Genomic DNA, 51961 nt, shown 5'->3' with positions numbered 1-51961 from the left:
CCAGAATCGGTGGTCCATCCGGTTCTACTTCAACGTACCCTTTTTTAGGGCAAGATCAACCACCTGACTAATTTGCTTATGAAGTTGTCAAGGTGCAAAGCGAAACTACTTCATTTCATCATGTGGTTTCCATATATTCCCAATTAGCATTTACTTTCCGAGAGATCTCTATTAGTTAAAGACTGTTTCTCCATTGATCAGCACTTGCTCGGCACGGGCCATCACGTCCAAGGGATCCCTAGACCAAATTACCAGGTCCGCATCTTTGCCTGGTTCAATGCTTCCTACCTGAGATTCTACACCCAGGATCCGGGCGGGATTGATGGTAACAGCCCTGAGAGCATCTTCCCGGTCCATACCTGATCTGACCGCCATGGCAGCAGCGACAATAAGCTGGTTGATTGGAATAACCGGATGATCTGTCATTAGTGCCACCAATACTCCCGCTTTCGTGAGTACATCGGGTGTGCATGGCTGCTTGTCCTTCAGTTCAATCTTGCTGCGGGAGGTGTGGGTTGGACCTACGATAGCCGGGTACCCTTTCTCGGCGATAATATCCGCAATTTTATGTCCTTCGGTGCAGTGATCCAATACCAAATCTATTCCGAATTCCTCGGCAATGCGCATAGCAGTCATCATATCATCTGCCCGATGGGCATGGGCCCGCAAAGGGATCTCGTGGCGTAGGACCAAGGCTAGGGCTTCCATGCCTAGATCCCTCTCCACCACTTGATCCTCCTTAGCTTTACTATGTTTCGCTACGTAATCTACCGCCTTGGCCAGCTGCATCCGGAGGATTCCAGCCACCGCCATCCGGGTACTAACATTCTTGTTCTGGAAACACCTTTTGGGGTTTTCCCCGAAGGCCACTTTCAAGCCCGCAGGATGTTTGACCACCATCTCATCAACAACCCGGCCATTGGTTTTAATGACCACAGACTGTCCCCCGATTACATTTGCACTACCCGGTCCTGTACAGACGGTGGTTACCCCACCACATACCGCATCTTTTAGGCCCTGATCCTCTGGATTGATCCCGTCAATGGCGCGCAGATAGGGAGTCAATGGGTCAGTGGCTTCGTTAATATCATCCCCGGCCCATCCAATTCCTTCTTCATATAATCCCACATGACAATGTGCATCGATCAGACCGGGTGTAATTACTTTGCCCTTGGCATCGATTATCTCTGCTCCTTCGAGGTTTGGTAGATCCGAGGAAACTGCAGAGATTTTTCCCTGTTCAATGATAATGACACCAGGGTCAAGCTCCCGGCCGACCATGGTCCAGACTTTCCCACCGACAATCGCCAACATCGGCCTCACTTCCTTTACTATGCTCTCTTGCATATTTGTGATGGATGAATCGCCCGTATTGACATCAATGATGCATTCAGGTCTGCGTGTAATATTCGTCTTTGCATAGTTGGTTTCCTCCGCAAAAGGCAAGAATAAACCTAGGGTCGGGTTTACAGTGCCGGCTGAGTAACCTATAATATGCATTGAACACTGGAAAAAGAAGGGGATCCGATGGTTTGGCATGATGTCGTGGGTTTCTTTGCAGATCGTCCACTACTAAATGAGATTGTTACTCTCCTTGGACTATTGGTTATCGGTGGAGTAGTTCATCTACTGGTTAGACGTTATGTATTGGCTTTGCTATATCGGATATTCTGCCAAACAAGGATGACGTGGGATGAGATCTGTTTTGAACAGGGTGTATTTGATAATCTCCCCTACCTGGTTCCGGCGCTGATTATTAACCAAGGGGCAGCTCTGTTACCTACCGTAGGACATGGTCTAGAGAAGATTACGAGCATATGGATCGTGGTTATCTTTGGGATGTTCCTGGGAAAGTTCCTATCTGCCTTGTTTTCACTATATGCATCCTCGCATCAATCAACGCGGCGTCCGGTAAAAGGTTATGTAGAGACGATTAAGTTGGTTATCTACCTCGGGGTGGGAGTCATTGCCATTTCTATGTTGTTGGATAAGTCTCCCATTGCATTTATAAGCGGCCTTGGGGCGGTTACTGCTGTGCTGATGCTCATTTTTCGGGATATGATTCTCTCCTTTGTGGCTAGTGTGCGGATTATTAGTAATGACCTAGTGCGTGAAGGCGATTGGATTGAGATGCCTAAGTACGAGGCAGATGGTAATGTAATTGAAGCGGGACTGCATACCATTAAGGTGCAGAACTGGGACAAGACGATTAGCAGTATTCCAACTTACAAGTTGGTGGAGGACCCTTTCAGAAATTGGCGCGGGATGGCTGAATCGGGGGGGCGGCGGATTAAACGAGCGATTCTGATCGATCAATCTAGTATTTGCTTTTGTGATGAGGAGATGCTAGCCCGCTATGAACGGATCCAGTTGATTCAAGATTACATCAGGGAGAGAAAACGGGAGATTGTCGCATTCAACCAAAAGCATCACGTTGATTCCTCCCATATTGTCAATGGCCGACGGATGACCAATGTGGGGACCTTTCGTGCCTATGTGACCGCGTATTTACGTAACCATCCGCGGATCCGGCAGGACATGACTTTTCTGGTGCGCCAGTTACAGCCAACGCCTGAGGGTCTACCTTTGGAGATTTATGTTTTTGTGAACGATGTTGTTTGGGCTCATTACGAAACGGTGCAGGCGGATATCTTTGATCATATCCTTGCGGCGGCGCCCCACTTCGATTTGCGGATCTTTCAGAACCCCACCGGTTTTGACCTGCATCCTTTGGTATTAGGCAAATACAATGGAGAATCTGATGGTAACTAAGTCCGCTGGGATTTGACAAAGCCGGGTGAAACACAATCTTTTACCTTTGAGACTGCGCGGTGGTAGGTATTCATTTCCAGGATCTAGATCCGCGAGTATATACTCAATTTGATCGCCCCATGCTCCTTTGTACCCTGTGTCCAACCATTTAATATAGCTGATCTATGTCTTTGCTGTCGGCTAATGCTTTAGTTTGCTTAGGGGCGAAAAGCAGAGGGCAGTTTCAAAACTTGACAGGTCTAGCCTTTTTCCGTAGTATATTCGATAGCGTTGTTAACGCATAGGTTAGTAGTTCGTAAGCGAACTAGTAAAGGAAGGGGGCGTTCTATGGCCGATGTGATGTCAGAGCAGATTACGGCTGTCAAAGCATTACTCCATGATGTGTTTCATGGTATGCGCTATCAAATTGGGTTCTTGTTCGGACAGCACACCGGGATTACACCGTCCCAGCTTGCAGTACTTCAGGTGATTGCCGGGCATACTAAGGAGCCGCCTACCTTTACGGCGGTGGTTCGAGAGCTGAACTTAGCACCTAGTACGGTGTCGGGAATCGTGAAGCGACTGGAACGGGACGGTTTGGTTAAAAGGCTTCAGGAACCTGCGGATCTGCGCGTTAGTCGCTTGCAGTTAACAGGGAGAGCAGCTCAGCTTCTTGGGACTTTATGCAAGGTTTACGACTACTGCATTGATCAGAACTTCAAGGTATTTACTCAAGATGAGCTGGAGAGTTTTGTTGAGCTGCTTGCCAAGCTCAAAATGGCCATAGAATTAGCAGATTTAGCAAATCTAGATGATATTGTTGCCAGGAAGGGATCTCGAATTGAAGAACTCGAAAACTGTTGATTTCACTGAGGGAAGTATCTTAAGGCATTTAATCGGTTTTTCGCTGCCTATGTTCTTGGGAAACTTACTACAGGCTCTGTATAATACGGTAGATAGTATCTGGGTCGGACGATTTCTTGGGCATGAGGCCCTTGCGGCGGTTTCCGTAGGCTTTCCGGTCATTTTTTCGCTAATTGCTCTGATCAGTGGAATTACCATGGCTACTACGATCATGGTTTCCCAGTATTTCGGTGCCCAAGAGGAAGACAGAGTCACCAAGACGATCAACAATTCAGTCCTGTTACTTACTGTATGTGGTGCCATCGTGTCCGTGGTTGGTGTTGTTTTTAGGCGCCCCCTACTCCAGATGATCAATACACCCGAGGATATCATTGATCTTGCTGATGCTTACCTCGGGGTGTTTATGACCGGGCTTGTTGCTATGTTCTTGTACAATGTGGCCAGCTCAGTTCTAAGAGGTTTGGGGGATTCCCGAACCCCCTTGCGTTTTCTGGCGTATACCACTGTGCTGAACATTGTTTTGGATCCGGTTTTCATTTTCGGGTTAGGGCCAATTCCCCCCATGGGAGTGAAGGGTGCCGCCTTAGCAACGGTGCTATCCCAGGTGGTATCGGCGGTGTTGGCACTGCGCTATCTTTATGTGTCATCGGGTCTTGTTCACTACAAACCGGGGACCTTTAGACCTGATTGGGAGCTGACGGGTTTAACGTTCAGAATTGGACTTCCCGCAGGTATTCAGCAGGCTCTAGTTTCCTTAGGCGCATTAGTTGTTAGTGCACTCGTAAACAGCTTTGGCGCCACGGTGGTTGCAGGATTTGGCGCGGCGGCGCGAATAGATCATTTTGCATTTATGCCGGCGATGAGTATTGGCATTGCTGTGTCTGCTTTGGTTGGACAGAATATGGGGGCGGGGAAAACCGAGCGGGTCTATGAGACGGTGCGGTGGAGTTCATTGCTGGGAATAGCAATTACTCTCATCTTCTCACTCATCTCCTATTTCAAGCCGGAATTCTTTCTTGTATGGTTTACCAAAGAACCGGATGTAATTCGTGAGGGCGCGTTATACCTTAAATACATGAGTTTCTCCTATATCCCGATGTCATTAATGCTGACCTTAGGTGGTGTCTTGCGTGGCGCCGGGGATACGACATCAACAATGGTGATTACCCTGATATCCCTGTGGGTAGTGCGTGTTCCTCTTGCTAAGTATCTCTCAACTTTACCCCAGCTGGGTGTGGCAGGAGTCTGGCTCGGGATTGTACTAAGTTCACTGAGCGGCTTTCTCCTCCACTATGCTTTTTATAAAGCAGGCCGTTGGCAGGAAAAGGCTGTTGCTTCAAGGGAGGTTCAACCTAGCAAAGGTTAAGACGGGTTCTAACATGGGCGACGGGTGGGAGCTAATGCTACTATCCTGTGGTTATGTGCGATGCAAGTAAACCTGTTTTGGTAGGTATGCCCTTGATTAAACAGCCATTGCTACCCTGCTTCGGCCAGATTGGCCTTGCAGGGTAGCGGTTAAGTATTCTACGCCCCTTCTAAGCAGGTTGTTGGAGCCGCCAGATAACCGACGGATCACGGTCTCCAATACACAAACTCGAAGAAGGCTACGTGAAGTATTCCACCACACCTTGGGGGAATCTGTTGTTGATCTCTGCCCTCAAAAATTGCTCCAGCTCCTCGGCCTTAGAAGGTTCATAGACGTACTTGCCGAATCCTTTGTGAACCCGCCCCTCTTGACTTAGATCTAAGGATGAATGGGGAAACCGTTCTTTAATAAGCCGTGCAGAGCGGGCTGTGAATCTATGCATGATCAGTTCGAAGGTGAGCTGCTCCCTACTTACTTCTCTTAAGGTATCTTTAACGTTATCGAGCAGTACACTGTACTCTTCCTGCCAGTGGGGATAGATCAGTAAGGGCGCGATAATAAATCCGATGGGATATCCTGCTTGACAAAGAAGTTTTGCTCCCTCCAAGCGTTGATCAAGGGAGGCAGTATGTTCCTCGTAATTGTCGATGATCCGGTCTGTATTAATGCTGAATCGAAATCTCGTGTTGCCTTGGTGGTTAATATCCAGAAACGACGATATGTTTGCAAATTTTGTAACAACACGGAGCCGACCCCATCGTTGTTCTCCGAAAAACTCAATTGTCTTCCGTAAAGAACCGCTGAGGTGTTCAAGGGCCACTGGATCCGATGAACTGCTGGCTTCGAAGGTAGTTGTTTGGGGTTGTCTGCTCACAATCTTCTTTCGTGCGGATTGTAGGATTTCATCGATGTTAACATAGATCCGCATGTATACTCGCTCGCCGAGGCTTGCGGCTAGATAGCAGTAATGACAACGACCGGGACAACTAGTGTTTTCTATGAGGCGATAATCTGCCGATGGACGACAAGGCTGTAAAGTGAGGTCTTTCTTGACGCCCACTACTAATGTTTCCTTGGCCCGATGAAACCTTTCGGCATAGGTTGCACCTTCAATGTTTAGTCGATTGTGGGATGGGGTCATCTGAAGGGGGATGCCCCTAAGCGAGAACATCTCCTGCAAGCGACGGCCTAAAGGATAGTCTAGTGCCGCCTCTTCAAAGAATACCTGTGTGGGCATAAAAAGTCGCGTATCTAGTTGTGGGAGTGTGACGGTCTTGATTATCTCCACGCTCCTTCCCTCTGGTCATATGTTGCCCGGAATGTCACTGGCCTAGTAACGTGATTATCCCCACAAAAGGATTAAATGTGGCCAATTCAGGGGGATCTAGGATGGTAGGTCTACAAAAAAGAAGAGGGAGTACTTCGTGGAGGTATGCGTACCCCAGAGGTAGGCAGTTCACGAGTGGTTAATGCTCTGGAAGCTGTGCTCGGGGTGCGTGTTCATTGAAGGCAGAGGAGGTTACCCTCCCCTGCCTTTTGAGTCGGTTATTTAACGAACTCCAATTCCCCGACTTTCCAGAACTGCCACTTGAGCCCACCGGGGTAATCAAATCCACCCCACATAATTTCAGACATGGTGAGAATACCAAAGTCATCTACATCACCGTCGGTTACGAAAACGTCAAAACCAATAACGGCCCCTTCTTTAAGGAGTAACTCCGGTAGTTCGGTGAGGGCGATTCTCACCTCACAGCGATATCCGTCGGCAGTTCTTACACCATGAATCTCTTTTTCTTTTATGTTGGCGAACTTGGCATTGTTCATGATCACAACCGTACCTTGTTCCTCATCACCACCAAAGGGTTGGAAATAGACCCAGTAATCATCATCCTCCCATTCTCCACTTCCGGGGCTATCAGTGGCGTAGCTTGCGCTGGTGGTGTTGTTTAAGGCGTCAAAGGCGAAGTTGACCCGGTCTATGGACCAGTAATCATCGAGGTCAAATGTGCCTAGTACTGAATCGTCCTTCACGTCCACTGCCAAATAGAGGTTGTCATTGTCCCATCCAACGTAAAGATTTAAGGTGAGATCCTCTGCTGAGAGAAGGTCTCCTTTCATCACGTTTGATCCAGGGCCAATCACAAGCGATGGGTTTGCTAGGTTCCATTCCGATAGTTCACCATCAATTACTGGGGGCTTAGCGAAGAAATAGGCTTTAGCTCTGTTGGGGTTTTTCTCAGCCATAGCAGGAGCTAATGACAACATCAACAAGATAATCAAGGATAGCGGTAGGATACTCTTTCTCATTGTTTTCTCCTTTCATGTTTGTACCTTGTTTGGTTGGCTATCCGCTGTGAGAACGTGCTATCAATTTGCGCTGGGGAACTACTATATCAGTCGCTTCCCCTAAGACCAATGTGCTTTGCCCGTCAGAAAGGCGACCAGGGATTTTCCCTGATGATCAGGTCAATTTGCTCAGCGGCAATTTCCAGGGTAGGACCTATGGCCTTGCCTTCGTAGGCGATAGCTTGAAAGGCTTTGCTCAATTCACTGTTGATGTCCCCGGAGTTTGGATAGTCAATTACCTGCACGCGCATGAAGGGTACTTCCAGTAGGAATCCCTCTTCGATGGGGTCTAAAAGGGCGAATTCCTGGGCAACACTAATATTAGCGGATACGGCCAAACCGCTTTCAGCGCGGGCTTCCTGGGCAAAGGGCCCACAAAGGAACTTAATTGCTTCCCAAGCTGCTTCGGGATCCTTAGTGTTCTTGGTCATGGCAAATCCGGATTCGGCCATTAAGTTAGCCCGAGCTTCTTTAACGGGATATCCCACTACCCGGATCTCCTCTGGTTTGAAAGCCCTCAGCTTACGAAGACTTTGCAGCCACCAGTGGCCTGAACCCCAAAGAGCACAGCGACCACTGACTAATGGTTCGATGCCCAATATGCCTATGTCCCGCCAGGGGATGGCGACATTGTAATCGTCTTTTAGGGCAATCAATTGGGTAAAGGCTTCAGTGGTTTCCTGCGAGTTTAGATACCCATCAGCCTTGCGCTGTCCATCCTCCCAAGCCAGTACTTCTCCACCTAGACACCAGATCCAGTTAATCCAACGGTAAGTAGAGTCATCAAAGAATACTGCATACTTTTCTCTGCGGGGTTCGTCGCTGGTGAGTTTCGGGGCTTTGTCCATAAACTCATCCCAGGTCCAACCCGGTTCTGGTTCTGTGACTCCGGCAAGATCAAAAGCACGTCGATTGTAGTATAATACCTGGGGTGTAAAGTCCTTCGGTATGGCATAGAGTCTGTCCCCGATGCGTCCTGCATCGACGACGATTGGGAAGTATTGGTCCAGGAAATCACCGGGTTCTTTGGCGATGTACGGGTTAAGATCGTATAGGATCCCCGTATCCACCCAAAAGGGAACGGAAATGGAGTCCAACAGCATGATGTCCGGGCCTACACCGCCGGCGGTTTCCACAAGAATTTTATCGTTGTACCCAGCATACGACTCAACAATGAGCTCTATATCAGGATATAGTCGATTGAATTCCTCGGCAATAATCTCCTCTACTTCTAACTCTGAGGGACCTCCCCAGATCACAGCCTTAATCTTCACCTTCTCTGCGAAAGACACATTGCCAACACCAATAAGCATCAAACAAACCAGAGCAATGATCACAACTAATCTTCGTTCCTTCATTTGGACTGCCTCCTAACACAATATAGTTAATCGCGCGTACAACTGCCGAGCCTTAACACGGTAAACGGACTCCAGTGCTACGAAAGTACTGTTCTGTCGAGCCTGGGTTCCAAACCAGAACCCTGTTCAACTTATACAGGTACATTGTGTGATTGACGATGTCTTTGTGCTTTGTGTTTTCCTCTGTGTCGCGGTCTGTTTCAATGCCGACCGATGTTGTTGCACCAACACACTGGGATCATTGCTTAACTTCGACGGTGATCTCCTCTGCTAGCACACATGATGTGCCCTTCCTTTGTGAATGAATCTTGATCGTGAATGTACCTGCCTCCCTTGGCGTCCATGTGGCGACGTACCGTACATCGGTCTCCTTGTTGAAGATTAGTTCTCCCTCGGGTGTCTCGGCCCAAACCAGAAAATCCCCCTCGACAAGTCTATCCCTGGTGATTACCAAGACTGGAATTTCCGTGGGGGTGTCCTTTTCGGTATGAATAGAGCGTGTCCGCAAAATCCATGATACTTCAGTATCAACCACGAGTGGACGCTGATCGTATCCTTGTAGGCTCTCTGCCACGAGCATAATCTCCACGGTTTTTTGTTCCGCCACAGCATCAGTGGGAACTAGGACTACAAATTCGGTTGGGCTAATCTGTTCAACTTCTAGTTGATCACGGCCTAGGAGAGCAAATAGCTGGGGTTGTTCAACCGCAATATCTGTTGCATCACCATCGAAGCCTAATGGTAGATGCTCTGCGACTACTTGGACAGGAATGCGGCATACAGATTCCAGATCCACATGCCATTCCCAGCGCACCGGCGCGACGATCATAGTCCTTTTCTGTCGATGGACATTGACCACTGAAGAAAGAGATTGTGCATCGGCCAGCTGTGCGGTAACCTGAAGCTCGCCTTGTTTTCCTGGTGGCAACCAGCCGCCATATAGGCCGTTCTCGTATAAGACTATGGCTCCGTCGGTATGAGCATAGCTTTGGTACTCGAGGGTCTGCTCTCCTTCGATGCTCACCGCGGCTGATTTAATTGGTTTTTGCGCCCGATCCCGGAGGATCATGGGTACATAGACAAAGTCACCCTCTGGGACCCACATATTTTGGTACAGGGGTTCTAGATACACATCCTTTGTTAACCGATCTACTTTGCGTTGCTCCTTGCGGTAACCCCACTCCAACATGCGCCACTCAGCTGGGGTCATACGGTTTACCATTCGTCGATAGAACACCATTTGATCTTGCCAGGGGAATGAGTACTCCCTACGGGATTCTCTTTCTGCAAAGATCAGCATTTCCTCATCGGTATGCCGGGGCAAGAAGGCACCGGGCATTTCGCTCAACAGTAGTGGCATAAGTCCGGCCATGTGGTCTGCATGCCAAAACCGCTCGATGCCGGACTGATGGAAAAGCCCATCCATGTTATGAAGGGTCTCATGGATCCCCACCCTGCTAATTGCTGCATGGGGCCCATCAAACACTCCCTGGGAGTTATATGCACCCCCGCCGATAACCCCTAGACCGGGACCCTCCGCAGCACCGCCATAGGCCTTTCCGGCCCCGAATACATTGCGGCCCTCCCAGGCCCAAAACGCGATCACGATTGGATACTTTTTAAGATCAATCCCGCTTTGGCGTAGGAAAGGAGCTGCATTCGCAGCAAGAAGATGATAGGCATTGCTGGAGGGAGAGTTAAACTCGGATAAGGCAAGACGGCGATCGATTTGCAGATAATCTAACTCCAATTCTAAGTGAGGACCAGCCTCTTGCACAAAGAATTCCTTGATTGCGGCTACCTCTTTATGAAATTCTTGAATGTCTGTAGCATTAGCTATCTTCACATCACTTTGCGTGAACAACACAGCTAATGTAGGGATGACGACGATATCATCTAGGGACACCTCTTCTGGCGAAGCGGCCTGAATGGGTAAGGCTGACCCCAGTGTGATGATTACTACACCCAAGATGAGCCTATACAATTCGGAATGTCGTAGAGAACGAATAGACTTGTACAACAGCGATCCCTTCCTTCTAAAGAGCTTAAATGGTCGGTCTTACGCCGGTCATTATGTGCGTTAACGTTGTGCATCGTGCAGATTAGTTCCCATTGTGTCGATGCAAACTCAGTAAAGCAAAGGAAGTTGTTGGCGACAATATTCATCTATGTGGAAGCGAATAGCGAACGATGTATATGATCATAGTTCGACATTGGTGCATACTTTCCTTCAGTAAACCATCAAAAGAGCTACCTTTACACCAATAGATCGACAATGTCAGCAATTTCCGTAATACAGATCATTGGCGCGATAGTCACCGCCGTGCCGAGGCGTAGTTCCGGATGCGAGGGTAGGAAAGCTGTTGGATGCCTTCTAGGAACAGACACGAAGCTTTTAGCAAAACTAAGTGTTTGTAAAATCAGTTGACCAAAGGGTAACCTGTCTGAAACGATTCGCCTAAAGCCAGTTCCAGAGTGTAGACGTGGTGTTTGGTATCTCCATACCGTAGTGAAAGATAATACCCAACAGTTCAACGCCGCTGGTTACAGACTCATCTAAGAGTGAAAGGTCTGCCTTAAATTGGTAACCATCATTGGCGTGAATTGACTCCTAGCCCTGCTCTGACGACTCGGTGTTTGTAGCGTATTCTTGTTAGAGGTCACTTAGCACATCAACTCGGTGGTGAACGGCTCAGAGCCGGAAATCGTCTGTTCTTGTGTGCTAAGCCTAGTGACACAGGATTGGTTGTTTATGTGTGGGTAATGTATTGCATCAGGGCCACGATCGGCCCTGATGCAATAAAAGCAATGTTATTCCATGACAAATTCTAGCTCCCCTACTTTCCAGTACTGCCACTTGATGGAAGTCCCGGGATACTCGAATCTGCCCCACATGATCTCAGAAATGACCAATTCACCCCACTCATTCACATCACCATCGGTAATAAAGACGTCAAAGCCAATGACAACACCATCGTCTACCCATAGTTCAGGCAGCGCAATGATGGGGATTACCAACTCACAAATGTAGCCATCATCGGTTCGTAGGGCGGCTATTTCCGCACCAGCCACCGCGCCCCAAAAACTATTATGCATGATGGTGACTATGCCCTCTTCCTCATCACCACCAAAGGGGTGGAAGTAGACCCAGTAGTCATCATCTTTCCATTTGCCACTACCCGGATTGTCGGTATCATAGGTCTCTGCGGTGGTATCGTTAAGGACATCAAAAGCGAAGTTGATCCGGTCTTGGGCCCAATAGTCGCTCAGGTCAAAGGTGCCAAGTACAGAGTCGTCTTTGACATCAACTGCAACATAGAGGTTCTCGTAATCCCAACCGAGATACAACTTTACGGTCAGATCCTCGGCAGATTCAAGGTCTCCGCGCATAATATTCGAGCCTGGACCAATCACAATCGATGGCTTAGCTAGGTCCCACTCTGATAGGTCAGCATCAATGGTGGGGGCTTTATCAAAGAAATATGCCTTAGCCTTGTTGGGATTTTTCTCAGCCATGACAGGGACTACGGAAAGCACTAGTACCACGATAACACCAACAAATAGAAGAACTCTCTTACTCATGTTATTTGCTCCTTTCCGGATGAACTGAATTAGCACGTATAGATTATGCGGACTACGTTTGTATCTTCTACGTCTCACCTCCAGGGGCGTCGGTTGATTGAGATAAAGGTTATATCAGTAATAGTGTATGTCCTTAACAACCTATTCATGTTCTTGTCAAGCTCAGTCACTACTCTTCGTATGGGGACCATGGATTATTCTTGATGACCATATCAACTTGTTCTGCGGCGATCTCCAGGGCTGGGCCAAGGGCCTTTCCATCGTAGGCGGCGGATCTAATTGCAGTATCAATAATGCTGGATATTTGATCGTAGCTTGGATGCTCAATCACATGAACCTTCATAAACGGTACGTCTAGGAGGAATCCCTCCTCAATTGGGTCCGCATAGGCGAATTCCTGGGCTATAGCGATATTTGCCGATATGGCCAGGCCACTTTCAGCCCTTGCGGACTGGGCAAAGGGTCCGGTAAGCCACTTGACTACTTCCCAGGCTTCATCAGGATGCTTGGTATTGACAGTCATGGCAAAGCCTGATTCAGCCATCAAGTTGGCCTGTTGTACCCGCACAGGATAGTTCACTACTCGGATCTCCTCGGGTTTGAAGGCCCTCAGCTTGCGCAGGTTTACTAACCACCAATGTCCAGAACCCCACAGGGCGCAACGACCAGTAAGGAGTGGTTCAACACCTAATATGCCTACATCACGACTGCTAATAGCCACACGATAGTCATTTTTGAGGGCAATAAACTCGCCAATTGCTTCAGTGGTGGCCTTTGAGTCTAGGTATCCATCGGCCATCAGCTGACCATTTTCCCAACCGAGTACTTCGCCCCCTAGACACCACACCCAGTTGATCCAACGGAAGATCCAATCGGAAAAGTAAGCGGCATATCGTTCGCGGCGGGGCTCATCGCTGGTAAGCTTGGGAGCTTTTTCTAGGAATTCCTCCCACGTCCAACCAAATTCGGGTTCGGTGATCCCGGCTAGATCAAAGGCACGACGATTGTAGTAAAGCACCTGGGGTGTGAAATCCTTCGGTATGGCATATAGTCTATCCCCGACTCGACCAGCATCGATCACGTTTGGGAAAAACTGATCAAGAAAATCTGGCTCATCCCGCTCCAAATATGGTTTGAGGTCGATCAATAGATCCTTATCAACCCAAAAGGGAACGGCTATTGAGTCTAGTAGCATGACATCGGGACCTACCGCGCCCGCGGTTTCTACCAGGATCTTATCGTTGTAGCTGGCGCCATAGGACTCAACAACTAGTTCAATGTGCGGATTCAGTCGGTTATACTCCTCGGCAATCTGCTGCTCAACCTCTAACTCGTTCTGCCCTCCCCAAATGACAGCCTTAATCGTGACCTTCTCGCTAAGAACAGATCCAGTAAGCGATGTGATGATTAGGCAAAGCAATGCTAGGGTTCCCGCTAACTTCCGAGTCTTCATTATCCCTACCTCCGTTTGCGGATAGTTGCTGCTCTCCTCTATTGGCAAGCCTATTCGCTTCAAGCACCCAGTATTCTATCCGAAGGAATTTCGACTGTGGAAACCATATGAAGACACGACTAATCAAATGCTATGGATATAGGTTCTGGCTGTGTGCCCTAAATTTGGTTCTAGTTTTGCAGTAATAGACGATTCAATAGTCTCTAATTCCATTATTCGACGAAAGGTCCATTATTTCCTGCAATAGTTCATGGATGATCTGGGGTTTTGACATAAGCCCGGCGAAAAAAAGAGAAACCATGTGCTAGTTTGGTAAATCAAGCCCATAGCGAGCGAATATTTGTTCCGGTGTACCAAGTTCTTCAGACAAAATTCGTAACGTATAGCCGGCTAAGACAGCAAATCAGCTATGAAGTTAGCCACCATTTGAGCACTAAAAGGTTTGGGAGGTTCCTTGTCCTCTCCTCTTTTCTCATGGGAACGACGACATAAGCCCTCATCTATCCAGCGAGCATTAAACCCCATTACTTTCATCATTGCCGGATCAGTGAACAGCAAGGTTGGCATAGCATACATATGCACGATCCCCAACAATGTTTTAACCATATATGTAAGTATTATCAAGGCTGATGGCACTATGAATCGTTGTCTGCGGACTTCTTTTGTCCTAGCTTAGAATCAGGTCCCGTAGATCGAGCCATACCAACACTACCCTTCGCGAAGGAATGTAATTATCTGATAACCTCGCGAAACATTTCCATTCTCCTGCTTACCGACGAAAAGAGTTTTCCGGATAATAAAACGGCATCCGAACCGAGAAAGCTTATGTCAAAACCCCAGCATGAATGATCATGGTTTATTTTGGTTCCGGAAAGCTGGCAAGAATAGTACGTAGACCGCCGCAAAACTAGGCAAGGACGAGATGAGGTAACGCGCGGTGGCCGTACACACTACCTAGTTAATCCTCTGCTAGAAGCGTGATCTGCAGCAGAGATCCAAAGGGGGCTGCAGAAACTGCAGCCCCCTTTGAACCAATGTTAAGGACGAGGTTCTACTCTACAACGAATTCCAATGCTCCGACCTTCCAATACTGCCACCTAATGCCGCCGCCTTCAGGATAGTCAAAGCCTCCCCACATGATCTCAGACATGACCAACTCGCCCCAGTCATTGACATCTCCATCGGTAACAAAGACGTCAAAGCCAATCACGGTACCTTCTTCGATCCATAGTTCAGGTAGCTGAACTATGGGTAACTTCACTTCCGTACGGTAGCCGTCGTCGGTTCTAACCGCGGCAATTTCTGCATCGGCTACTGCGGTCCAATGGGTGTTACACATGATGGTAACTAGGCCTTCTTCTTCGTCACCACCGAAGGGGTGGAAATAAACCCAGTAATCATCGTCTTGCCATTCATCACTGCCAGGGTTATCCTTACCGTATGCTTCAAGGGTGCTGTCATTTAGGGCATCGAAGCACAGGTTTACGCGATCCTGGGCCCAATAGTCACTAAGATCAAATGTGCCTAGTACGGAATCATCCAAAGCATCAACGGCTATATACAAATACTCATAGTCCCATCCCACATATAGTTTGAGCGTAAGGTCTGCGGCTGATTCTAGGTCCCCTTTCATCACATTGGACCCGGGTTCAATAACAACCGCTGGCTTGGCCAAGTTCCACTCGGACAGATCCCCATCGATAGTGGGCGCCTGCTCAAAGAAATATCCGATGGCTTTGTTCGGATTCTTCTCAGCCATAGCTGGGACTACAGAAAGTACTAAGAGTAAAATGCAAGATGCAAATAGACAGATTCTATTTCTCATTTTGAATTGCCCCTTTCAGGTGAATTATAGTAACAATGCTATGTGGTAGTTCCAGGTCCTCCTTTCGCTCCCCTATTGGAGTTGGTGATGGAGGCTAATAAAGCTGAATGTTAGTCTCCCTGTTCTGTGTTTCCACACAGATCTATTTACTATTGAAATGGCGACCAGGGATTTTCCTTGAGTACCATTTCAACTTGCTCGGTGGCAATCTCCAACGTCGGCCCAAGGGCCTTTCCGTCATAAATGGCGGATCGCACTGCCGTATCAATGATATCCGAGATGCGGTCCGAGTCGGGATGTTCAATTACGTGTACTTTCATGAAGGGTACTTCCAGTAGGAAGCCTTCTTCTATGGGGTCGGCGTAGGCAAACTCTTGGGCGACCGCGATGTTTGCAGATACCGCAAGGCCGCTCTCTGCCCTTTTCTCCTGGGCGAAAGGTCCGGTGAGAAACTTAATTGCTTCCCATGCTTCCTCGGGATTTTTTGTGTTAACAGTCATGGCAAAACCTGATTCGGCCATTAGGTTTGCCCGTTCATCCCGTACAGGATAGCCCACCACTCGAATCTCTTCAGGTTTGAAGGCCCGGAGCCGGCGAAGGCTTTGCAACCACCAATGTCCAGAACCCCACAGGGCGCATCGGCCGCTAAGGAGTGGTTCCACACCTAATACGCCGATATCACGCCAGGCAATGGCCACGCCGCGATCGTTTCTAAGTCCGATATATTCTGCAAATGCTTCGATCGTTTCCATGGAGTTGAGGTAGCCATCAGCTTTTAGCTGGCCGTCCTCCCATGCGAGGACTTCGCCACCTAAGGACCAGATCCAGTTAACCCAGCGATAGATCCAGTCATCGAAATACACGGCGCGCCGTTCTCTGCGAGGTTCGTCACTGGTAAGTTTGGGTGCTTTCTCCATAAACTCATCCCATGTCCAGCCCGGTTGGGGTTCGGTGATTCCCGAAAGATCAAACGCCCGTCTGTTGTAATACAGTACCTGGGGAGTAAAGTCTTTAGGGAGAGCATAGAACTTATCCCCGATGCGACCAGCATCAACTACGTTTGGGAAGAACTGCTCGAGGAAATCGCTGTCCTCTTCTGCTAGATAGGGTGTTAGGTCGATTAATACACCTTTTTCCATCCAGAAGGGAACGGAAATGGAGTCTAGCAGCATGATGTCCGGGCCTACTCCACCTGCAGTCTCGACAAGAATCTTATCGTCGTATCCAGCATAGGACTCAACAGTTAGCTCGATGTCCGGATACAACTGATTGAACTCCTCAACAATCTCCTGTTCGACTTCCAGTTCGTTTTCTCCACCCCAAATGACAGCCTTGATCTGTACTTTCTCCGCAAAGGCTGATCCGGTAACTAAACCGAGCATTAAGCATACCAGATAAAGCGTAAGTGCGGATTTTCGATAGTTCATTTGCGTGACCTCCATTTGCTGAACATACTTTCCTGATTCCAAACCATTCGTTCTTTTAACTAATCTGACCGAATCCCCCCTCGTATTAGCAAAGGTACTGGTCCCTCCTAAGGGTACAGCCCATTAGGTTGTACCAATTATATTTACATTCACTAGTCGCTGTTTATACCAATAACTGACTACTGAACCTCGGTGGTTAACTCCTCTAAGGATACGTAGGCAGTACCTTCCTTTTGAGAATAGACTTTCATCATGCAGGTCCCTGTCTTTGTTGGTATCCAAGTTGCGATATAGCGGCCGGGGGATTGCTGCTCAAAGGAAATCCTGCCCTCGGATGTTTCTGCCCACACCTCAAAATCATCGGTAGCCAGTTTACCCTGGGAGAGAAGCATGACTTGGATTTGGGCTGGTGTGCCCACTTTTGCCTTTAGAGGACGAATTCTCATCGTCCACGACACCTTAGCCTCCAATAAGAGGGGACGCTGATCATAACCATGCATACTTTCGACTTCTAGCATGATTTCCATGGAAGTTGGTTCCACAATCGCACTACTTGGGATCACTACGAGAAAGTCATTGGAGCTGAGACTTTCTACCTGCAATGGTTCATAATCCAAAGTAGCATTCAGTTGGGCTTGGTCGTCTATGCCGCTGGCTTTTAACTCGTTCGTGGCCAAGGGAAGGTGCTCAGCGGTTACCGACACGGGGATTTTACAAATAGGTTCCTGATCTAGGATCCACTCCACACGGATTGGTGCATCGATTACCGCCCGTTTCTGTCGGTTAATGGTCAGTTCGGAACGGAGGTTTTGTCCCTTTGTCAGTTGGGCGTCAATGGTGAGAGTACCTTGAACCCCTGGTTGTACCCAGCCAGCATAAATACCGTTCTCATAGAGAACCAAGGAACCATCGGTATGGGTATACCGTTGGTATGCCAGTGTGTGATCATCTAAGCTAACGGAGGCAGAAGTGACTGGGTTTCCCAGGTGATCCCGCAATACCACTGGCACGTAGACTAGGTCCCCCTCTGGGACCCACATGTTTCTATACAAGGGCTCTAGATATACATCATCTGTCACCCGGTTAAGGTCATTGATTGTCTTGCGGTAACCCCATTGGAGTGCTCTCCATTCATCAAAGGTCATCCGTTCTACCATACGCCGGTAAAACACCATTTGATCTTGCCATGCGAAGGAGTACTGTCTGAGCTTCTCCTTTTCCGCTAGAGCCATCATTTCCTCGTCGGTATGTCGGGGTAAAAATGCCCCTGGCCTTTCGCTTAGAAGCTCGGACATGAGTCCCGCCATGTGATCAGCGTGCCAAAACCGTTCCATGCCTGAGTTTCCAAAAAGTCCATCAAAGTTGTGCAGTGTCTCATGGATGCCCACTCTACTGATGACTTCGTAACTACCGTCAAAGACTCCCTGGGAGTTGTATGCGCCCCGGACATAGGATCCTAGGAAGGGGCCCTCGGCGGCTCCTCCGTATGCTTTTGCGGCACCGAACTCATTTTGGGCGCTCCACGCCCAGAAAGCGATAATTAAGGGGTACTTGGACAGGTCAATCCCGCTTTGTCGCAAAAAGGGAGTGGCGCTATTGGCAAATAAGTGGTAACGATTGTCCCCGGGGGAGCCAAATTCTGAAAGAGCCAGGCGGCGGTCAATTTGCAGATAGTCAAGTTCTAGTTCTAGGTGCTCACCGGCTTCTTGAATAAAGAACTCCTTGATAGCAGCCACCTGTCCGTGGAAGGCTTGGATGTCTTTTTCGTTAGCTGTTTTTACATCACTCTGGGTGAAAAGGACAATGAGTGTGGGGATTACCACCACTTCATGGTCTTCTTTAGAGGCTACGCTCGTTGGTATGGAAGCGCAAGCTGCAGGTATGCATACTGCGGTAGCGATCAGAGTAACCATAAGGTAAAGAATAAACAGGCACCGCTTTGGGATAAGTACGGTATTGCGCAAGAATGATCATCTCCTTCTTTAGATGATTCATGTGCAGGTACACCCTTCTAACCTCCTGTAGTGATGTATGGGCGTACGTGCAAGGTTCCAAACCAGTTTGTTCTTGCTATATCCCTCCCCGCTGATAGGTCTACCTTACAATTAGAGGGTACGATCAATGGTCTACATTGTTGAAATTCGACATTGGTTCAAAATTTCCTTTAGTAAACCAAGGGAAATTTAACCTTTGTGTTTAAATGAGGGGTGATGAAGGGCCTTTACGGACGGATATTGTTTTGACAAACGCTCTAAAGTACGGTCTGTTATAGGTTTGGTCGAAGAGAACAAGGTGCAGATTTTTCCATACCAAAGTATTCTATCATCCATCGTTCCGACGAAACTATTGTGTTATTTTTTCTTCTAACCTATAATAACATTGCAGATAGAGGTCGGAATGGTCTACATAGCATCCTTTTTGGAGGAGAGTATATGATTAGATATGAACTGCTACTGTTTATGCTGTCTTTAGTTGTACTTTGCTTTCCCGCCGCCATTTGTGTTGCTCAACCACAACGGATTATTGTTCAGGCCGAGAAGCCCTCATTGCAGGTGGGCTCCCGAGGAAGGGATTTCAAGTCTGCGGCCTTAACAGGGGAGGTTTTGGGTCAGGAGTTTGGTGGTGAGATTGGTCATTTTACCGAATACACCTTTGTTGCTAAGCAAGACTATTCATCTCCCCTCCTTGGAGTCAGATACGCCCGGGCCTTTGCCGATGGGGGATTTTTCCAAGCAACCTTAGATGGGCAAGATGTAGGTCTTATACCCTACACCTACACTGGGGGCTGGGGCGAAGCACCCTCCCATTTTGACACATCGTACATAGCTTTGCCACCTCTAGCGGCTGGGGAGCATAGGATCCGCCTAACCGTAACCGATGCCGTACCAGACCAAACCGTGGTCCCCGGGGTGGATGTCTCTCCCTCCCCTATTCTGGATTTGGTGGGTAACCGCTCTGACAAAAACAGTGTGGGCAACGGAAAGAATGTGGCCTTGTTTACTGGTAAATCTTCCAAGGTCTTCTATGCCACTTACGAAATGGGAGAAATCTTTAGCGCCGCTAACGGTGGAACAATCAGCTGGTGGCCAGATCATGTACTGGTCAGTCCGGAAGTGGTGGGTGTGCATTCTAGCGCGCGGCCTAACGTAAACATTGACGTGCTAGAGATCTTTGAGGATCCCGACAGGGAACACCTAACAAAGGTAAGCGAGGTGCGTCAGGTTTGTGTTACCGAGGATGATGTGATCGTATCTGTGATTCATCTGCATAATCCTGGGCAAAAAGTGGAGGAGTATGAGTTAGTGATCACCGGAGATCTGCGCCAAGCCCATGACTGGCGGGAACAACCGGGGGGTAGGAAGCTTACTGAAAACATCGATGGAGTGGTGGTTTTGACCGATGTCAGTGCCTTCGGGGAGATCCTCCACGATGGCCTGTCCTTGGCGGTGGGAAGTACAGTCAAGCCAGAGACGATCCACACCCATTCCGCGGGAACCTACCAAGTGGTCTTTAGAATTCCCTTAGAACCAGGTGAGACGAAAACCCTGAAAGCTGCCTGCGCGATCCATCCAAACCGGGCCCAGGCCCTTGCGAATCTAAAGAGAACCCTAAAAGAGGAAGACCCCATTGCCGAGAACCGGAAAAGCTGGGAGGAGTTCTATCAAGAGGATATTCCTCGATTTACCTCGTCGGATCCGGGCTTGGATGAGCTTTATGCCTTTCGCTGGTTCTTGCTTCGTTTTTCCACAGCTGGTGGCGATCTCGGCTTTTTTAAGTATCCTGTAGTCATGGAAGGACGAGAAGCTTATCAAACCTATTGCTGCTATAGTGCTCCCTTTATGGCCTTTGATATGAACTGGGTCGTGGATCCTTTAGTTGGATTCGGCCATATTGCCAATATGTGCCTAGCCGCCTATGAAGACGGACGTTTTCCCTGGTATACATCCCCCCGTACGAATCATGTGCCCTTGCACCATCAGTCAAAAACGGGTCTGTCCCTACTGCCCTTCGTTGCCTGGAAGCATTACCTTGTTCATGGCGATTTAGGGTTGATCCAGGAGATCTATCCGGCCCTGGCGGAGAATGTAAGGTGGTGGATCAAAGATCGGGATCCCGATGGTAACGGGCTGTTTGTGATTACCCATCAGTTGGAGACGGGTATGGATGATCTATTCCGCTGGCAGGATCCCCTCTTACGCTATGAAGCGATCGATGCAACCAGCTATGCCTACGCCAACCTAAAGGCGGTTTCCTCTTTGGCCCAGGCTTTGGGTAACGAAGAAGAAGCCGCATATTTCGTCCAATATGCCCAAAGGACGGCCCAGGCCCTAAACTCCCTGCTTTGGGATGAGGATTCCAGCTGTTACCGAGATCGCCACCCTTCTACGAAACAGTTGGCAAGCCAAGTGACAATCACCACTTTCTATCCTTTCTTTGCGGGGATAGGTCAGAACAAGGAGTTTGGTGTGTTTACGGAACACTTGCTCAACCCAAAACGCTTTTGGCTTGCCTATCCGGTACCGGCCCTTTCTAAACAGGACCCGGACTTTAATCCCACCGGTTTTTGGCAGGGTCCGGCGTGGCCTGCGGCCACTAGTCACGTTCTAGAGGCCTTTGCCACTTCCGCGAAGGACTTCGATCGTTCTTATCTACCCCAAGCTGCCCTGTTGCTCAGACGAGCCGTGAACAATCATCTTCGGCCCCGGGCTGACTTCTATGAACGGTACAACCCATTAACCGGAGCTCCTTTGAGCACATTTCGGGATTACATGCATTCCTGGTGGGTGGATTTGTACATTCGCCATGTTGCCGGGTTTATGATCGAGGACGATGGTACCGTGCGCATTGATCCCCTGCCCTTAGGCCTTGAGTACTTTTCCATGTCCAATATCCCCTATCGGGGGAAGCGGATCGATATTACATGGCAGGAACCTGGTGTCCAAGGTGATCTAGAGCCGGGGTTGACGGTTTATGTGGATGGGCAGATCGAGGGGCAATTTCCCGAGTTCTATCCGGGAGATAATCCCATCTTACTTGAGTTCTGAGGTCACAGAATCCCCTAAGCTGCTGGTTACGGTCCGGGGCTTAGGGGAAATTGAAAGCGGATACTTCATCGGGAAGGTACGTGAGGACCACCTAGATTTGGACCCGAGGTGTGGATGCACTTGCTGGTTTATCTGTGCACATAGGATAAGGCCGGGCTGATTGAGGCCCGGCCTTTAGCTTATCTTACTAGAGGAAACTCTGTCACGCGCAGATTAGTACACCCATAGGGAATCAAGATAACCTCCTCCGTTGGTTCGGTGGAGGATGTAGGGCTTGCGGGAATTGGACCAGCACAACTGTTGACTAGGCCCCATTGGGGTACGATTTTCCCCTTTACCTTCAATTGGATCGGTGCACCTTCTGGTGAAAAGGGCATGGGACCAACTGGCTTAAGCATGACTTGGATACTGCTTTGGGGATCGTCTAGGTCAATCTCTAATCCATAGTTCCACGGTGTTGTGGGATGGATCTCATAGTCACCATAGGGGTCGGTTCCGTCAATTAGGACCCATTCCTCTCCCATCTTTAGCGAGTAGACCAAAGGCCCGCGATGGATGGATACAGAGCCATTGAACCCACGCCTGATAGTAATTTCCATCGGGAACTGTAGTTTTACTTCATCGCCTTGGTCCCAAGTGCGCTCAATGACAAAGAACTGTCCCGATTCTACAGTCTGCTCTGTTCCATCTGGGAGGGTAACCGATGCGTTCTTCGCCCACGTAGGAATGCGGAGATGTAGGGGAAACCTCACCTTCTCTTCCGTCTGTATTTCCAATGTCACAGTCTCCCTGAAAGGATATTCTGTGCTCTCGATAATGGAGACCGTTTTTCCATTTATCTGTGTGGTGACCTTGGAGGGTGCATAGACGATTTTAGCCAATCCCCCATCGGGTGTGCCCATCCAGGCGTGGGCTGCCAGTTTTGGCCAGCCTTGGTGCATGTTCGCGGTGCAGCAACCGAAGTTTGGCTCAAGTCCGAAGATATTTGCCTCACTACCATTGGTCCAACCGCGGTCAGCGATGCTACAGATTACTTGGTTGGCCTGTTGATCATATTGATGGGTCCACATATCTGGGCTAAAGGTAGCCGGCAGGGCATTATATGCGATTTGTTCCAATCGATCGGCTAGGGCTACATCGGCAAAGATGGTCATGAGCATCTCTAATGAGAACATGTATTCCACTACGGCGCACAGCTCGGTTCCCCGGGAAGGATCCTTGCCCCCAAAGTGTTCATCTCCAGTAAAGATGCCCGTTGCTTGCCCGTGATACTTATCTAGATTTGTTAAGGCACGGCAAACTGCCTCTCGATCCGAATCCTGCTTAGACTGCCTAAACCAGATACCCCCGGTCTTTAGCCCCATGGCATTATTGACTACGTGGGTTTCCATTTTTAACTTGTCAACAGGTTGTGGGCGTTGGTAGATGAAATGAGTAAAATGGTTTTGCCAATTGAAGCCCTGTTTCTGCAGTTTTTTGCTAAGTTCCAATAGCCATCCTTCTTCGGTTACGTCGAATAACCACTGGACGCATAAGGCCATATCAGCCCAGCGGAACATGGCCCAAGACCGAAGAGGATGCGCATCAAGGTGCTGATTCAGATACCGGCAGAAATTGAGCATTACCTCTAGTACCCGTTCTTCTTTGGTGGCCTCATAGTACTGGACAAACACCTTGAAAACAACGAAAATAGGCCATGGATCCCGGGGATAGTCCCGATGGGGATCTCCCTCTACAGGTCCGATCCAACCTTCTTCGTCTTGATAGTTTAGGAAAGCCTCGAGCCATTTACTTACATTATTTTTAAGATTTTCATCATCGAGTAGATAAGCGAGGGGTAACAGTCCATCAACGTAGTAAGGACCCCGCTCCCAACCATCCCGACTGCCTCCCAACCACATGTTGTCCGGGCCAAGGTCCTCCCAGACTTCCTCGATACTCCCACTTAGACCCCGGCTTTGGATTTCCAGTTGTTCTTTCAACCAACCACGGGGTCTGACTTGACCCAACGGCAAGGGTAGATACTTCAGTGGAAAGAGTTGTTCGGTCACTCCACTTCCTCCTCCAACTTAGTCACATTTTTCGAGCTTCATTTCTGATATTTATGTTGTTATATGGTTATATTTCTGCTGGCGCGGGCAAAATCCTTCTTTTGCACCACGTTTTTTTGTATCAATCCAGATATTGTTGAGGAATAGTAACGCTACAAGGTCCAATGACCGACAACTAGGCTAGAGACCGGGTTTTCGGCAGCGCATATGCAGGAAATATGGCATGATTTGGGCATCTTGCACCGCCGGGCATTGAGACACGCTTTCATCGGTCGGTCTTGGCTCCTCTACACGTTCGATAACAAAGCCGGAGACGACTACCGTATTTATCCATTGGCTTAGAGTGCGATGGAACACAGGTACACGAAAGGGACGTCTTGTCCTTTTTACTTCCTCCGGTGCCGCGCTAAAGATCCACTCCTCCACCTGGCCTGTTCCATACTCAAAGTATCTGCCCAATTCCAGGGCATACGTCAGGTCCGTTGCATCCCTTAGGTTACGACGATGGGGTGTTGTAGTACAAGGATGGGTGATGGAAAACTGGAGAAAGCCACCGGGTTTTAGTACACGGTATGCCTCTTGAAACACAAGCTCGGTATCGGGTATGTCCATCAAGCTCATGAAGGCGGTGGCAAAATCAAAGGTGCCCGTGGCAAAGGGCAGGTCAGTTGCACTGGCCACCTGATAGGTAATCCCCAAAGGCTCCTGATCCTCCACATCGTGGGCGTACTTGATGAAACGGGGTGAGATATCAATTGCCGTCATTACAGCTTGCCTTTTTGCGAGCAGACGGGTATTATGCCCCTCCCCACATCCTAGATCAATACCTTTAAGGTTGGAAATATCACCCAGCATGACCAAAAAGGCTGGAGTATTCAAGTAGTCGCGATACACATCGTACCCAGCCCGGGATAGTTCCGTCCAGGTTGGGGCATTCTCATCCCAATAGGCTCCCACTTGTTGAGGGTCCATCTGATCTTTATCCATCGGTTTTCCTCCGTCTTTGAGATTGTAGGGATGTTATTCGACAAAAGGTCCTGGTTTCCTGTAGATGTGGACATGAGAACAGGGAGCACGTTGTGTGCTCCCTGTGTTGTACTAGATCACTTCCAGATCGTCTCTGGAAGGAAGCTTCGGAAAGCTAGCATGGGGTTCTGTTTGGTACCAGAAGGCCGTTGTGGCCACATCGTACTGCAGCGGAAGGTAACGGCCGTTTTGCCTCCAACCGAGGGCTTGGATGGTTACCCTTAGGTCCTCTTCAAAGCGGATGGGATCCTTCACGTGCCAGCGGTACATGCCAAAACGTTGTTGACTGCGGTATAGTCCATCGGGCTTGATTACCTGGCAAAGGCCCAGATAGGGTGTGGAGTAAGTGCAGTACTGTCCTCTGGGGAACTCCCAGTTCCACGCGCCACCGAAGTAGTCTTCGGTACCGGTGCCACAAATGGTCGGAAAGTCCTTATCTCCGTCGAGGAAGAACTTGATTTCCCCCTCACCCCACCAGCCATTGTTGGTCACACCAACGGCCATATACGTACCAACATAGTGACCTTGACCCCTTACGCCATCGAGAATGGTATGATCCTGTTTGTAAGATAGAGGATTATTTCGACGCCATTGGGCGTGGAAATACGCTGCATCATCGGGGACTGGTGCCAAACAATAGTTTATCTGATAGTACAATACCACAGGGTCCGGTCCAAGATTTTCAATGCTAATCCGCGCGGATTTTCTGAAGGGCATCTCCCAATAACTGTTCATTCCACCGTTGGGATTAGCGGCTACGGGTATGGAGCCCACCAATGCTAGTTCACACCATCCGTTGCAGAAAAAGTCCCCATAGGGTACTTCCACCGATGGTTCCGCCTCACCATCCCAGTAGAAGCGTAACACTAGATTACGCCATGCACTACTGTGGCAGGTCATCCAAATCTGTTGAATTGCTCCCGGTCCTTCAATTTCCGCCAACGTGAAGGTGCTCCTGCCCTCGATACTGATCGACGGAGAGACCTTCCATCCTTGACCTAGTTCCCGAGCGCAATGGGCTCCGGTACCTTCTAAGGCCATCCCACCTTTGCCCTTTTCGCCGGTAAAGTTTTCGGGGCTGATGGAGCGTGTCTTGGCAGGTGCTAAGCGAAACAGATTATGTAGGTCTGTTCCTAGTCCATTGAAGCTGCTCATGGCATATCCGACTCCTTTTTAAGATGTGTTTGATGGAAAAAGCGTGTGGGCTTTATTGTACCCCTTTGATCAGAATGATTCAAAAGCTCGTTACAATCCATTAGTACAATACTTGGTATTTCCCTACTGAAAACAATATTCGCTGCCCAGACCTGTTTTCCTGCTATTGGCAGCATAATTTGGGGGCTATGTCCGGGCCATCATTCTTTAAGCTCCGCCTTCAAGGTGCACTCTTTCTCCATTTTGTGCAATATGAAGTCCTTACGCATTCGGAATACTTAGGATGTACTTGGCGACTTCTCCTCCGGACGGAAGCTCGAGGCTTCTCGGTTCATTTAGTCGCGAAGATCCCTCGTTTCGTTTGGGAGTCTTGATGGCTTCCTCGATCGACAAACCCCAGTCAAGACAATTGTGCCCCTACGAATTACTTGGTAATTAGTATGTTTAACAAGTAGCCGCTGAGAGCTCTCAAGGTCTACCGCGTAAGAGCCGTCTTACGGCAACCAGCCGACGTTTGCTTGTCACCTTCGAAAATAACAATATGCCTCATCGGTACAGGTATTGGGCAATGAGGCTGTATTTAAAGATGACCATAATAGTCCATTGCTTTAGAGGGTCAAGCGATTAGATCAGTTTGTCGGTTGCGTATTTACCATAATAGGATAACAGGTTGTCCCCTTTGTCTACAAGCCAACGAATAATGGAATTCATCCGGTTGGACAGCAGTAGGTGGGCCCAGAGACAGACCAAAACGGAGGTTATGGTCGGGGGCACAACTAGTGAGTAGTGTAGGAGGGAATAGACAATACCAACGACAACGAATGTGATGAAACATGGCCTACGCGAACCGGAAATTAGAAGCTCCAAGCGTGCTAATCCCGTTCTCTGGCTCGAATCGCCCCGCCGTAGGCGTGTTTAATGTATTGACTCGGTGAAGTACCTACGTGTTGACGAAAGACCCGTGAGAAGTATGAAGGATCGCTATAACCGACGAATTCAGCGATCTCAGCAATGGTTTGTCCTTCCCTTAACTCCAGAAGTAATACTTGGGCTTCTTCAATCCGTAGGTAGTTAACATATTCGACGATGGTCATATCCATAGCTTGGCGAAAGGTTCGGCAAGCATACTCATAGCTTAAGTGAACTCCCTCACTAATATCCGCTGCGGAAAGTTTTTTTCGGTAGTTTTGCTCGATAAAACGACGAATACGATGCACAACTTCGGCGTTCTTCGGAGATGCAACATGGATCGTTTCTCGGGTATGGGCGAAGGCTTCATGTTTTCGTGCTAAGTCGATCAATATCTCAGTAAATATCGTTGTCATTCGTAGACGGTAATACTGTTCTCGGCCGTTTGCTTCCAGTATGAGTAGCTTGAAAAGGTGATGCGGTATCTTCGACTTGGTCCGTCCGTGTGCTGGTAAAACGATGGCTTCATTGTCCATCTGGTAGTATACTTCGCTGCCGATGGGTTGTATATCCGCGGAAAACTGGGCAAAGTAGAAGCCACCGGAGCTTGGGGTATTGCCGCAAGAGCTGTGTACCTCATTGGGATAGAGGAACAAAAAGTGTCCTTCATGTAGAAGTAGGCACTGACTACCCCGTTGAAAGTGTAAATTATCGCCTTGGACCAACATTAGCTGCCAATGGGGGTTACTATGATTGTTAATACGCCAGTATTGTGATTGATCTTCTACATAACCGGTTGACTTGACGACTGACTTCCTTGTCATTTCCATCCTAGTCACCTCGAAGGATGTCATACGTATTATTTTCGTCATGGTCTATCAAAGACCTTCTTCACTGCCACAGGTGCGGTTGTGCCACGCAGAAGCTCCTTGCGGATAGGTGGGTTCTGTTTTCGAAAAGGCAAGTACCTATCCCACAAAAGACAATCATAAGTGCAACCCCTTTCAAAGATAGCAGATTATCTCCCCGGCCAAAGACATCGATCAGAGACAGTCAAACGGGAAAACAATCTCCGAAGCTGGCTGGGCTTAGTTGCCTTTTTTCCACCCTTTCTTACGATGGGGTGAGGGTATGCCCAATTTCTGATAAGGTTGGTACATGCTTCTATGGTCGGTTTTGGACAAGTATTCTTCTTGTAAGCATAGATAAGATTTCTACATCCAGATAAAACCAATCTCGGCGTGACCTCCTAAATTCGGACATTATGCTACAATGGCTGTCCTTCTTAAAGAATTACTCATGAATGCTTGGTGAAAATATCGAGGGCTTTGGTAGTTTAGGCTACCATGTCTACGTCGTTCATTGCAGTAGTTCATATACTTGCAGGCATCCAAGAAGGTTTGAAACTCGTTTTGGCGGTAGCATTCATTTTCCAAGATTGCGTGGAAAGACTCAATATGGGCGTTTATAGTCCTTACAGTGGGCGTTTTACACTCATGGAGGAGTCCCCGTATTTGTAATGCCGGTTCTAGCACACCTACGGCTTCTTCCCAAATGGTAGCAAATCACATCCCGGTCGAACACGTCAATTACGGATAATTGGAAGAAGAGCAATCTTCGCCTGTTATATATCCGTATCTTAAATCCATTTGCCAGAGCTGATTAGGCGCTTCCATAGTCACCTTCTTGGCCACCTTTTTGGTTTTCTGCCCTTTACTCTACGTCGGCTACATAAGAACGAAAGACCTTTTACTAAGGTAGGCCCTTCGTTCCTGCACTAAACCCCTATGGGGTTATCCATCTATTGATCGCATCAGCTGCGCGTTTCATCCCCGTTTCTACCGGTTGTTCACCATTCATGATGGCCACCACTTCATTGCCAAGATCCTGGGTCCATTGGAACCAGTTCGGCGTAAACTGCAAGTCGTAAAGATGAAACCCTGTCACTTCAATTACTTCTCTTAGCCGATGGGGCCTCATATCAGGATTGGTAAAGTCATAGGAAAGGGCAGCACTCCAAAGAGGCGGTAGCATCTGCCGATTGCGCGCCATGATCCGTTGCCCCTCGGGACCGACAAAATACTGCATTAAACGCCAAGCTGCTTCAGTTTGTTTGGTGGATGAGGTATACTAAAACCACAGAAGTTGGTGGTCGATGCACGCTGTTTACCCATAGGAAGCGGAGCCACGTCCCACTCGAAGGAAGTACTGTCAAACAGGTTAATCCACACCGGAAGAAGCCCCGTTAGCATCGCGACCCGAGCGGAAGTAAATGATTCGAGGGCATCTCCTCCAAACGGGGGCACAGTTGAATTGTCCTCGAGAACCATTCCCTGAAGAAAACGCAAAGCCTCACATACTGCGGGGCTTTCTACGGTTGCCTTAGTTTTCTCTTTGTTAAGTAGTCGTCCACCCGCCTGTAAAATGAAATTCTGATAGCCCATTTGTCCATCCCCGAAGAACATGGTATGAAGACCCCACTGCATTATCGTTTCATTTTCACGTACTGTTAATCGTTTTGCAGCTTGCCGTAGATCTTCCCAGGTCCAGTCAGCAGACGGATACGTTAGTCCGGCCACATCAAACATATCGACGTTATAGTAAAGGGCTGTCATGTCACCGCCTTCAGGTAAGCCAAAGTAGTTGCCATCTACTTTGAAGATACCTGATACATCGAAGTATTCATCTGTATCTATTGGAAACTGATCTCGTTCGATAAGCGGCTGGACATTGTAGAGTGCTCCATCCCGGGCAAACTGCTCTAAGTAGGCACCGCTCATCCGAATCACATCAGGCGCACTGCCGCCGAGCATCTGAATTTGCACTTTGTCCCAGTATTCCCCCCAACCTGAGTACTCAAATTCCACTTCAATATCTGGGTTATCCGCTTCAAACTGTTCGATTATTCTTTGATAAGTCTTCACTTCTTGATCCATGCCCCACATGGCAAAGCGTACTGTGGTCTTGGCGTGGATGGGCAAAGTAAACACTACGAACACTAGAGAGACAGTCAGAAACAATTTATACAACCGGGAATGGCTCGGTCTTACCATCAGCTTGTTCATTAATTATCTCCTCCGTCTCCAATTCTGGTTTTTCCTGTTCCAGCTTACTAGGTTTCCCGATTTAGTGCAGAACGAGGCTGCTTGCCTACCGAAAAACTGGCCGCCAAAAATGGATAGCTACAAATCAGCCTCCTTTGCCGGCAAGAAGAAACCACGTCATGGCGGGGCAACCCTTTTCCAAAATGCGAATATTAGAACTAAGGCCCTATTTAAGCCACTAACCACATATTAGGGTCTTTCGAATATTGTATTATCTTTGTTCATCGTACGCGATAGATACCCCATCACCGTCTTACCACACATCCACAGATAACGTCATACCTGGTCCCAAATATCGTTGAGTCTCGACAACAAGTGTTCATTGCCCTCTCGTAATCCAGGTTACTTAATCGTATAGGGACACCCTGTTCCGCAAAGGGTGGTATTCATGGGATCAGGTTGTCGTGTAAGTAGATATTAACATTTGTCTAGTAGTTTGAAAATGGACGGTTTTGACGAGTTCCTGGATAATTTTGACGTGCCAGAGATTAGGACGATCATAAAGCGATAGCGTACGAACATCCCTCCGACCAACATCATGTAGGCGCTGAAGTCTTAACGAAGCTGGTTTATCTACCTGCTACAAGAGCGACGCTTCAAACAGAACATATTACGGATGCCTAAGGGGGCAGTTGCTGTGTTCTTTCCAAGGGATGCTCACCGTCCCGGCTGTATGTGGGATGAAACCGAGACGGTGAGAAAGACTGTGGTCAAAATTAAGGTAGATTAGATTCTGTGGGCAGCTGACTAGCTGCCCGATTCCACGAAATAGAAGCCCTTTTCCATTTGCTCCCCGGTCATGATCTCTTTACCGTAGGCAGTGCGTAGCTGTAGACTATACACTACGGGAAAGTGCTGAAGGATGCCTTCCTCTTTGTGGGCAGTAAGGCACAACAGCTGGATACGATTAGCCCGAGCCACCTGGAACATTGTATCCAGGATGTGGGCGGAGGAGGCTACGCCAAAGGGATTATCCGCAAGTAGAACTTTCCACGAGTTAAGTAATCCTTCCGATTGTTGTCTAATATGGGTGAGCATAATCATAAACATGGTGATATACACGCTGTACTCTTCCCCGCCGGACCAACGGCTCACATCATCCCAGCGGAAGTAATCCGGTCGTTCCATCCGGGCGATGGACTCTTTCCGGGGTTTGTAGACGGTGACTTGGCACGTTTCAATGGGGGCAACTACGTTGATGAGGTTCCGGGTGGAAAGCATATCCTCCATCCGCTTGTTGATCTCATCATCATCAAGACCTTGTTCCTTCCATGCTTGCAGGTCAATGAGGAGTTTCTGCAGGTATTCTTCTATCGCGTGCAGGGCTTCGTCCTCACTTTGCATCGACCATTCGATACGGATCACCTGAATCTGTCGGTCGTAGAGGGTGACCCGGGAATTCTTGGGTAGTTGCATGATGCTTTCATAGACTGTCCCGGCCCGGCGTAGGCACAGTTGCACCAGCTGGTTGAAGTTGGTCTTACACTGTTTTAGTGTGGCTTCAGCCTGCTGTTGGTAGAAGTCCATGGCTTCAAAGATCCTTAGGAACTGGGTTTCCACGAAGTCATAATCAAAGATGCGTCCCTCATCCATAATCGCTTGTACATCCCGCAGAAATTGGTTGACTTTAGGATTCCTGGTTTCCTGGAGACGGCGATGGTAGTCAAGAAATTGTCTTTCCACGTTCATCCGCTGGCGCAGAATGCAACGGGAGGCCTCCTCTTGTTCTTTCAGCGCGCTAAGCGCCGCTTGTCGTGGTATAGGACCGTACTGGCGCCAGTCCACGGTTTCGTGTTGGGGCAATTGGTGATCCATAGCCTCAACTCTCTCTTCGATGAGCTCTATGGCAGTGCTCAGTTCAACTTGCCATTCCCTGCGGGCGGTTACTTCCTGTTGTATGTTGCTAATTCCCTGTTGCACCTGGGTCACGCTTTGGAGTAGATAATCGTACTCCACCTTGTGGTTTTCGAGGCTGAACCCGGTGTAGGGTTCCCGCTGGAACTTCTTTTCTACTTCTTCACTGAGGAATTGCCCAAACTGCTCCTTAGCGGCCAGATCTGCCCCAAGATTGGCACACACCCGCTCTTGGGATGTATATTGTTCCTGGGCCTTGGTAGTAACATTAGAAGCCTCGGCCAGTTCGCTTACACGAACAGGCCGCAGATGCAGCCGAAGCCATTCCTGGCTAATGCCGCTTGCTTCGATGCTAGCCTGGGCCTGGTTGCAGGCTTCGGTGGCTTTGGAAAGTAGGCTCTCTAGATCCTGGCGCTCTGCATGTTTATGGGCGAGCTGTTCTGTAATGGCTTCCAAAGCGGCCTTAGCTTTCGAATACCCATCAGAGCATTCGATGGGTGTTACTGCATCGAGTCGTAATGTGGTGTATTCCTTCCGGTGATCGGCCAGCCGGCCTTCAAGACCATTAAGAAGCCCTTTGCTTTTTACTTGCTTTTCCAGCAGGTTGTCTTGTTTCTTCTTTGTCTCGGCAAGTTCCCTATTTAGCACGCTAATCTTGGCGGTGAGTCTTTGCTCTTCTTCGCTTACGGTGGCATATTTGCCGTGCCACTCTAGGTAATCTTCAAGCTGCCGCAGAGTACGTTCAAGTTGTTTTTGTTCCTCTGCCAGTTCTGTTAAGTGATGTTCAATCCGGCGTCTTTGCTCTGCGTGATCCTTGCGTTGCCGACCTACATTGACTACGGCCATCTGGATGGATTCACATTGCTGCTTAAGTGATATTACTTCCTCTTCCCAAAGGGATAGCTGCTTGGGGGTATAGGTATCAAAGAAGTTTTCTGTTTGCTGCTTTAGGTAAGCCAGTTCTCCTACGGCATCTTTTAGCCCTTGGCTATCCAACTGCATTTTTTGAATCTGGCAATGCAATTGTTCCTTTAACTCCTTAAAGGATACCTTTGACGTATAGGCGGATAGAGTATCCGGTAGAAAGATGTATAAGCCGTTAGGTCCGAAGGAGACCAAGTCCGGGGCTGTATCCGCAGGATTAGGACCGGGCATTTGCTTGACCAAAAAGAGTAAAGGATAGTCACAGGAAAGGTCCTTCATTTGCCCGAGAGCTCTTCTTACTCCGGCTATTTGGTTGGCCTCGATGATGAGCCCGAAGGGAGTGAGGGGTTGCTGCTTTAGATACAGAATACGTTCCTCTTCACTGGAAAAGTATTCACTGAGCCATTGGCTCCCCAAGACAACGGGTAGACCCAAGTTGTCAAGCCGTTGCTTAATGGTCCGCAACTCCCGGTGGGGAACATAATAATCTTGGTCTTCGATGGTGGCCCAGGTTTCCTCCAGATTCGCTAGCTTTGCCCGGGCATCGATCCATTGGTTCTGGGCCCTTTGCCACAGATTATCCACTCGGAGGAGTAGTTCCTCTCTTTCGCCCAAGGGTTCTTCGGTATAGATCCTAGCCGCCGCAAGTAAGCCACAGAGTCGGTCCCTATGCTTGTTGTAGGTGGTTAGGTCTTGACTTCTTTTCTCCAAGTCCGCTTTTAGCAGTTGTAGCTGGCCTTCGAGTGCAATGGTTCTTTGCACCAGTTGTTCATCTTGCTCAAGCAGACTGTCCTTTTCGCCTTGTAGGGCTTCCCGTTTTTGTTGCCCTTGCGTAAGCTCAGCTTCTAATTGGACTTGGGTCTCAGTGGGCATAAGTAGATTCAGACCGGGGATTTGGTTTACTGCCTGGGTTTGCTTGACTTTGTATTGGGCCAGCCAACCCCTAAGTTCCCCTGCCCGACTGATGCTTTCTTGCAACAGTGTGTTCTGTCCTTGGGCGGTGTCTTGCATTTCGTTGAGGAGTTCACCTATTTGTGCTAGTGCCCCTTGGGCCGCTTCGATCTGACTGTTTAGCTGTTTTACCTCTTCCTCCCAGGCGAAACGGAGTTTTCCCCGGGATAGGTTAATCGCCTGCCGTAGCTCTGGCTCCCCTTGTTCCATAAGTTCAAGTCGCATGGTGTAGTGCTGGCGTTCCTTGCTTGCTTCTTGTAAATGATGGTATTGCTCTAGGGTTTGGAGTTGTCTTTCAAAGATCTGGGTCTTTTCCAGTTGCTCCCCCAAGAGACTGAGCTGCTCTTGGGCTTGGTCCTTCTGCTGTCTTACCTGTTGGCATAGGAGCCTTTGTTCGTGTACCCGGTAACTGTCTTGCTTCCATTCTAGGTCAGCAAGGGTTGCCCGTTGGCTTTCCATATCTTGTATCAAGGCTTCAATCTGTTGCTGTGTTTGGGCCCTGTCTAGTAGAAAGGTCTTGGCTAAGCTAATTAGCTCATCGGTTCTAGTCTGATACTCTACCTCTGTTTGGTGCAGCCTTTGCACTTCCTTAACCATCACTTCCGCTTGCTCTTTGATTACGCCAAAGTCCTTGATATTCTGCTTAATCAAGGGAATTTGCAGGAGCATATTCTGGTGTTCGAAAAAGGCCAAGAACAACTCCCGTTTGCGGTCTTCGCTTTGAAAAATCACCTGTTCAATGCTGGGGATGAGCAGTTGATCCAGCAGTTGGGGTGTAGTTTTACTACGTTCGAAGAAGCGGCTGACACCCCCTTCGGTGCTATTGGTAGTGCGGATATTCTCCCATTCCTCTGCATAGATCTGATACATCCGTAAACGTTGTTGATAGGCCTTCCGTTGCCTAAAAAGTTGTACCCCTGTGTCACTGCGCGCCTCCAACCAGTCCCAAAGACGTTGGTACTGGATGGGGGTGACGGTACCGAAGGCTTCATCGATGATCGTAAAGGGTAGTTCCTCTATGGTTAATTGATCTGGCTCTTCATCAGTGAATAGGGAGACATTAGCCGGTCCTTTGACTTCGTAGTCGAAGAGGTAGTTAAAGTAGCGGATGGGCTCATCGGTGCTAAGTCCATTGGTAAAGCAAAATCCGGTACAGAGAAACTGATCCGATCTTCCGGCGCTATCTAGGAGCCATTCCACGGCGACATGGCCCGTAAAGCGCTGGGATTGAAGTAGATCGGCAATTCGTCGGGTTCCCAGGCGTTCATTGGGCAGAATGGTTTGCAGGATTAGTTGCACTAGTAGGGTTTTGCCACCGCCATTGCCTAGAAGGAAAACTGTATCCTTGTTATTGGGACGGAAAGTAAGATCCCCGATGTGCTTCTTCCCGTGGTCATAGACAATGTTAGCAAGACGAATACGGTTAATGCGTGGCATGTTGTTCACTCCCTAGGCGCTGGGTAAATGCACCATCTGTGGCCAAAAGAGCCAAAAGTTCATCCTTCCGTTGGCTATGAAAATAGTAGCGAACCACCAAGTGTTCCATTTTGGGTAAAAGCCGTACTTCATGCTCTTGCAGGATCTGCACAAGGTCTTCCTCTTCCAAGAAGGCCAGGACGCGCAGCAGGAAGCTAATCCGATTGTTTCTTGCACTGCGCAGGTTCTTCACCGTATCATCAAAGGGCGGTAAATCCAGCCAGATCTCCGCCGAGTTAGCTAGATTAAGCTGCAGATCAGCACTTACCTCCTCCACCTGCTCTGGCGGAGTTTCTTGGATTCTGCGCATATGGCCGGTGATGGTCTCCTCTAGTTCTTCTAATGGCACAAATTGCCGCGAGGCTAAGGTCTGGTCATCGCTGTTATAGAATTTTGCCAGAAGACAAAGAATGGTGAAATACGCTAAGTATAACTCCTGGTTGGTACGTAGTTTCATTTTTTCCCGCAACTCTTCATTTGTGTAACCAAAGGTCCGGTTATCCAGACCTGGGGAGAGATAAAGGTGATCCCCTAGGGCGAAGATCTTCACATCGGCCTCAGCTTCAATGACCTCTTCGAGGATTTGCCTTACTTCGCTACGTTGGTAGGCGTAGAAAAGCTCTCGTTCATCGATGATTTGACCATTTTCCAGCAGCCTTAAAAAGATTCGAAAGGCCAGCTGGACATCTTCCTTAGCCCACTCCATTGTTACCATGCCTCCTGATTAGAAAATCAGACATTACATACCCTTGGGGTAGAGTGATTACTCTATCTGTGGCAATGACCTCAAAGGCGCCGATCCCATGGATACCCGGGTTGGAAGCAGCAAGTTTCACCAAGACCTGTGGCAGGTCGTCAAGGACCAAAAGGTCCACCTCGTTTCGGGTATACAAAGGTACCACCCCAAGCTGATGAAGCTGGACCAAACAGGTGTAAAAATCCATATGACCGGTGATCTCTCGATGTTTTTCGTAGTCTTCCACAGCTAGTTCGTTGAGGATATTGCTCACTAGTACCTCCGGGTGATGGATAAGGGGGCGCAGAAGCAGTAGCAAAAAACTCTCTAGGCGGCTTAGCCGCTCTAACTGCAATGCTCTTTCCTTGGCCTCCTCTTCCCGCAAGCGGCGTGCATCTAGTTCTAGAACTTCCTGGGTGGTAAGCTCTTCCTCTTCATCCCGTTGTAGATACTGGGGCATCAGCGCCCGGCCGGGATGAAAGAAGCTGTTGATCCTGATGGGAAGGATGGGGTCAATGATTCCTTTGAGCACATTAATGGATGCATTCTGTCCCACCGCCGGTTGTAGAAACTCCGTGTCAAAGTTGACCTTTGTGGTAAAGGAAGTCAGGATCATGGCTTCGATGGACTGGAGCATGAGTTGATGTACTCGCAATTTCTCCTTAAATAGCGATTCGTGTTCGTAGATTATATCCAAAAGTCGCCTGCGGACTGTCATCATCGATTGGACACCACGCTCTTCCCTTTCGCTAAGACCTCCCTGTTGGTATTGCTCCATGGTGTGATCAATTAGCTCTGTAAGCTCTTTAAAGACCTCTTGTTCCCTTTGTAACTGCTCATTGATCCGCTGGATCTGTTTTTCCAGTTCATGCTCCCGGGCTACTTGCAGAACATCCTGGATAATGCGCTCCTCTAGTTGTCTAATCCTCTCTTTTTCCGTGCGGACAGCTAGGGCTAGTTCCTCCACAGTACGGAGGGCACCATCAAAAACCCCCTTTTGAATTTGCTGCCTCAGGTACAATTGCGTGATTGAAATCTGGAGTTCATTGTACATTTCCTTGGTCTTAAATAATAGCTCTAAGCCCGCGGTGGATAGCTTCAGCAGGACGGTCTTCTCTTCCACTTGGTAATCGGCCAGTTCCACAAGGTGGAACTTATAGGTCTCGCTTTTACCGGTCCCAAAATCCGGATACTCATACTGATGGGGACGGCCTTGGTTCATGAGCCCTTCTTTGACGAGAAAGTAGGTTAAATCCAAAGCTTCCCTGTGGGATAGCTCCCTATGGTAGTAGCGGTGAATCAGTTCCTGGAGAAGCCGGGCAATGTTGTCATAGGTACTTTGCTTATCTGTCCTAAGCATGTCCTCCAGGACAAAAAGCATTACTGCTAAACCCAGAGCCGGCAGGGAATACTCCTGGTATGAAGTCTTTTGAGATAGCTGCAACAATGGTCCAAAGACCGCGATATTCTGCATTCGCTCGGAAAAACCGGCAAACATCTCCTCCCAATATTTCATGATCATCTCTTCCCTTCGGCCAAAGTCCGCAGCAGCTCATAGTGCAACCCCTCTTGAGGTAAGTAGCGATCCTGAGCAAACAACTGTCGGATTAACGTAGCCTCCCTAGGTGCAAAGTGGTGTAGAAACCTTTTGAGGGCCTCCTTGGGAAGGTGTTGTTGTGTGCGTAGCTGCGCAGCTTTGTCGTAGCAGGCATCAAGCAAAGCAGTATAGAAGAAAACAAAGGGCCGCACTTGCCGCTGGGGTTGCAGGCTATCCCAGATAGCGATACCCGTGGGGTCCAAGTCCCCGAAGTACAGAAACTCTGCCGGGTATTGTGGCAATTGGTCAAGTTCATCAAAAAAAGAAAGGCTCCGCTGGATCTTCTTACCTTCACCATAGATCAGTAAATCAACCGAAACGCCATCCCAAGTAAAATAACCGGCCTGTAGTAGGGATTTCAATGAGTAAAAGGTATCCTTGTTCTCCACAATCAAGACGGTAATCTGATGTTGTGGGAGGCCCCGCTGGTAATAGAAAAAGGGTTCATAGGTTCGATAGCAGCATAGATCCCCAATGGTCAGTCCGACTCGGCCCAAGAGGGCTTGTCCCGCAGTGGATGCCAGGAATTTCTCATCACCAAATATGGCAAAGGATCTCTCATTAATGGTCAGTCTATCTGGATGCTTGTCTTGGTTTGCCAGGTAGGCGTCTAGCCGATGAAGCAGTGGCTTATCTTGTATGTATTGGTCCGGATTGTGGACATAGGCGGTCATACTCATTAGGGGATGAAAATGGGTTAAGAGCCGTTCGGTTAAGTCCTGATCGGCTCTCTTTTTTGTTTGCAGAAGGCGATATCCATTGTATAAAGGTGGATTAAGGCCATTTAGCTTCCATGCCTTAACCGGCTCTATTACCCCTTCTTCCACAAGTTGCTCCATAGTCTGGGCAAAGGCAGGATAGCCACCCTTTCGCCAATAGTCCTTCCGTCCCAGAGTAGACTTCACATATTCTTCAATTGACTTTGTCTCGATCTGTTTCCTTGTCTGCTGGGTCAGGTAAGCCAAGATCAATGCCTTCAAACTGGATGTCACCGCACCTTTATCCTCAAATGCACCTTAATTATACCATAAAACATGTCTTAGGCTTAAGCGGTAGGTTTTTTCATTGCTTCAGTGGTCTTAGCAATATGGGCTATGGCATCGGCTGGCGTATCTACGATCTTAATCAAGTCCAGGTCCCTTTTGTCGATATTCCTATTTTCAAGGACGGTATCCTTCAGCCAGGCGAGTAATCCAGCCCAATAGGAGCTTCCTACTAAGACGATGGGAAAGGTGCTGACCTTGCCTGTCTGGGCTAAGGTAATCGCTTCAAAGAGTTCATCCAATGTGCCATAGCCACCGGGGAATATGATAAAGGCCATGGAATACTTGACTAGCACAACCTTCCGCACAAAGAAGTAACGAAAACTTAAGGAGATGGTTTGGTAGGGATTAGGTCTTTGCTCATGGGGCAAGAGAATATTACATCCAATAGACTCGCCCCCGGCTTCGTAGGCGCCTTTATTTGCTGCTTCCATGATCCCTGGCCCACCACCGGTGATGACCCCAAGCCCGCCATTAGCCAGCAATCTGCCACAGGTTTCCGCAGCCTGGTAATAGGGATCGGTTGGAGATGTGCGGGCGGAACCAAAGACAGCCACACAGGGTGTAATCCCAGCTAGAACATCGAAGGCGTGTACCATTTCCGATTGGATTCTAAGTACCCGCCATGGATCCGAATTAACGAAGGTATTTAGAGGTTTCTCATCCACATTCTCCAGCAGAAGCTGATCGTAATCGAATTTCCTTTTCCTAAAGCTGCGCATAGACGTACCTCCCTAGGCGATGGTTACCGCTTAAGTTTCGCTTCTTGCCCTTTGTTTCCCTGCTTTGGGCTGTAGCTTCTTACCTCTATATGCCATCATATATTGCTGTTCAAGGATGAAGGAACAGCAAAGTCTACGTTCCACTGTCGCCAATTGTTATTGCTTCTTATCGCCAGCAATGGTAAGATGTCACAGGTAACACATGCTCCTTGAGAGTATTGATTTACGAATAACTGCCCCGCAATTCTTCATCCCTTGCACTTGCGTTTAATTCGGCACTTTCCAGGAGAAAATATAAGAGGTTACAAAAAAGGAGTTCAGTTATACTTGAAAACATTTGATATTTTGGAGCTAGATCAGCGCATACAAAGCGCGATCGACCAATTGGGTTTTGCCGAGATGACCCCCATCCAAAAAGAGGCAATACCCCCGGGTTTGGCGGGAAAGGATATTCTAGGCCAAGCACCGGCTGGAACAGGAAAGACCGTTGCTTTTGGTATTCCCCTTGTGGATAAGGTCGATCCCAAGCTGAATAGAGTTCAAGGTGTGGTGATCTGTCCCACCAGGGAGCTGGCCATGCAAGTTGCCAGAGAACTTAATAAGCTTGGGGGTCCTAAGGGAGTGCGGGCCTTAGCGGTCTATGGCGGTCAGCCAATTAAGGTGCAGATCCGGGAGTTGAAAAGAAGGCCCCAGATCATTGTGGGTACCCCCGGAAGACTGTTAGATCATCTGAACCGTAGAACAATTCGCCTAGGCCAGGTTAGTGTGGTTGTGTTAGATGAGGCAGACGAAATGCTAGATATGGGTTTTATTGAAGATATCACCGCGATCCTTGCTAAGGCACCCCAAGAACGACAGACTCTACTTTTCTCAGCCACCATCCCTAGAGAAATTGAGGCCCTTGCCAGGGAGTTCATGAAAGATCCGGTGACCATTCGCATCAAACCAACGGAGATCGTGGTGCCGGGAATTAAACAGGAATATATTGAAGTGGCAGAAAGACGCAAATTCGATGTATTGTGCAATCTCCTGGATGTACATTGTCCTCAGGCCGCGATTGTGTTTGCCCGTACAAAACAGCGGGTGGATGAGGTTACCGCGGCATTAAGTGCCCGGGGCTATAGTGCTGAGGCCATCCATGGGGATCTCCCCCAATCCAAACGGGATGCGGTGATGGGTCGCTTTCGCTCCGGCTCATTAAGGATACTAGTAGCCACTGATGTGGCGGCCCGGGGCTTGGATATTGATGATGTGACCCATGTCTACAATTTCGATATCCCCCAGGATCCTGAAAGCTACGTGCACCGTATTGGTCGTACAGGTAGGGCTGGTCGGAGTGGTACCGCAACGACCTTTATCACCCGGGGACAGAGGCGCAATCTGCGGATCATAGAAAGTCGTACTCGGGGTAAGATTCAGCGGCAGCCTGCTCCCACCCTGAATGATGCGATCAAAGGACAGCGAAAATTAGCAAGGGAGCAACTTGTGGAAAGCCTAGAACATGATAACCACAACTATCATAAAATGGCCGATGAGTTGCTTCAAGAGTATGATGCCGTAGACTTAGTTTCGGCTGCCTTGCGCCTGTTAACGAAGGAACCGAACACTACACCGGTTCAGCTTTCCTTCGCCAATGCACCGGACTTCGAAGAGCGAAAAGGCCGGAAGAAGTCGGGACGGTGGCAAAAACGCGGGTATAAGTCAAGAAGAGGGAAGTAAAGGTATCGTGACGAGTCGTCACGATACCTCAATTCCTTAGCGTATAGTAACCGTTTCAACGGTATACAGTAGTTCGCTTTTGTCTTTGGCCGCCACCGGCACATCAAATTCTACAAGATATCTGTCTACCTTGCGCATGGGATGTTCACTTTGGACCCTCACCTGGTAGTTCTCCCACTGCATGTTCTCAGGTACTGTGACTAGAATCTCTTCGTCTTTGAAGTTCTCAATTGTAATTGAGATTTCGTAGGTACTCACAGTCTTTTTGAGGTTACCTACCATTTCCGAGTGGGACGACTGATTAAGGATTTTCTTACTGGTGCGGATATCGTAGGGGGTGCCAACGGTCAACTGTACATCATCCCCACTGGGGATATGGCTGATGGCATCTTCGCCAATGAGCTCGCGGAACGTGGTTCCTTCTTTGTAGATGCGGACTGCACCAGCGGGCAGGGGTTTGTCAAGCTGCTTTCCCTGTAGAGTGAGGATCGTATACAGATCGCGCTCGGAGGCATCCAAAGCTCCCCGGCGGGCAAGAACAAAGCTCTTTTTAACGGGAATCTGCTGCTGCCTCAGAAAAGCAACATACACCCTGCCCCCATGCTCCAGCGTGATGGCAGACGGCAGATCGTAGATATAGTATTCGAAGAAACGCTCTGCTTCGGGGTACATGGCTCCAGCTGCCACATCACGAAGCATTACCGCATCCTGCAGGGCCGGTGTCCTATTAGTGGTCCGGTTAAGCTTTCCGGCAACCAGGCGTACCGTTGCATCAACGAAGGAATAGCCGCACTGATTAGCTAACTCCGCCCTTGCGGTGATGTCTGCGGTTGTCTCATCCGTAGATAAGATCACATCATAGTAGGCAGACCAACTAAGGCCACGGGTCAAGTAGTTAAGATTGCCTTGGGTGTTGTCAGGTAGCTGTTCTGCCACCACAAAATGTAGCCCTGGTTCCAGAACAAGTCCATCGTCCAGAGGAAAGATGATTGTACCCGATGGGTTAGTCAACAAAGTGTCATGATCCAGCAGGACAGTAAAACCGGGGTCTGCCCTAATGAGCTTTACCTTTTTTGTGACTATGGTGCCCTCTTCTTCAAATCGTAGGAGCACATCCTTCCCCAGATAGCATTGCAGGAGGGTGGAGTAATTAGCAAGATCATCGGAATACCATTGCTTGGTAATGGCCGTCCCGTTAGCTAGTTCTAAGTGGACGCTATCTACAATAATCTGCTTTGAGACATTGAGCACGATCTCATCGCCGGCACCAGTTGCTGGAACGCTTAACATTTGTTTTATCAGCCCGAGGTTATCACTGAAAATCGTTAGGTCTGTCGTAAGCTCCCCGGCACAAGCGATCTCAACAATACAGCCAGATACCAGGGCTACCACGAGAAAAGCTAAGATGTACTTCATTTTCGCACCGCCTCCTGTAGTAAAAGCTATTCGACTAGTCCTTTGTTAACTATAGAGTCTGTCGAGCAATTAGGCCATGGTTTTGATCATTTCCTGGGTGATCTGATACAACAAAGGTTCTCCATTCAGGTATCGTCTACACTCATCCACCATGTACTGGGCCATACGTCGACATTCCTGACCCATGGAGCCAGCAATGTGTGGTGTGAGGATGACATTGGGCAAGGTGTACAGTGGTGACCCTTCCCTGGGTGGTTCGGGGTTGGTTACATCCAGTATAGCGGTGATATCCTTCCGTTGTTGCAGGACCTCAATGAGCTCTCCTTCGTGGACTAAAGCTCCCCGTGCTGTATTGATGAAAGTTGCCCCTGGTTTTAGCTGCCGAAAGTGTCCTCCTCGGATCATGTTGCGTGTATCGGGGATATTAGGAGCATGGAGGCTAACCACGTCACTTTGGGTAAACAGTTCATCCAAGGAGACCTTAGTAACCCCTAAGGCCTTGGCTTCCGCATCGGAGAGATAAGGATCGTAGACGAGGACATCTACCTCAAGATTGGTAAGCAGTTCGCGGACGTGCCTGCCAATCATGCCCATACCGATGAGACCGACGGTGCTTTCATAGGCACCAGCCACCGGTAGGCGTCGATATCCTTCGGGTCCTGTGCAATTGCGGCTGTGTGTGAAGACCTGTTTCAGACTCAGAATTACTAGACCAAGAGTCATCTCGGCAACCGGTATCGCATTAGCCGCCCAGGCGCTGCATATCTTAATGCCACTTTTCCAGAATTCGTCACTAACAATGTATCGTATGGAGCCTGCTGCATAAAAGATGGCTTCAAGTTGCGTCGATGCGGCGATAAAGTTTTTGTCCAAGGGCTTCATGCCCCATGTGCAAAACAGAAGCTGGACGTTTTCCATGGCTGCCAGTACGCTATCCAAATCCTGGTAGTCTCCTGCAAAAACCTCTACATCGACTAACTCCTCGAGCAGGGCTCGTTGTTTTGAACCGAAAACTAACGAAAGCATAGCTTCGTCTGCTAAAATCAGTGCCTTTTTTTTCAATCGTAGTCCTCCCAAAATCTAAAACAAAGCTGAAATGTGGAATCGTAAATCCCCCGGTGAAAATGACCGAGCAAAGTAGTCGGGTGAAAACTTCAACCCGTCAAATAGAATAAGAACAATGTTGGGGTGATACCATAATGATTAGCCTTCCCATTTAAGGAAGACTAGAACATTTCCCAAAGGCCCGGCTGGTAGGCCGGGCCCCTAATATCTTCTTTTTACTTATTCTCGTTGTGCGGGCCAATTCCTGCCCGGTTTCTCATTTCAATCCAGGGGGGGATTATGATTTATGCCGGGATGCCAGCCTGCCAGAAGAAGTAGATGAGGAGAATGGCAAAGGTAGCTACAAGCGCCATGGTCTGAAGCCCTAAGTTCGATAGACGAATGTGGGCGAAACTACCTTCTCGCTCCTCAAATTGTACCACTAGCTTTCGCATTCGCAGACGGGCTCCGTTCCTGCAGAAAACCAAAGCTGCCCATATTCTTTCACAGGCTTCTTCAAGACCCCAAATAGTCCGGCGCATCCCCGTAAGGACTATGCCACCGAGTTGCTCCAGACTTAACCAGGTCGGGGGCTGCCAGTGGAAAAGGCCGGACCTTAACCCGAACCAGCAAAGCGCACCACCGAGTCCTAGGGTAAGAACCATTCCCCCAAGGTCTTGGGCATTCCAAAAGGAAAGACTTGTTAGACTGGTCGTATCCATACCAAAGGAAGTAAGGATGGGAACCAAGGCGCTCTCAACAAACCAGTTGGGACGAGACCCGATGGCTACCATGGCGATAGCTAAGAACAATAGGCTCAAAGACTCCAAGCGGGATTCTTTCGGCAGCTTGCTAATATTGCTACGGGGTTTGCCCAGAAAGGTCAAGAAGAATAGCTTGCAGAAGGAAGCAGCGGTGCCGATTCCGACCAAAAGAAAGCATCGCTCGACCCAGACCAGCGGTATCTTGACTGAAGCTGCTTGACTTAACCCGTGATGCAGCAACGTCTTACTGGCATAGCCGTTTAGCCCAGGGGTACCGGTAATCCCCAAAGCAGCAACTAGTGTGCATAGGGCTGTAACGGGATACTGCCTCCAGAGGCCCCCCATCCGATATAGATCAGATTGACCCGTGCGCAGAACAATCATACCAATACCTAAGAAAAGTGCGGACTTAAATAGGGCATGGTTTAGACTATGGTAGAGGGCGCCTCCCAAGCCAAAACCACCGTCGCTCCCCATCAGAAAACCAATGCCAACTCCCAATATTATGTAGCCCATTTGGCTTACGCTGTGGTAGGCAAGGAGCCTTTTTGCATTGCTCTGTAGTAACGCAAGTCCCACCCCTAAAAGCATGGTGATTACTCCGAGGGTAACAAGCGCAGGTCCGAACCAACTTGCCGCCCTGCCCCACCCGGCTAGTTGCCCGGTGCGGATCAGTCCATAGGCACCGGTCTTAATTAGGATACCCGAAAGCAGAGCACTAGCCGGCGATGGCGCCACGGGATGGGCCTTGGGAAGCCACAGATGCAACGGGACCATGCCTGCCTTGATCCCGAAGGCCACCAGCAAAGAAGCCAGCCCCCAGGAAAAGGTCTTTGGATTGGTTGCGTCAACACAATTGAAGGTGAGACCACTTCCTCCGTCGCTTAATAAAACAAGGCCCGCAGCTAGAAACAACCCCGCCAGCACACTGAAGAAAAGATAGTACAAAGAAGCCCCAATTGCCTCCTTACTCTGGTAGAACACGACCCAGAGAAGGGATGTAAGGGTCATCAGTTCGAAGAAAAACAACAGAGTAAACCAGTTGCCAGCAAGAAAGACGCCAAGTACCGCGGATAGGGTAAGCAAAAATGAGGCGTAAAACACTGAAGCCCTTTTTTCCATTTTCATGTATCCTGGAATGTACCAAGCTACTGCCCACCAGATGAAGAGTGTAAACAGGGTGAATACGATCGACAGAGTGTCGGCTCTTAACGAAGGAGTGAAGATACCCCAAGAAAACTCTAGATTTAGGGGACCGGTGCTATACACTCGTTGACCGACAATTCCCCCTAACAGCAAAGTGAGGGAGGTAGTAACAAGTCCTAGTATTCCTTGGGCCCTTCTACTAAAGATGCTACCTAGGGCTCCTAAGGCGGGTATAATAATCAGTGCTGCAAGTAGCATTTTCTCATTTCCTCCAAGTAACAATCTCTAAAAGAAACTCCCAACGACCCCATCTACTAGATACGACCAAGCCAAATTGGGGTACACGCCTAAAACTAGAGCAAAAACAACGAGTAACGCGCAAGGGACAAGCATTAGGTAGGTCTCCTTGTTACCTTCGGTGGAACGGATGGGACCTGTCCCTAGAAACCCTTGGATCACAATGGGGAAAAAGTAACAGGCGTTTAGGATCCCGCTGATGATGAAAACAAGGAGCAAAGGCCAGTTTCCTGAAGATAAGCCAGCTTTCATCAAGTAATACTTGCTCCAAAAGGCTGAGACCGGTAACATCCCTACCATGCCTAAACTAGCGATACCAAACAGGGCAAAGGTCCATGGTAGTGTTCGTTCTAGGCCCGCAAGTTCACTAACCCGAGTCTTGCCTGTGTTATGCTCAATGGCTCCCGCACAGAAAAACAGGGTGATCTTTATAATCGAATGGTTGAGCATATGAAAGATGGCGCCAGATAATCCGAAAGATGATAACGTAAAAGCACCAACCAGCATGTATGATAACTGACTGATTGTTGAATAGGCTAGACGTTTCTTGAGTACGTCCTGCCTTAGGGCGACGATTGAACCAGCCAGGACGGTAAAGGATGCCAGGACCAAAAGGTAGGGTCGAACCCCGAGCTTTGTAAGAAGGTCTGGGCCAAACACGGAGTAAACAACCCGCAGCAGGCCAAACACCCCGGCATTTACCACAGCAACCGCATGCAAAAGAGCACTTACTGGCGTGGGAGCCACCATTGCCTGGGGCAGCCAGCGGTGTAAGGGCATCAAGGCAGCCTTGACGCCAAAGCCAATCACAAAAAGAATCAGTAGCCACACCGTTTTCCCGCTGGTGGCCGTTTGGTCTAGGATCGCCCCTGTGCCAAAGCTTAGTGAGCCTGCCATAAATCCAGTGGCGACTATCGCCACTAGGAGAGCACCAGCACCGACTAAGCTGTAGATGATATACTTCTTTCCTGCCCTAAGGGCCTCTTCGCTTCTGCGATGGATCACCAAAGGATAGGTACTGAAAGTGAGAAGTTCGTAGAAAATGTACAATACCAATAAGTTACCGGCAAAGGCAATGCCCAGGGTGATTCCCATCGAAAGTAGGAAAAAGGCATAAAAAGAACGTTGTCTAGGATCTTGAGGCATGTATCCGTAGGAGTAGATGGCCGTAAGAACCCACAAGGTCCCGGCGATTAAGGCATAGGAGAGGGCCAAAGGATCAGCCCTAAACTGCCAGATTCCCCATTCTAGTGTGTTCAGTGGGGAGGTCTTAGAGAAGATAGTTGCCGCCACTTGCCAAACAGATAGTGCCGATAGGAGGCAAGTTGCCAGTACTATGCCCCTCCGCAGTTTCTGACTTTCCTCCGGTAGTAGGGCCACGATTACTCCCCCGATGAGTGCACTTAGTATCCCAACGAGCATAAAAGACATAATGATCCCTCAACATTCATGGAAATTTATCCACCTAGTAAGTCCCGCGCGGCCTGCCACGCCAAATTCCACAGTGGTCCTGGTGCAATGCCTAAAACAATAACAAAGACGGTCAGAATTAGCATAGAGCTGATCTGTAAGAAGGACGTTTCCTTGGTTGTTGTGGTGCCTGCAGGCACAAAGTAAGCAGTACGGATCACAGGCAGAAGGTAACCGGCGCAAAGCAAGCTGCCGAGGATGATCACCAACGAAGCAAGGAATGATCCAGCTTGAATACTGCCGCGAAGCAGGTTCCATTTCCCAATGAACCCCGACAGTAGCGGTAATCCCATTAGGGCAAAGCTACAGATAGTAAAAATTCCCATGGTTATGGGCATTTCACGACCTACTCCGGCCATCTGGCTTACCCTTTCCTTACCGGTGCGAGAGATGATGGCACCAGCGGCTAGGAAAAGGCATGCCTTAATAATCGCATGGCTTGCCGCATAGAAAAGCGCACCCGCAAGGCCCGTTGTATTCATCAATCCTAACCCTAAGAAAATATAGCCCACTTGGGCAACCGTTGAGTAAGCTAGTCGCCTTTTTAGTTCATCTTGGGCTAAAGCCAGGAGAGAACCTGCAACAATAGCCACCATTCCCATTAAAAGGAGAATGCGATCAATAGATAAGGCCTGCAGGAGAGCCGGTCCAACTATGATATAAAGGATTTTGGCCAAAGCAATGATATATCCTTTCACGGCTAATCCTGAAAGGATGGCACTAGCTGGGGTCAAGGCTGCAGAATGGGCATCGGGTAGCCAAAGATGCAAGGGAAATAAAGCCGCTTTAGTCCCAAATCCAATGACAAAGAAACTGATCGCCAGGCGTACCACATGGGGATAGGTGTAAGCCCTTTGACTAAGCTCTGTGAAGGCAAAGGTCATATCTAGATTACCTGTAACTAGATAAATGAGTCCAATGCCGGCGAAAATGAAACCGGAACCAACTGTAGCCAAGAGAAGATACCTGAAGGCAGCTTTGATTGCCAAAGGATCGTCCTTTGCCGCGACAAGAGCACAACAGCTAATAGTTGCCACTTCCACGAAAACGTAAACATTAAATAGGTCATTGGTAACAGCAAGTCCGGCCAATGCTGCCGCAAGCAGTAAATAGAGGGTGAAAAACCAAGCAACCCTTTGCCTACTACGAAGTTGCCAGGTAATACCGTCTGTGGCGAAAATGGCCACTGGAAGGCCTACACCAGCAATCATGAGCAGAAAGAGGATGCTCAAGGAACCCACAGAAAGCTCAATGCCCCAAGGTGCGGGCCACCCACCTGCTGGATAAATAATGGGTGCTCTCCCCTGCCTCGCTATTAATCCGGCCAGATATAGTGTTCCTCCTAGGATTAGGCACTCCACTGTAACGACCAACAACTCAATAATGCGAGGACGTCTCTTGGTGAAAATTGGCAACAGATAGGCGGTGAAAAGAAGTGTTACAACAAGTAGTACGGGTAAGTTTTCCTGGATCAATGTTTATCCGCCTCTCTTTTGTCGTAGATGATGCGGGCATCAAGGGTACCATAGTATTTATGCAACTTCACCAGAAGTGCCAAGGCAAACGCGGTGGTGCTTACGCCTACCACAATACCAGTAAGGATTAAAGCCTGGGGTAATGGGTTAACGTAACCTACTGATTCCTTAGCAGCATCGACAATAGGTACACCTCGACCAGTGATATTACCCGAGGCAATAAACATTAGGAATATGGCACTTTCCATGATGCTAATCCCAAGCAGCTTTCTTAGGAGATTAGATGAAGCGATCACCCCATATATCCCAATGGCAAAGAGGATGAATGCGGCAACATACGGATAGTTGGCCAGTAGCCTTGATAGCAAAGATACCTTCAAGATTCTTCCTCCTCTGTAAGGGCATAGAATAAGGTAACGATAGTACTTGCCACCTTAATGCCAACCCCAAGGGTGATCACTAAAATCCACCCACCGGACAACAGCGCGGCAGGTTGTCCCATGGGCACACCAGTAGCCTTATTTGACAGGAACAAGGTCCCCTTAAAAACGCCTACTAAGCCTACGGCTCCATACCATAGAGTCCCGAAACTTTCAATTAGTGTGGCAGCGCGATCGGGCACCTTATCTGTACCCTTCTCCATTCCGTAGACAGCAGCATAGCATACTAGGCCTAATCCAACGATCATACCCCCGGCAAATCCGCCTCCGGGGGACAGGTGGCCATGGAAAATGACGTAAAGACCAAAGACCTGCATCAAAGGGAGGAGCAAGATCACCACACGTTTTAGAATGTAGTCTTTCAACTCACCTCTTCCTCCTTCCCGTTCTTCTTGCCCGTCTTTAGCGTGATCAGAACCGCGATGGTGGCAGTGAACAAGACCGTTGTTTCAATAAGTGTATCGTACGCCCGGTAGTCCAGGACAATGGCGGTAACCATGTTTATCACTCCGGTGTCTTCAACGGCTTCACCGATGTATCTTTCGGAGACATAGTTGTGGACCGGGTTACCCTCCTCTCCGTAGGGAGGGAATTCTGCAACGGTAACCAAGCCAATGTAGCAAAGAAGTATAACAACGAGCGCGTACAATACTCGCTTTACCATCCTATTCGTCCTTTCGGCTAGTGCGGCTTAGTACCGCCATCGTCAAGGCCGTCGTACCGATTCCTGCTGCCGCTTCGGTAATACCTAGATCCGGGGCATTCATTAGCAGCCAGACTACGGCCATGATCAGACTGTAAATCCCGTACACGATTACGGCATACAGGAGGTTGCGTCCAAGTACTACTGCCAAAGCACCAAGGATCAAGATCGCAAGCAGGGCCATGATTTGGTAATCAACTACGGCAAATCCCATGATCCTTCCCCCTTTTCCACTTTGATCTCTGCGGTGGGATCCACTCCGTGGACGAGTGAAGCCTTGGCTACTAAATGAGCAATAGTTGGATTGATGATCCAGAATATTGCGACTAACATGATAAGTTTAATCCGAATAACTCTGTCTGTGGTGAGCATTAACAGACCTAATGCTGTCAGTCCAACCCCAAGGGTATCTCCTAAGGCCACGGTCTGCAGACGGGCATATATATCCGGCATGCGAAAAAGCCCGAGGGTACCTACTCCAAGGAAAAGGAACGCTCCCACGAAACACAGATTAGCCAAGATGGTAGTCACGCCGCATCGCCTCCATCGTTCTGCCCACGCTTCGTTTGTTTTGCAGTAGTAGTTAGAGTATCCGCATTAACAGTGGTCAGAACCTGTAACGTACATACCACTCCTACAAAACCACAGATAACAAAGACCAAGGCTACATCAATAAACATAGGTTCACGCTGCAAAAAGGCCCAAAGCAGGATTGCCAAAGTAATATTGGTACTGACCGCATTGATTGCCACTACCCGATCTGGGGCGGTTGGTCCTTTAACGGCACGGAACAAGATGGGAAATATCAGGCAGATAGTTCCTGCGAATAGCCAGAAGGCTCCTCCCATGCTACCATCCTCCCTGCCTCTAGTTTGCGCACCTGTTCGATCAGCCGCCAAGCAAATACTCCTTGTTCTTGCTCATCGCCTAGCGCGTAGATCGTAAATTCTCCGTTGTCTGGGTTAAGGTCAACGGTTACAGTTCCCGGTGTCAGGGTAATGCAGTTGGCCACAAATACCCGTCCCCAATTGGTTTGCAGCTCAGGCTGGAAACGGAAGACCCTTGGCTCACATTCCCCACCGGAAAGGACTATTCTTGCGACGGATATATTGGACTCGACTACGGCAACCAGAAGAAGCCACAGACACCGGCCGAATCCAAGAAACTCTCGAAAGGTGGGAATGCTGGGCAATGCCTCAGCGGTACTGCCCCAGAACCATGTGGTGGACAGTGCCACTAGGACACCGATAGCCAGATGCTGAAAGTCTATTTCAGCGGATAGGATAAACCAGAAACTTAAAAGTAGTAGAAACATGATGAGACCCTTTTTAGACATAATTGTCACCCCCGGAATATTAGACGGTTACCCTTTGTGCAAGGGCAAAGTTCTTGCCCTGCGCTAGTGCAGTATGGGACCGCGAAGAGCTGAAGCTCAAACGGCGTGGACTGCAGCTAGTGCATTTTAGGGATTATTAGATTGTCATCGCACCGGAAATTAGGACTTCTTGTTCCGTCCACTCGCATGGGTAAGAGGCACCAGTTGCTCCGTATGGTAAGCAGGGCCCATAAAAACAAAAAAGCGAAGTGACCGGTCAATAAGGCCGACACATCCGCTTGGTGCACTCCTCCGGGGTTAGCTGACGGGTTTGGGCACCCAAGTTGCCCTACCTGGCAAAAACACAGGATTCACCCCAAAAATATCAGTGGGTTCCCCGTTTCCTTCACAAGAATTCGGAGAGTATATCATAAGCACAAGTACAGTCTATCATATTGCCCAGAAAAGTCAAGGGTTTCCAAAGCCAGGACCCCGTCAAAGTCAGGATGTGTATACACTTAGGGTAGGTGCTCCGTTTTAGAGTTGTTCTGTTTTCAGAATGGGATTTCCGTTTCGAACAATGACGTGGATTACTACGGCTAATTTT

General features: G+C 48.8%; 39 protein-coding genes, 1 pseudogene and 1 riboswitch. Of the genes and pseudogenes, 5 read left to right on the top strand and 35 right to left on the bottom strand.

The genetic code is table 11. The features are described from left to right. Positions 1-171 precede the first annotated feature (171 nt). Positions 172-1314 (bottom strand): amidohydrolase, encoded by a 1143-nt coding sequence (locus M0Q40_06145; GenBank protein ID MCK9222191.1) that lies wholly within the window; start codon positions 1312-1314, stop codon positions 172-174. A 213-nt stretch (positions 1315-1527) separates the two neighbouring features. On the opposite strand from M0Q40_06145, the gene M0Q40_06140 reads away from it, so the two are divergent. The 3 genes from M0Q40_06140 (at position 1528) to M0Q40_06130 (ending at position 4981) form a co-directional block, all read left to right on the top strand. After that, positions 1528-2772 (top strand): mechanosensitive ion channel family protein, encoded by a 1245-nt coding sequence (locus M0Q40_06140; GenBank protein ID MCK9222190.1) that lies wholly within the window; start codon positions 1528-1530, stop codon positions 2770-2772. A gap of 327 nt (positions 2773-3099) precedes the next feature. Next, entirely contained in the window at positions 3100-3615 is a 516-nt protein-coding gene (locus M0Q40_06135; protein MCK9222189.1) for a MarR family transcriptional regulator, read from the top strand. Then, on the top strand, positions 3593-4981 hold the full coding sequence (locus M0Q40_06130; GenBank protein MCK9222188.1) for an MATE family efflux transporter: 1389 nt from the start codon (positions 3593-3595) through the stop codon (positions 4979-4981). Before M0Q40_06135 ends, M0Q40_06130 begins: the two co-directional genes overlap by 23 nt. Before the next feature lie 238 nt (positions 4982-5219). Here the strand turns inward: M0Q40_06130 and splB are convergent, their stop codons facing one another. From splB to M0Q40_06080, 10 genes are all read right to left on the bottom strand, one after another. Beyond that, positions 5220-6269, bottom strand: a complete 1050-nt coding sequence (gene splB / locus M0Q40_06125; GenBank protein MCK9222187.1) for a spore photoproduct lyase — start codon at positions 6267-6269, stop codon at positions 5220-5222. A 257-nt stretch (positions 6270-6526) separates the two neighbouring features. Continuing rightward, on the bottom strand, positions 6527-7288 hold the full coding sequence (locus M0Q40_06120; GenBank protein ID MCK9222186.1) for a hypothetical protein: 762 nt from the start codon (positions 7286-7288) through the stop codon (positions 6527-6529). 122 nt (positions 7289-7410) lie between these two features. After that, positions 7411-8685, bottom strand: coding sequence for an extracellular solute-binding protein (locus M0Q40_06115; protein MCK9222185.1), 1275 nt, complete (start codon positions 8683-8685; stop codon positions 7411-7413). A 238-nt stretch (positions 8686-8923) separates the two neighbouring features. Next, positions 8924-10705, bottom strand: a complete 1782-nt coding sequence (locus tag M0Q40_06110; GenBank protein MCK9222184.1) for a hypothetical protein — start codon at positions 10703-10705, stop codon at positions 8924-8926. 791 nt (positions 10706-11496) lie between these two features. Then, entirely contained in the window at positions 11497-12267 is a 771-nt protein-coding gene (locus M0Q40_06105) for a hypothetical protein (GenBank protein ID MCK9222183.1), read from the bottom strand. Between the two features lie 169 nt (positions 12268-12436). Continuing rightward, positions 12437-13720, bottom strand: a complete 1284-nt coding sequence (locus M0Q40_06100; GenBank protein ID MCK9222182.1) for a sugar ABC transporter substrate-binding protein — start codon at positions 13718-13720, stop codon at positions 12437-12439. Between the two features lie 390 nt (positions 13721-14110). Then, positions 14111-14296: a hypothetical protein gene (locus M0Q40_06095; GenBank protein MCK9222181.1), complete on the bottom strand. Its 186-nt coding sequence runs from the start codon at positions 14294-14296 to the stop codon at positions 14111-14113. Between the two features lie 475 nt (positions 14297-14771). Beyond that, the gene (locus tag M0Q40_06090) at positions 14772-15545 is read right to left on the bottom strand and encodes a hypothetical protein (GenBank protein ID MCK9222180.1); all 774 of its coding nucleotides are present in this window, start codon (positions 15543-15545) and stop codon (positions 14772-14774) included. Between the two features lie 149 nt (positions 15546-15694). Then, a complete protein-coding gene (locus tag M0Q40_06085; protein MCK9222179.1) occupies positions 15695-16972 on the bottom strand; it encodes an extracellular solute-binding protein in 1278 nt (425 codons plus the stop codon). A 179-nt stretch (positions 16973-17151) separates the two neighbouring features. Next, positions 17152-18936, bottom strand: a complete 1785-nt coding sequence (locus M0Q40_06080; protein MCK9222178.1) for a hypothetical protein — start codon at positions 18934-18936, stop codon at positions 17152-17154. 468 nt (positions 18937-19404) lie between these two features. Here M0Q40_06080 and M0Q40_06075 point away from each other — a divergent pair, with 468 nt between their 5' ends. Next, entirely contained in the window at positions 19405-22017 is a 2613-nt protein-coding gene (locus M0Q40_06075) for a hypothetical protein (GenBank protein ID MCK9222177.1), read from the top strand. 179 nt (positions 22018-22196) lie between these two features. Here M0Q40_06075 and M0Q40_06070 read toward each other — a convergent pair whose 3' ends face one another. From M0Q40_06070 to M0Q40_06015, 12 genes and pseudogenes are all read right to left on the bottom strand, one after another. Continuing rightward, on the bottom strand, positions 22197-24068 hold the full coding sequence (locus tag M0Q40_06070) for a glycoside hydrolase family 127 protein (protein MCK9222176.1): 1872 nt from the start codon (positions 24066-24068) through the stop codon (positions 22197-22199). Between the two features lie 180 nt (positions 24069-24248). Next, a complete protein-coding gene (locus M0Q40_06065; protein MCK9222175.1) occupies positions 24249-25040 on the bottom strand; it encodes a methyltransferase domain-containing protein in 792 nt (263 codons plus the stop codon). A 126-nt stretch (positions 25041-25166) separates the two neighbouring features. Continuing rightward, positions 25167-26249, bottom strand: coding sequence for a DUF2961 domain-containing protein (locus M0Q40_06060; GenBank protein MCK9222174.1), 1083 nt, complete (start codon positions 26247-26249; stop codon positions 25167-25169). Positions 26250-27121: 872 nt separating this feature from the next. Beyond that, a complete protein-coding gene (locus M0Q40_06055; protein MCK9222173.1) occupies positions 27122-27988 on the bottom strand; it encodes an AraC family transcriptional regulator in 867 nt (288 codons plus the stop codon). Positions 27989-28492: 504 nt separating this feature from the next. Next, positions 28493-28864: pseudogene (locus M0Q40_06050) on the bottom strand (IS3 family transposase). Positions 28865-28943: 79 nt separating this feature from the next. After that, positions 28944-29246: a hypothetical protein gene (locus M0Q40_06045; GenBank protein MCK9222172.1), complete on the bottom strand. Its 303-nt coding sequence runs from the start codon at positions 29244-29246 to the stop codon at positions 28944-28946. Next, positions 29246-30223, bottom strand: a complete 978-nt coding sequence (locus M0Q40_06040) for a sugar ABC transporter substrate-binding protein (GenBank protein MCK9222171.1) — start codon at positions 30221-30223, stop codon at positions 29246-29248. The genes M0Q40_06045 and M0Q40_06040 overlap by 1 nt, the downstream gene beginning before the upstream one ends. 786 nt (positions 30224-31009) lie before the next feature. Further along, complete coding sequence (locus M0Q40_06035) at positions 31010-35428, bottom strand: hypothetical protein (GenBank protein ID MCK9222170.1); 4419 nt, start codon at positions 35426-35428, stop codon at positions 31010-31012. Then, on the bottom strand, positions 35415-36173 hold the full coding sequence (locus M0Q40_06030) for a DUF6063 family protein (GenBank protein ID MCK9222169.1): 759 nt from the start codon (positions 36171-36173) through the stop codon (positions 35415-35417). Before M0Q40_06030 ends, M0Q40_06035 begins: the two co-directional genes overlap by 14 nt. Then, positions 36160-37719: a hypothetical protein gene (locus M0Q40_06025; GenBank protein MCK9222168.1), complete on the bottom strand. Its 1560-nt coding sequence runs from the start codon at positions 37717-37719 to the stop codon at positions 36160-36162. The genes M0Q40_06030 and M0Q40_06025 overlap by 14 nt, the downstream gene beginning before the upstream one ends. A 2-nt stretch (positions 37720-37721) precedes the next feature. Continuing rightward, positions 37722-38792, bottom strand: coding sequence for a DUF2220 domain-containing protein (locus M0Q40_06020; GenBank protein ID MCK9222167.1), 1071 nt, complete (start codon positions 38790-38792; stop codon positions 37722-37724). A 53-nt stretch (positions 38793-38845) separates the two neighbouring features. Continuing rightward, on the bottom strand, positions 38846-39565 hold the full coding sequence (locus M0Q40_06015; GenBank protein MCK9222166.1) for a TIGR00730 family Rossman fold protein: 720 nt from the start codon (positions 39563-39565) through the stop codon (positions 38846-38848). Positions 39566-39892: 327 nt separating this feature from the next. Between M0Q40_06015 and M0Q40_06010 the strand changes: the two genes are divergently transcribed. Next, positions 39893-41284 (top strand): DEAD/DEAH box helicase, encoded by a 1392-nt coding sequence (locus tag M0Q40_06010; protein MCK9222165.1) that lies wholly within the window; start codon positions 39893-39895, stop codon positions 41282-41284. 36 nt (positions 41285-41320) lie between these two features. Here the strand turns inward: M0Q40_06010 and M0Q40_06005 are convergent, their stop codons facing one another. The 12 genes from M0Q40_06005 to M0Q40_05950 form a co-directional block, all read right to left on the bottom strand. Continuing rightward, positions 41321-42700, bottom strand: a complete 1380-nt coding sequence (locus M0Q40_06005) for a DUF4139 domain-containing protein (GenBank protein ID MCK9222164.1) — start codon at positions 42698-42700, stop codon at positions 41321-41323. A 69-nt stretch (positions 42701-42769) separates the two neighbouring features. After that, a complete protein-coding gene (locus tag M0Q40_06000) occupies positions 42770-43762 on the bottom strand; it encodes a hydroxyacid dehydrogenase (GenBank protein MCK9222163.1) in 993 nt (330 codons plus the stop codon). A gap of 287 nt (positions 43763-44049) precedes the next feature. Continuing rightward, positions 44050-45912, bottom strand: a complete 1863-nt coding sequence (locus tag M0Q40_05995; GenBank protein ID MCK9222162.1) for a complex I subunit 5 family protein — start codon at positions 45910-45912, stop codon at positions 44050-44052. A 27-nt stretch (positions 45913-45939) separates the two neighbouring features. Next, positions 45940-47382, bottom strand: coding sequence for a monovalent cation/H+ antiporter subunit D family protein (locus M0Q40_05990; protein MCK9222161.1), 1443 nt, complete (start codon positions 47380-47382; stop codon positions 45940-45942). 26 nt (positions 47383-47408) lie between these two features. Beyond that, positions 47409-48896: a monovalent cation/H+ antiporter subunit D family protein gene (locus M0Q40_05985; GenBank protein MCK9222160.1), complete on the bottom strand. Its 1488-nt coding sequence runs from the start codon at positions 48894-48896 to the stop codon at positions 47409-47411. Continuing rightward, positions 48893-49276, bottom strand: coding sequence for a cation:proton antiporter subunit C (locus M0Q40_05980; GenBank protein ID MCK9222159.1), 384 nt, complete (start codon positions 49274-49276; stop codon positions 48893-48895). The genes M0Q40_05985 and M0Q40_05980 overlap by 4 nt, the downstream gene beginning before the upstream one ends. Then, on the bottom strand, positions 49273-49701 hold the full coding sequence (locus M0Q40_05975) for a sodium:proton antiporter (GenBank protein MCK9222158.1): 429 nt from the start codon (positions 49699-49701) through the stop codon (positions 49273-49275). The genes M0Q40_05980 and M0Q40_05975 overlap by 4 nt, the downstream gene beginning before the upstream one ends. Then, positions 49698-50000, bottom strand: a complete 303-nt coding sequence (locus tag M0Q40_05970) for a hypothetical protein (protein MCK9222157.1) — start codon at positions 49998-50000, stop codon at positions 49698-49700. Before M0Q40_05970 ends, M0Q40_05975 begins: the two co-directional genes overlap by 4 nt. 1 nt (position 50001) lies before the next feature. Continuing rightward, complete coding sequence (locus M0Q40_05965) at positions 50002-50253, bottom strand: DUF4040 domain-containing protein (GenBank protein MCK9222156.1); 252 nt, start codon at positions 50251-50253, stop codon at positions 50002-50004. Beyond that, the gene (gene mnhG, locus M0Q40_05960) at positions 50238-50570 is read right to left on the bottom strand and encodes a monovalent cation/H(+) antiporter subunit G (protein ID MCK9222155.1); all 333 of its coding nucleotides are present in this window, start codon (positions 50568-50570) and stop codon (positions 50238-50240) included. The genes M0Q40_05965 and mnhG overlap by 16 nt, the downstream gene beginning before the upstream one ends. After that, complete coding sequence (locus tag M0Q40_05955) at positions 50567-50887, bottom strand: monovalent cation/H+ antiporter complex subunit F (GenBank protein MCK9222154.1); 321 nt, start codon at positions 50885-50887, stop codon at positions 50567-50569. Before M0Q40_05955 ends, mnhG begins: the two co-directional genes overlap by 4 nt. Continuing rightward, positions 50845-51375 (bottom strand): Na+/H+ antiporter subunit E, encoded by a 531-nt coding sequence (locus M0Q40_05950; protein ID MCK9222153.1) that lies wholly within the window; start codon positions 51373-51375, stop codon positions 50845-50847. The genes M0Q40_05955 and M0Q40_05950 overlap by 43 nt, the downstream gene beginning before the upstream one ends. A 270-nt stretch (positions 51376-51645) precedes the next feature. Further along, a riboswitch (cyclic di-AMP (ydaO/yuaA leader) is annotated at positions 51646-51786 on the bottom strand. Positions 51787-51961: the final 175 nt, after the last annotated feature.

The organism is Limnochordia bacterium, assembly GCA_023230925.1.
GTDB lineage: Bacteria > Bacillota > Limnochordia > DUMW01 > DUMW01 > JALNWK01.
Note: the sequence above shows the minus strand (reverse complement) of the source record. Positions and strands in the feature narration are given on the sequence as shown.

Coding starts and splice junctions, on each gene's coding strand:
- M0Q40_06045 (MCK9222172.1), bottom strand. CDS start 29,246: ATGCAGTATTTTGTCGGTCCCGAGGGGCAACGGATCATGGCGCGCAAT.
- M0Q40_06005 (MCK9222164.1), bottom strand. CDS start 42,700: ATGAAGTACATCTTAGCTTTTCTCGTGGTAGCCCTGGTATCTGGCTGT.
- M0Q40_06140 (MCK9222190.1), top strand. CDS start 1,528: ATGGTTTGGCATGATGTCGTGGGTTTCTTTGCAGATCGTCCACTACTA.
- M0Q40_06015 (MCK9222166.1), bottom strand. CDS start 39,565: ATGCGCAGCTTTAGGAAAAGGAAATTCGATTACGATCAGCTTCTGCTG.
- M0Q40_06040 (MCK9222171.1), bottom strand. CDS start 30,223: ATGAACAAGCTGATGGTAAGACCGAGCCATTCCCGGTTGTATAAATTG.
- M0Q40_06135 (MCK9222189.1), top strand. CDS start 3,100: ATGGCCGATGTGATGTCAGAGCAGATTACGGCTGTCAAAGCATTACTC.
- M0Q40_06065 (MCK9222175.1), bottom strand. CDS start 25,040: ATGGACCCTCAACAAGTGGGAGCCTATTGGGATGAGAATGCCCCAACC.
- M0Q40_06115 (MCK9222185.1), bottom strand. CDS start 8,685: ATGAAGGAACGAAGATTAGTTGTGATCATTGCTCTGGTTTGTTTGATG.
- M0Q40_06145 (MCK9222191.1), bottom strand. CDS start 1,314: ATGTTGGCGATTGTCGGTGGGAAAGTCTGGACCATGGTCGGCCGGGAG.
- M0Q40_06120 (MCK9222186.1), bottom strand. CDS start 7,288: ATGAGAAAGAGTATCCTACCGCTATCCTTGATTATCTTGTTGATGTTG.
- M0Q40_06055 (MCK9222173.1), bottom strand. CDS start 27,988: ATGGAAATGACAAGGAAGTCAGTCGTCAAGTCAACCGGTTATGTAGAA.
- M0Q40_05970 (MCK9222157.1), bottom strand. CDS start 50,000: ATGGTAAAGCGAGTATTGTACGCGCTCGTTGTTATACTTCTTTGCTAC.
- M0Q40_06095 (MCK9222181.1), bottom strand. CDS start 14,296: ATGTATGCTATGCCAACCTTGCTGTTCACTGATCCGGCAATGATGAAA.
- M0Q40_06105 (MCK9222183.1), bottom strand. CDS start 12,267: ATGAGTAAGAGAGTTCTTCTATTTGTTGGTGTTATCGTGGTACTAGTG.
- M0Q40_06025 (MCK9222168.1), bottom strand. CDS start 37,719: ATGAAATATTGGGAGGAGATGTTTGCCGGTTTTTCCGAGCGAATGCAG.
- M0Q40_06075 (MCK9222177.1), top strand. CDS start 19,405: ATGATTAGATATGAACTGCTACTGTTTATGCTGTCTTTAGTTGTACTT.
- M0Q40_05995 (MCK9222162.1), bottom strand. CDS start 45,912: ATGCTACTTGCAGCACTGATTATTATACCCGCCTTAGGAGCCCTAGGT.
- M0Q40_06100 (MCK9222182.1), bottom strand. CDS start 13,720: ATGAAGACTCGGAAGTTAGCGGGAACCCTAGCATTGCTTTGCCTAATC.
- M0Q40_06060 (MCK9222174.1), bottom strand. CDS start 26,249: ATGAGCAGCTTCAATGGACTAGGAACAGACCTACATAATCTGTTTCGC.
- M0Q40_05965 (MCK9222156.1), bottom strand. CDS start 50,253: ATGGGATTTGCCGTAGTTGATTACCAAATCATGGCCCTGCTTGCGATC.
- M0Q40_05950 (MCK9222153.1), bottom strand. CDS start 51,375: ATGTCTAAAAAGGGTCTCATCATGTTTCTACTACTTTTAAGTTTCTGG.
- M0Q40_05990 (MCK9222161.1), bottom strand. CDS start 47,382: ATGTCTTTTATGCTCGTTGGGATACTAAGTGCACTCATCGGGGGAGTA.
- M0Q40_06035 (MCK9222170.1), bottom strand. CDS start 35,428: ATGCCACGCATTAACCGTATTCGTCTTGCTAACATTGTCTATGACCAC.
- M0Q40_06085 (MCK9222179.1), bottom strand. CDS start 16,972: ATGAACTATCGAAAATCCGCACTTACGCTTTATCTGGTATGCTTAATG.
- M0Q40_06030 (MCK9222169.1), bottom strand. CDS start 36,173: ATGGAGTGGGCTAAGGAAGATGTCCAGCTGGCCTTTCGAATCTTTTTA.
- M0Q40_06090 (MCK9222180.1), bottom strand. CDS start 15,545: ATGAGAAATAGAATCTGTCTATTTGCATCTTGCATTTTACTCTTAGTA.
- M0Q40_05955 (MCK9222154.1), bottom strand. CDS start 50,887: ATGGGAGGAGCCTTCTGGCTATTCGCAGGAACTATCTGCCTGATATTT.